Origin of the sequence: Campylobacter sp. IFREMER_LSEM_CL908 (genome assembly GCF_025771545.1) — a bacterium.
Lineage (GTDB): Bacteria > Campylobacterota > Campylobacteria > Campylobacterales > Campylobacteraceae > Campylobacter_D > Campylobacter_D lari_D.
Map to the genome: position 1 here is coordinate 57672 of NZ_JAKMQK010000005.1, position 57126 is coordinate 114797.

Sequence of the window (57126 nt, forward strand, 5' to 3'; positions counted from 1 at the left end):
GTTTTGAAAAAGATGAAAGCGGTGTGGAAGAAAGTATAAGATTTTGGGGGAATTCTTTTGTTTTTGGGGCTCAAGGTGAAGAGCTTTTTAGGGCTGATGATAAACAAGAGCTTTGTAAAATCGTTGAAATTGATATGCAAAGATGTGAAAATGTGCGTAGATGGTGGCCATTTCTACGCGATAGACGCATAGAATATTTTCATGAATTAAATAAAAGATTTATTGACTAAAAGGAGGAAAAATGAAAAAAGTTTTAGTGCCTTTGGCAAAAGGTTTTGAAGAGGCTGAATTTATAGGTATAGCTGATGTTTTAAAAAGAGCAGGGGAGGCTAGTGGAAATTTAGAGGTAATTATTGCTTCGCTAGATGATGAGCTTTTAGTGCAAGGAGCTAATGGAATTAGCATAAGGGCTGATGTGAGTTTGACTAGTGTTGATCAAGAAAATTTAGATGCAATCGCTTTGGCAGGTGGATTTGAAGGTATGATGAATTTAAAAAACAATTCACTTATCATAAAAATCATACAAGATTTACATGCTAAGAAAAAAATCGTAGCTGCTATTTGTGCTTCACCTATGGTATTGGCAAAAGCAGGGGTGATTAATGGCGAGTTTTCTTGCTATCCTGGTTGTGAAGTGGGTATTGAAGGTATAAGAGTAAATAAAGCAGTTGTAGTAAATGAAAATGTCATCACAGCAGCTGGGCCTGCTACGGCTATTTTATTTGGTTTAGAGCTTGCTAAACATTTATGCTCAGAAGAAATTTATCGAAAACTTTATGAAGGTATGCTTGTTCCTTTAACAAAATAAACCCTCGCTAATGAGGGTTTAGCTTACATTTGTTTCATAAGCTTGGTGATTTCACCCTCATGAGGAAATCTATCTACTTCACAATTAAACAAGTCTTTTTTAGAGTAAATGATTTTACCATCTACTTCTACTATAAAATGACCGCCACCTTTTTCTATGGTAGAAATTTGCGCATCTTTGAATTCATTTTGTATTTCTTCTGCAACCCTTGCAGCTTGTGGTTTGTAATTTCAAAGATTACAATAATAAATTTTTACTTCCATTTTTTACTCCTTTTTTGAAAGTAAGCTATTATACATTTTTTATGCTTGTAAGTTTTAAATTTAAGGTTTTTTTTTATAATAATAAAAAAATACAAGGAAAAATATGAGCCAATTTACACATTTGCATTTACATACAGAATATTCTTTACTTGATGGAGCAAATAAACTCAAAGAGCTAGCTAAAACGCTAAAAGCACAAGGTGCAACAAGTGTTGCTATGACTGATCATGGAAATATGTTTGGGGCTATTGATTTTTATAAAACAATGAGAGCTGAAGGAATTAAGCCTATTATAGGGCTTGAAGCATATTTACATAATCACGATGATTTAAGTGATAAAAGTTCAAGACAGCGTTTTCATCTTTGTTTATTTGCTAAAAATGAAATTGGTTATAAAAATTTGATGTATTTGAGCTCGCAAAGTTATATACATGGCTTGTATTATTACCCAAGGATTAATAAAAAGCTTTTAGAGGCTCATAGTGAGGGTTTGATTTGCTCTTCTGCGTGTTTGCAAGGTGAGGTTAATTGGCATTTAAATACCAAGAATGAAAGAAATATAAAATTTGGCGCAAAGGGTTATGAGGGTGCAAAAGAAGCAGCTTTATGGTATAAAAAGGTTTTTGGAGATGATTTTTACCTTGAAATTATGCGTCATGGTATTGATGATCAAAAATTTATTGATGATTCTATCATCAAACTTGCTAAAGAGCTTGATATAAAAATTATTGCAACTAATGATACGCATTACACTTTTAAAGAAAGAGCGGCTGCTCATGAAGTATTTATGTGTATTGCTATGGGGGTTAAGCTTGATGATCCAGGGCGTTTAAGACATGAGGTGCATGAGTTTTATGTAAAAACGCCAGAGCAAATGAGCGAGCTTTTTGCTGATATTCCTGAAGCCATTGAAAATACTCAAGAAATAGCTAATAAATGCAATTTAGAATTAAAACTAGGCGATCCTACCCCACCAAATTTTAAATTTACCCGTGAATATGCAAAAAAATATAGTTTAAATCTAGCACAAGAAGATCAAGAATTTAGCTTTGATAATGATGATATAGTTTTTGAGTATCTTTGTAAAAAAGGCTTAGAAGAAAGACTTCAATTTATCGATGAGAGTAAGCACCAAGAGTATAAAGATAGGCTTGATTTAGAAATTAGTATTATTAAAAATATGAAATTTTCAGGTTATATGTTAATCGTTCATGATTTTATCGCCGCAGCTAAGGAAAAAGATATACCAGTTGGCCCAGGGCGTGGGAGTGCAGCGGGGAGTTTAGTTTCGTATTGTTTGAAAATTACAGATTTAGATCCTATACCTTATAATCTTCTTTTTGAGAGATTTTTAAATCCTGAGCGTGTATCAATGCCCGATATTGATGTGGATTTTTGTCAAGATAGAAGAGGGGAAGTGATTGATTATGTGATCGATAAATATGGAGCTGAAAGGGTTGCACAAGTCATTACCTTTGGTAAGCTTTTAGCAAAGGGGGTAATCCGTGATGTAGCTAGGGTTTGTGATATGAGCATACCTGATGCGGATGCTTTGGCAAAATTAGTTCCCGAAGAGCTAAAAATTACTTTAGAAAAAGCCTATGAGCAAGAACCAAAAATAGCTGAATTTGTAAATTCTCATCCAAAGGGGCGCCAAGTTTGGGATTTTGCTAAGGCACTAGAGGGTTTAAATAGAAATGCAGGTATGCACGCGGCCGGAGTTGTGATATCTAATGAAGCTTTGTGGAATAAAGCTCCGCTTTTTAGACAAAGCAAAAATGATGAGCGTCATTTGGTAACGCAGTATTCTAAAGAATATCTTGAAGATGTGGATTTAATTAAATTTGACTTTTTGGGTTTAAAAACCCTTACAGTAATTGATAATGCCATAAAACTAGTTAAAAAGCGTTATGGTAAAGATGTGATTTGGGAAAAGATTGATATGAATGATCCTAAGGTTTATAAAACTATACAAAGTGGTAATACCTTGGGTATTTTCCAAATAGAATCAGGCGGTATGCAAAGTTTGAATGCTAGGTTAAAGCCTGAAAGATTTGAAGATTTAATCGCGGTTTTAGCTTTATATAGACCAGGACCACTTGATAGTGGGATGGTGGATGATTTTATCGATATTAAACATGGTAGAAAGGCTGCTACTTATGCATTTGATGATTTAAAGCCTATACTTGAAAATACTTATGGGGTTATAGTTTATCAAGAGCAGGTTATGCAAATAGTGCAAAAAATTGGTGGTTTTTCTTTGGGTGGAGCTGATAATGTGCGTCGTGCTATGGGTAAGAAAAAAAGAGAAATTTTGGACAATCTTAAAGCAGAGTATTTAGAAGGAGCTAAAAAACAAGGCTATGATGAGAAAAAGGCTGATGATTTGTTTGAGCTTATTTTGAAATTTGCTGAATATGGTTTTAATAAATCTCACTCGGCTGCCTATGCACTTATAACCTTTCAAACAGCGTATTTAAAAACTTATTATCCAAGTGAGTTTATGGCTGCACTTTTAACAAGTGAAGAAAGCAATGTAGATAAGGTCGCAAAATACATTGAAGAGATGAAAAGAATGAATATCAAGCTTTTGCCGCCAAATATCAATAAAGCTCAAAGAGAATTTAGTGCAACTAAGCTTGAAGATGGTTCTGAAGCTATTATTTATGGGCTTGGAGCGATTAAGAGTGTGGGAATTCCTGCGATAGAAAATATCATGACTATTCGCAAGGAAGAGGGTTTTAGTGATTTTGATGATTTTATAAGCTCTATTGATCCTACTAAGATTAATAAAAAAACTATAGAAAATTTAGCTAAATCAGGTGCTTTTGATGAGTTTGGCTATACTAGAAAATGTTTGGTGGATAATCTTGAGCTTATTTCAGAAACAAGTAGAAAAATAGCTGAAGTTAAAAGAAATTCTACTGCTTCTCTTTTTGGAGAAGAAGAAATAGCCGCAGATATCAAAGTAGGGCTTCATGATAGCAAAGTAGAATTTGAGTTAATGGAAAAACTAGGCTATGAAAAAGAAATCTTAGGAATTTATGTATCAGGTCATCCTTTAGATAAATTTGCAAGTCAAATAGAAGGTATAGATTATTTTAAAAGTATGGATTTTGAAACACTCAAAGGCGAGGGTGAGCTTTTGGTTGTAGGAAAGATTGAAGATTTTAAATCAATGATGAGTAAAAGTGGTAAAAGATATGCTAAGGCTGTGGTTTTAGACTTTTATTCTTCTTTTGATATGATTATTTTTGAAACTCAAGTAGAAAAAGTTGAAACACTTTTTAAAGAAAGCAAAGATGAAGCCTTTGCCTTTTTACTAAGATATAAAAACAATGACAATGACTTAAGCTTTAGTTTAAATGAAATTTATACACTAGAAGAAGCAAAAGAAAATGAGCTAAAATCTTTTAGTAAGAAAAAAAGCTTTGTAAAAAAAGAAAACAAAGAAGAATTTACACAAGATCCTATGAAATTTGAAGAAAATATCATAGAACTTGACATTAATAAGCTTAGTAAAGATATGGTGTATGAAATTTATGATCTAGCTAATACAAGACATAATCCAAAAGATGCTAATAACAAAAAGCTTGTGCTAAAAGTGCTTGATATGGGTAGTTGCTTGCTTTATCATACAAATTTTGTTCTCTCGCAAGAAGCTATGGATGTGATAGCTCAAAAATGTAAAGGTTAAAATATAGACATTAAAAGTCCATTTTATATAGTATAATTATATCAATACAATATAAAAAGGATAAAAAATGGCTTTAGCACTTGAGACTATTCAAGATTATACCATCCAAAAAGGTAAAAAATCTTTTTGGATGTGTTTTAACACTCCAAATAATGATTTTCATGTCAATAAAACAAAATATAGCGATTTGTTTGATCAAGACAAGACAGATTATAAAGCTAGAGATGAATTTTTAGCTTTTATGAAAGAAAATTTTCCAAAAACAAAACTAACTATGGTATTTGATACGGCTCCGGTGGGGTATTTGTTGTATCCTTATTTAGGTAGTCTTGCTGTTGATTGTGAGGAAAATGATGAGGTTTATAAGGCTATAAGCAAAAAATACGAAGATGAAAATTGCATGCCAAAATCCATGAATGCAGTTTTTTGGGAAATGAGCCTTGAAGTAACTAAAGAGCTACATGAGGCTAGGAAATTTGATTATGAAAATTTTTAAAGGTAAAAAATGCAAATACAAACTTATATAAAAGAAGCTTTAGACAAAGCAGAGGTAATCATCATCACAGCTGGAGCTGGCATGGGAGTAGATAGTGGTTTGCCTGATTTTAGAGGAAAAGAAGGTTTTTGGAGAGCTTATCCGCATTTGCAAAAACTAGGCATAGACTTTGAACGCATGGCTAATCCTACAAATTTTTATACAAATGCACAGCTTGCTTGGGCTTTTTATGGACATAGATTTAAATTATACAAAGATACTAAGCCACATAAAGGTTATGAGATACTTTTAAAACTTGCAAAAAGCAAACAAGATTATTATGTCGTTACGACTAATGTAGATGGACATTTTAAAAAGGCTGGTTTTGATGAGAATAAAATTTATGAATTTCATGGAAATATAAATTACTTGCAATGTTTTAATTATGCATGCGGTGATTTGATCTGGCAAATGCATGAGGAATTAGATATAGATATGGAAAATTTCAAAGTCTTATCTTTGCCAAAATGCCCTAGATGTCAAGGTTTAGCAAGGCCAAATATCTTGATGTTTAATGATGGTAGTTTTAATGATAGCCGTTATTTTTTACAAAAGCAAAGTTATAAAAACTGGCTTAAACCCTTAGAGGATAAAAATATCTTGCTTATAGAGCTTGGAGCTGGTAAAGCTGTACCTAGTATGCGTATGTTTAGCGAGGATTTTTGTAAAAAAGGTAAAACTAGAACACTTTTAAGGATCAATCCAAATGAGTGTGATTTTCCAAAGTTTTTTAGAAATGGCATAGGACTTAAGATGAAAGCTTTGGAAGCTTTGGAAATGATAGATAGCTTGATATAATAAGTTTAAAATTTAGAAAGGCTATAAATGAGTGGTGAAAATACAGAAGTAAAATCTTGTGTTGTGAGTTTGAAAGAGTTGGTGCGTGGAAATAAAATTAATGATAGCAGTATTTTTGATAATGATTTTTCTTTAAACATACCTGATTATCAACGCCCTTATGCTTGGGGTATAGAGCAAGTTAAAATTCTTTTAAAAGATATAAGCGAACAAATAGATAAAAACCAAAAATATCTTTTAGGAAGTTTGATATTACATACAGAAAACAAAGAAAACAAGTTTAACATAGTAGATGGCCAACAACGTCTTACCACCTTGGCTTTGATTTTAAGAGTTTTATGTAAATGTAATTTTTTAAATAATGTTAAATACTCTCATAATGAGTCAAAATACCATATCAAAGAAAATTACGAGTATATAAAAGCTTATTTCGAAAGTTATAGTGATGAAAAACGTAAGTTTTTAAAATTTCTTTTAAAAAATATAGAATTTATCTGCGTTTTAGCTCCAAGCGTAGATGATGCGTTTTTGTTTTTTGATAGTGCAAATTCAAAAGGAAAAGGCTTAAAATCATACGATCTTATAAAGGCTTTTCATTTGCATTCTTTAGAGAAAAATCAAGGTAGTATGCTAGGTTATTATGCAAGGAAATTTGAAAATCTTGCAAAAGATGAAAGGAAAATCACTATTTTATTTGATGAGCTTTTAGCACCTGCTAGAGCATGGTTAAAACATAAAAGCATTAATGCTAATGATATTAAAGCATATGAAGAGTTTTGTAAAGAATTTTTTAGCGATAAATTCCTTTATAGCAAGGAAGATTTAGGGGTTTTAAGTAGTTTTGCTAATGGGGTGGATTTTTTTGAGTATTTGTTTAAATACAATGAGTTTTTTGATAAGTTATCAAATAATGCTTTATACCAAGAGCTAGATGAAATATATTACACAGGATTTATTTATAACAAATACATTTATGCCATTGCTGTGATGATTTATTTTTCTAAATTTCCAAATGGTAATAGTGATTATTTCTTAGCCTTGCTTGCAAGAGCTGCTTTTAGCTTAAGAGTTTATAGACCAAGTATTTATAGAGCTACTCAAAGAGATTATGCTTTGGAATTTTTAGAAAAAGTGTATTTTGTATCTTTTGAAGAGGAATTAGAGCAAAATTTACTTGATTTTATAGCTATAAAAAATGAAGAAGAAAGAAAATCAGATCAAGGATATAATGGTGGGAAAAAATGGTATTTGGATATAGTTCAAAAAAAATTTTATGAAAATCAACACATACAAAAGCATATAGTTATGGAGAATGAAAATGGCAAATAATTCAACAAATAATCAAAATCAAGCAAGTGTTATAAGTATTGAGAGTATAGTAAATATTAATAAAGAACAAAGTATCTTTTTTGAAATTCCACCTTATCAAAGACTATATGAGTGGAATAAAGAGCAAATACAAACCTTACTTAATGATATAAAAACTAAATTTGATGAAAATAAGAAAGATGAAAGTAAGAATAAATACTTTATCGGTAATGTAGTAGTAAGTAAAAAAGATGATAAATACCTACTCATAGATGGCCAACAACGCTTAACAACTTTGTTTTTGATAGGATTTTTTCTTTCTTATAAAAAATACAATGATTGGCAAAATTTTATTATGCAAGATAATAAGCTTAGAATTTCTATGCCTATAAGAGAAAAAGAAGAAAAAGTTTTAAAGGAATTTGCTAAATTTTGCAGTGATAAAAAAAATGATAATAATTTATTCTTACAAGAAATTAAAAAATTTCCACAGGATATATGTCAAAACATACCACAAGCTTTAGAAACCATAGTAAATTGGTTTGAAGAAAATATTGAAAATAATGATATTGAAGGGTTTTCTAATTTTATTTATAGCAATGTAAAATTTGTTTTTGTAGAATTAGCCGAAAATACTGACTTAAACCGCTTTTTTATCCGTATGAATAAGCGCGGCAAACAACTAGAAAAACATGAAATTTTAAAAGCAAGATTGCTTTCTAAATTTAATGATGAAGATGAAAGCAAAAGAACTCTTTATGCTCATATATGGGATATTTGCTCTCAAATGGATAATTATATCTTTCAAAAAGCTAGCGATAGAAAGATTTCTAGTATAAAAGAAAGTGATGAGAATGATAATTCTATAGATAAGATAATACAATTTGAAGAATCTTTTAAAAAACCAAATCAAGATGAAGAAGAGCAGGAAAAATTTAAATCTATAGTGGATTTTCCTACTTTTTTATTGCATGTTTATAAGCTTACTTTTTTAGAAGAAAAGCAAAATGAAAATAATGATAAAAATTTTACCATAGACAAAAATAAGCTTTTAGAGATTATAAAAATAGAAGAAAAAGAAAGCACCAAAACATTCATGGAAAATCTTTTAATATATAGAATTTTATTTGATTATTTTGTTATTAAAGGTCAAGATGATGAGGAAAATTCTTATAAGATTAGAAGATTAACTAAAAATACAAAAAATAACACATATTCAATCAGCGAAGATTCTAATGTTATACCTGAACTTGCTATGGTGCAAAATTATCTACGCGTAGCAAGAAGTGGTATGTCTAATAATCATCATCACTGGCTTACTCCGTTTTTGAAATTTTTGGATGATAAAATTGAATTAAAAATTTCATGTAATGAAGTAAAAGATAGTAATAAACAAGAAGAATTTCAAATAAAAATAGATGATTGTAATATTACTACAAATTTTAAAGACTTTTTAAATAAATTAAATCCAAACGAAAATATTAAAAAAGAATTGATTAAATTCCTTGAAAATTTAGATACAGCTTTAGCTAAAGAGCAAGCAAAAGAAGTAGAAATAAATGGAAAGAAAAAAGATTTATTGGAAATTTCAAATGAAGTTCTTTCTAATTTAAGCAATAGTGATGAATGTATTTTTACTAATACTAACGAAGTAAAAATTCCAAACTTAGATCAAGGAACAGCGACTCCGCATTATTGGTTTTATCGTTTGGAGTATTATTTATGGAAGTATTCAAAAATAGAATATTCTTTAGAAAATAATGTAAAATTAAAAGAAATAAAATTAGATAATAAAACATTTGACTATGTTGCTAGCAGTTTCTATTTTAGAAATTTAAATTCCATAGAACATGTGCAAGCACAAAGTAAAGCACAAGAATGGAAAAATGACAAAGATAAAATAGATAATTTTGGAAATTTAGCTCTTATTAGCTCTAGTTTTAATTCATCTTTAACTAACCAAGATACACAAGATAAATATTTAGATTTGCAAAAATATATAAATAAAGATAGTGTTATATCTTTAAAACTTTGGTTAATTTATGCTTTAAGCAAAAAAGATCAGTCAAAATGGACTTTTGAGAAAGCAAAAGAGCATAAAAATCAAATGCTAGAAGTATTAAAAAATTCTTTCAAAAGCGATCAAGATAAAGCCTAAGGCTTTATCTTTTCATAAATTTAGCAAGGACTTTGTTTTTGCTTCTTATCTTACGAAAATACTCTTTTGATAAGATATCTTTTAAAATTTTAGCATTGTTATAGCTTAGATTAGTTTTTCTTTGTATGTAAGAAATGGCTTTATTTGCTAAATTTTTCTCTCTTGATTTTTTATCAAAGCCTTATCTAAAGTAGCCATTTTAGGCATGTTTTTGATAAATTCTAGATACTCTTCTTTGCTTTCAAAGGGAGAATCTTCAAAACTAAATGGAACCTGATTTGGTATTTTTTTCTTTTTCATTTTTTCCTCCATATTTTTAAAATGATATTCTAGCATAAAATATAGACAATATTAGTCTATAAAATTCTAATATAATTTCATTTTACAAAGGAAAGTGATGAAAGAAGTTAGGATTATTATCGATGATGAATTTGATCATGTAAGAGATTTTCAAAATGGCTTCTCAGCAGTAAAAAAAGCTGGTAAGTATAGCTTTATAAATAGCAATGGAGAATTAATTTGTGATTTTTTATATGATGAGGTTTTAAATTTTAGTCAAAATTTAGCAGGTGTTATGATAAATGACAAATGGGGTTTTATAGATACTAAGGCTAAGGTGGTAGTGGATCTTATATATGATGATGTTTGTAGTTTTGTAAATGATTATGCACTTTTGCGATAAGGAAATGAAAATATCATCATAGATACTCAAGCAAATATCATTTTAAAGACTGAATATGATGGCATTATAAGACTTAGTGATAAGCTTTTTAAGATCAAAAAAGGCGATGTGTTTGCATTGATTGATCAGAATGGAAATTTTTTAAGTGATTTTGAGTTTTTAAGTATAAAAAGACTAAATGAAAGATTATTTTTATGCAAGCAAAAGATCAATGGCAAGGTTAAATGCGGAGTTTTGAATGAATTTGCAAAGCTTGTTTTAGAGGCTAAATTTGATGATATTAGCTTGATAAATGATGAGTATTTGTTAGTGTTTGATGGGTTTTTGTATGGTTTGTTTGATGTAAATTTAAATTGCATTTTTGATCCTATGTATAAGGATGTGAAATTTATAGCCAAAGATATGATCAAAGTCAGGGTAGGGACTAAATATACTTTGGTAGATAAAAACAAAAATGAGCTTAGTAAGAATAGTTTTGATTTTATGAAGATTATTGATGATGAGCTTGTTTTGTTTTTAGAAAATTCTAAATTTGGTTTCATGGATCAAAATGGGATGTTAATTTGTGAAGCTAAATTTGATGAAGTTGGAGAATTTGTTGGTGGATTAGCTTGCGTAAAGATAGCTAACAAATACGGCTTTATAGATAAAAATGCCAAAATCATCATCGATGTGATGTATGATGAACTTAGGTTTTTTAGTGAGAATTTAGCAGCCTTTTGTGCAAGAGGAAAATGGGGTTTTATCAATACAAAGGGAAAAACCATCATAGAAGCAAAATACGATGAGGCAAATAGCTTTAGCGAAGGTATAGCAAGTGTAAAAAAAGACAATAGATATTTTTTGATCAATCAAAATGATGAGATGCTTTGTGAGCATGAGTATGAGTATATGTCCTGTTTTAGCTGTGGTTTGGCATTAGTTTTAACAAGTGATGGTTTTATTTATGTGGATAAAAATGCAAATATTGCTATAAAAGAGCATTTTGATGAGGCGTTTGATTTTAAAGAAGGTTTAGCACAAGTTTGTATAGATAATCAATGGGGTTTTATTAACACAAATGGAGAATTTGTGCTTGATTTGCAGTTTGAAAATGTAAATGATTTGGGTAATGGAATTTACGAGCTTAGTAAAAATGGACATAAATTTTACTTAGAATACAACGGAAAAATAACCCTTAATCCTTTTTCTCAAAGACAAATTGCATGTATAAGCAAGGATATAGGCTGGAGAATTTTAAGGTTGCTAGAGTTGAAAGAGTAAAGGAAAAATATGCGAGGAAATAATCTTAATGAAATGATAAGAATTTATGATAAATACATGTCTATTTATGGAGATGGAGATGTGTTTAGACTGGATGATGATGATTTATTGTATGCAAGTGAAATTTTAAATAAAGGAGGATTTTTTTGTTATGATGAGAAAATAGTTGATAGAGAGTATGATTTGATGTGTTATTTTGCTGTGATGTTTTTACCTAAAAATGAACTAACAAAACACGCTGTTAAAATTTTAGAAACTTTGGAGAAAAATAGAGTTGGAGAACGCATGAAATTTTGGTTTTGCGATGATGAAAATTACGCTAAAATAAAAATTATTAGTTTATATATGGAAAGAAAATAAATATGGAAAAATTTTTAGAACAATTTAAGGAATTTAAGGAAAAAAACAAATCAAACTACAATCCTTTATTAAAGGTTTTGCCCGCTCATGATGAGGTGAATTTGCATAGTGGAATTTTAAAATCTTTACTTGATCCTAGTGAAAATCATAAACAAGGAAGATTATTTTTAGATTTATTTTTAAAAGAGATAAAATTAGAAGGTTGGGATAATGTAAAAGTCTTAAAAGAATATAAAAATATAGATATTTATATACATAATGGCACTAAACACATTATACTAGAAAATAAAATTTGGGCGAAAGATCAAAATGAGCAAATTGCTAGGTATATAGATACATTAATTGAAGAAGAAAATGTTTCTTATAAAGATATCAAAAATATTGAAAATATCGCGGTGATTTATCTTACTCCATATGGCGATAGAGATCCTAGTGAGAATAGTTTAAATGGTTGGAATATAGAAAATGTTGAAAATGAATTATTCTTAAAAAGAGGCAACGATAAAGTGCTATATAGACAAATTTCTTATGAGAAAGAAATTTTAACTTGGTTAAAAAAATCTCAAGAAAAGGTTAAAAATTTTTGCAATTTAAACCAAACTATAGAATTTTACAAAGATGCTATAAATAATGTCATAGGCAATGGTAGTGATATAATAAGCTTTTTGCAAAAGGAAAGTAAAGTTGGTTTTGAACAATTGTTTAAAGATTTAGTTAATAATAAGTCAAAATTATTGCCAAAAATATCAATGTATGAAAGAGATTATATTATCAATAAGTTTTTAGAAGAAACTTGCAAAGTTTTTGATAATGATTTTAGCATTGATAATGGCTCAAGCTATATTCAATTTATACTCAAACCAAAGAATTTAAGTAATAATGATGTATATTTTGCTTTTGCTTGGTTTGATACTACAAATTCTAAAAATTGGAAAAATTTTGGAATCAGACTTATAGGTGATATATCAAAAGAAGATAGAGAAAGAATTCAAGAGAAAATACCTGAATTTAACGGATACACTTTATCTGATTATATAGTTTTTGATAAAAATCCTACAGCAGGAGCAATACTAAAATTTATTGAAGAAAATAAAGAAAAAATCAAAGAATTAAATGAAAAATTAAACGGAGTAAAAAACAATGAAAACTCTTGATATTTTGCTAGAAAAATGGAATGATTTTCATAAAAACTTATGTAGAGAATTTATCCATCATGAGGTTTTTAATAATCATAATACAATAGAAGCTTTAAAAGAAAGTGAAAATTATCATTGTGAGGTAAAAGCCAAGAGATAGTGCTAAATCCACAAGCTAAAATTCATATTTTAAGTTTTAAGCTCAGTGATGATAGAAAACTAAAAACAATCAATCAGTTTTTAAAAAACAATAAATATACAGGATGTTATTATGATGTCTTTTATACAAATGAGGTAAATGTGTATGAGGTTTTAAAAATCGAATTTTAATCCATAGCTTTAATTTTATCATGGTTAAATTTACAGCATTTTAGTAAGGCTTGACGGAGAGCTTTTTTCATTTTCACTCATATTTTGTACAGCTTCAAAACTTTACATAGCTTCGCTTTTATTATGGATTAAATTTAAATTTTTATAAGCTTGCTTTATATCAGGATTAAAGCTAGTAAAACTTTTTTATAAGACTTTTTTGCATTTTATAATAATCTTTATTTTTAAAAGGCTCCATAAGAACTTTGATATTTTTTTCTATATTTAACAAATGCTCGCAAACATTTTAAATCATATTTAGGTTTTTTAGTTTTAATTCTTCGCCTTTTTTAAGTAAAAATAAATTCGTATCAAGTTTTAGTATCTCATCATACTCAATCTCAATAACAATTTCTTCATTTTTATTTATCAAACCCCATTTTTTACCAAGCTTAACTTCAGCTAAGCCATCTTTTAAACCCCAAAGCATTATCATATTTTGCTTCTATAGCTAAATTTCCTTGTTTATCTATAAAACCACATTTTCTACCAAGTCTAACATCAGCTAAACCTTCATTAAAAGAGTAAACTTCAACATACTTTGCTTCTATAACTAAATTTTCCTTTTTGTCCATAAAACCATATTTTCCATTAAGCATAACCCCAGCTAAACCATCACTAAATTCTCCAACATAATCATACTTTGCTTTTATAACTAAATTTCCTTTTTTATCTACAAAACCCCATTTTCCATTAAGTTTGACTTTTACTAATTCTTCTTTATGATAACTAATTTCATCATATTCGGTATTTATGATTATCTCCCCTTTTTCATCTATAAAACCATAGCCACATTTTCCAATAATCTTAACTATAGCTAAACCATCACTAAATTCTCCAACATAATCATACTTTGTTTCTATAACTAAATTTCCCTGTTTATCTATAAATCCCCATTTTCCATCAAGCTCAACTATGGCTAAACCATCACTAAATTTTCCAACATAATCATATTTTGCTTCTATAGCTAAATTTCCTTTTTTATCTATAAAGCCATATTTTTCGCCAAGTTCAACTCCAGCTAAACCTTCATTAAAATTAAAAATATCATCATATTTTGTTTCTATAACTAAATTTCCTTGTTTATCTATAAAACCCCATTTTCCGTTAAGTTCAACGCCGGCCAAGCCATCATGAAAGCTGTTGATACCATCATATTTTACTTTTGTGATTAAATTTCCTTTTTTATCTATAAAGCCATATTTTGTTTTTGTACAACAAAATCCATATAAATCATCATTTAAGTGATAAATCTTGCCAGCAATTTTTTTTAGTATGTTTCCATAGATATCAAATAAAATTGAATCTTCTTTAAAAGTTGTTGCATAATACATTTTATCTTTTTTTATAACACCACAATCTGCTATTTTTTTACTAGTAAAATTCTTATCTAGTTTTAAAAGACTTGTTTTCATGTGTTTTCCTTTTTAAATTTGTATATTTGTTATTTTACAAGCTCTTCTAAATGTTTTAAAATTTTTACCATGGCTAAGGTATCAAGTTTGCAGTATTCTAGCAAGGCTTGGTGGTAAGATTTTCTTTCGTTTTCACTCATATTTTGCATAGCTTCAAAACTTTGCATAGCTTCGCTTCCATTATGGATTAAATTTAAATTTTTATAAGCTTGCTCCATATCAGGGATTAGAGCTGGTAAAACTTTTTTTATAGAATAACTTCCTTGCATTTTATAGTGATAATAATCTTTATTTTGAAAAGGAATCATAAGATCTTTGATATTTTTTTCTATATTTAACAAGTGCTCGCAAAATTTAGGAAAAGCAAGTGCTAAATTTCTTATAACACCTTTTTCAAAGCTTGCATTATAAGAAAGCACGCAAACATCTTTTGGTATATCATTGATCAAATTTCTTACAAGTTCATATCTTGGATCGATCCCGCATTCGCTTAAAAATTCTTTATGTTCTAACTTGTCTTTATAGGCTATATGTAAAGAGTATTGAAAAGGAATTTGCATATACCTTTATATTCAGGTATAGCTCGCATAAAAGTTTCAAAGTCTAGATGATATATGGGATAGGTTAGAGTATCTAAGAATTTTTTGATATTTTCTTTGTTTATGTAGATTTCTTTATTAAGTGAGGCTTTGATTTGAATTTGTTGATTTTCATTAAAGATAGATAGATCTTTTATATCTTTGAAATTGATTATATTTTTTTGATAGAGTTCAAATTTTTTATTTGCATTAAGCCTTGAAATGTTAAAAACATTCTCGTTTTCACATAAATTTCTTTGTTTAACCCAACAATACTCGTATCCATCACACTCATAAGGATCAAAACAATGTGTTCCTATGTCTATATTTGGTTCTTCTTTTTTGCTTAAAATTTCTTCAAAGTATTTTAAATTTTCTTTAACTTGGTTTTGATTTGATAAAACTTCTTTTGTGATATCATTGATTACAAAAAGTTGATTTATATCAAGAAAATCACCTCTATAGTATTTATTGTTTAAATGTATCAGGTTAACTTGTTTGATTTTATAACCCAAATTTGACAAAACATAATATTGCAAAGCACAATCATCTATATATGTTTTTTTAATTACTTTGGAAGTAGGTGTTTTTGTTAAAGATGTAGAGCTTTTTACTTCGTTAATGATCATACCATCTTTAGTATTTTGTAAAATATCTATCATGATCAAAATGCCATCGTAGCAAAAAGTAGCTTCGTAAATCACTTCTTGGTTATTTTCTAATAGTTTTCTAGTTTGTTCGCATTTTTCATCAAAAGAACTACCTTCAAACTCTATCTTTACTCCATTTGGAAAAAGCTCACAAGCTAGCTCGCCTACCTTGTTACCGGTACTAAATTTAGCTAAAGCATTTTCATCTGGCACACTCAATATTTCATTTTTGTAAGTTTTCAGCCATAAAGACTTAGCACATTGTGTGCCTCTTGTGTATCTTGATTTTGAAAAAAACATTATTTACCTTTCTTTGTTGTTTTGTTTGAATTTTAGCCTATTTTTATTAAAATAGGCTAGAGTATTATTTTTTCAAAGGTTTATCTCGCATTAGAGCATAAATTAGTCCGCTTGAAAAAGCAAAGCGTGCTAACGCATTTTGTTTTTCTTCTCTTCTTTGCGCTACGGTTTTAAGATTGCTTTTTCTAAAAACTGCAAAAATACTAAGTCCATACCATAATCCTAATGTTACTTTTAAAGGTAGTATTAAAATCATTAGTAATGGATTATTACGATTATCTCTTAGTGTTGTGTATGCTATATATAATACAACGCATGCCCATATAAAAGCAATGACACCCATAATAATTAGCGCAGTATCTCTTTCTATTCGCATTAGAAATAATGTCATAAAGATTATAAAGGCTAAAGGCAATACAGCAAATAATCCAACACACAAGCTAAGATCTATTGTATTTCTATATATGACTACCTTGCCTTTTAATCCATAATACACAAGCACTGCAGCTATGATGATATATATTAAGATAGCTATGGTGATGATTATTGTATTGGTATAATCTTCTTGAGCTATTTTTGTGCTTGTATTGTTATCTATGGTTTTTTCTATTGTTATATCTTGTTGTGCTGTTGTATAATTTACTTCAGCATTAGTAAAAGTAAAGCATATACACATTAATATGCTTAAAATTAAAAATAGTTTTTTCATTTTATTCCTTTGTTTTTGATTTGTTATTTTAAATTTGATTTTTATTTTTTAACACCTCCATGACTTGATATTTTTATTTTACAATTGTAATTTATTTTAGTGGACTGTGTTTGTCTATTTTAAATTTTTTATTTTGGTGTAATTAACAATGCAAAAATTAAGTTATAATTATAAAAATCAAAACTAAGGAAAACTATGAGTGATTTAAAAACTAGTTTAAATGCAATTAAAGATAAAAATTTTGGTTATTTTTTTGATAAAGATAAATGCTATATTTATCATACTAAATTTGGCAAGGAAAGAGGTATTGAAATTGAAGAAAATAACGAAGGTTTTAAATTTGTTAATTTAAATAATGCAAATTATGAAAATATTCAAGAAGATCTTAAGATTCTTGAGAACTATAAAAAATTTATAAAAGATTTTAAAGATAAAAACTTTAAATTTTTAAAAGATATTTTTGATGAGTATAAGAATTTTATATATATTTGTAATAATATAAATTTTGTTATTTTAAAAGGTGCTTTTGAAGAATATTTAAGATATTATAGAGATAAAGATACTATTCATATTAAATTTGATAAAAACACTATCGATTCTAAGATTGGGATTAAGGATAAATTTAATGAAATTAAAGAATTTGATGAAAACAACTCGCAAGAATGGGTAAAAAATTTTAAAAAATTTTGGAAAAAAGAAAATATACATAGCGCTCAACAACGAGCTAATGCTTCAAATTTGCTGAATAAAAAAAATCCTAAAGAATTACATGCTGACCTTGTTAAGATATCTAAAGTAAACTCACTAGAAGATTTGTTAAATCTTGATATCACAGGTATGAAAGCCTCTGCTAGAGAGTTAGCATACTTATTAAATTTTGAAAATAATAATTTTCCATTAGTAAACGATGCTATGGCAAAGACTGCTGAATATATCTTTGAAATGCTAAATAAAAATTCAAATAATAAACTTAAAAGCATAAAAGAAAATAGCAATATACAAAATAACGAACAAGCATATTTTGATTTTGTTTTGAAAGAACTTGATGTAAAAAGAACAGATAATCTTCCAAAATACTATATTTTAGATCAATTTTTAAATTTGATTGATAAGATAAAAAAATCTGATTTGGCTTTAATTACAAAAGATAAACTACAAGGTGGTGATGAAAAATATATAAACAACATAACTGAAAGTGTGTATTATAAACTTTACAAAGCAGCTTATGATTTTGCAAATTTATGTGGCAAAGCAGATATAAAAAGCAATGATTTAGAAGGCTTTAAAGAGCTTTTAAAAACGCATAAAAACATCATTTTTCATGGAATTCCTGGAACTGGAAAAACCTATACCATAGTAAATAATGTAAAAAATATCATTAAAAATGAAAATCAAATGCTCATTACTCAATTTCACCCAAGTTTTTCTTATGAGGATTTTATAGAAGGTATTAAACCTGCAGGGATTGAAAATGGACAATTAAAACTTGAGCTTAAAAATGGAATTTTTAGAGAATTTTGTGATAAAGCAAAAGAAGAAGAAAAAGGATTTTTGGAAAAACTCGAAAAAGGAAATTTTAATGAAGCTCTAAGTGATCATGGGTATTTTTTCATAGCTGATGAGATTAACCGTGCGGAATTATCTAGGGTTTTTGGAGAATTACTTTATGCGCTTGAGTATAGAGGAGAAAAAGGTAAGATAAAAACACAATATGCCTCTATGAGAGATGATGAGGATTTTTATGTGCCTGAAAATATGTTTTTACTAGGAACTATGAATGATTTAGATAAAAGTATAGATAGTTTTGACTTAGCGCTTAGAAGACGCTTTATATGGCAAGAAATGACATGCGATTATGGTGTAATAAGAGATGAAATTTATGCAAATAATATTGAAGAATACGCACAAGCTTGTAAAAAATTAAATGATGAAATTAGTAAAGATATAGGTGAAAAATATCAACTTGGGCATTCTTATTTTCTAAAAATTGAATTTAAAAATGATGAGATTAAAGATAGTGATATGAAAAAACTTTTTAGCAACCGCTTTGAAGCACTTTTAAAAGAGTATTTAAGAAGCGAATATAGTGAAAAAGACATACAAAATCACTTGGATGAATTAAAAAAACTTTTTGTTATAGAAAAACCAAATGAACCAAAAAAATGAAAAATCCAATAAAAATAAATGATAATAGCTTTAGAGAAATAGAGCAAAAATCTTCAAAAATACAAAATTTTGATTTGTATTTTGAAGATTTTATAAAAGATGGAAATTTCTTTTCTTTTTTAAATGATGATGAAAAAATTTTAAGTAAAAATGCTAAAAATCCTATCATTTCAGTAAGAACGATTGAAGAAAATAAAAGGCAAATTGCTAGTGGAAATTATATAGGAAAAATTTCTTATAATGGTTTGGAAGTTGAGATAAATTCCAGGTTTGGCGAAAAGTTTTTAGAAAGAATGCTAAATTATGCTAATGATGTATTTGTTGATGATGTGAGTATTTATCAAGATGTAAAAAAGGAAAGCAATATAAGTGAGTTTATACTTTTTTATATCTTTGTGCAAAAACTTGAAAAAAGTTTTTTGATAGGTTTGCCTAAAAATTATCAAAGTAAAAAATACAACGACTTGCGCTTTAAGGGAAATATCGATATGGTTGAATTTATAAAACACAATATCCCTTTAAAAGCAAAGGTTGCTACAAAAACAAGAGAGCAAATAGAAGATGTGCATATTATTAATGTATTATATAAAGCATTAGAAGTCATAGAAAAGAAAAATTCAAGCTTTTTAAAAAATGTAAAGCATATAAAAACCTATTTAGTGCAAAATAAAAGCGAGCATTGTTTTATAAAAGAAAGTTTAAATAAAGCCTTTTCTAGCAAAGCCTTGAGAAATCAAAACTATCAAAACTACAAAGAGCTTTTAAAATATGCAAAAATGATCATAGAAAGTCAAAATTTTACTAGTAAAAATAAAAATGATCAAAAAAGTTATGGTTTTATCGTTAATATAGCAGAGCTTTTTGAAATTTATATAAGCAAGCTTTTAAGAAATAATTTTGAAGAATATATGGTTGATTCTCCAAAGCTTGAAATTTATAAAAATAGCTTTTATAAACGCTATATAATACCTGATATTGTTTTGTCTAAAGATGATACATACATGGTTTTTGATACTAAATATAAAAGAATGAAAATGGAAGGTAGAAGCCAAAATGGCATGGGAGATTTAGACAGAAATGATTTGTTTCAAATTCATACTTATATGGGGTATTATCAAAAGATAGGCAAGGTGCTTTTAGGTGGACTTTTATATCCTATGCAAGAATTTGAAAAAGCAAAATGTCATAGTGAAAATTCTATCCTTTCAGATGAGTATAAATTTATAGTTGATGGAATTTTTCTTGAAGATAGTCAAGATAAAGAAATCACTCTTGAGTATATTACCCAAAAAGAAACGCAATTTATAGAAAGGATCAAAGAGCTACTAAAACAATCATTTTAGTAGCTTAATAAAAGAAATCTTTCTTTCTATATCCTCGTGAGTGATAGAGTTTATTTCTAGTTTATAGGGTTTAAAATTTTTCGTGCCAATATTAGCAAATAAAATATCCAAACTCACATCTAAAAGTTTTTTTAAACCTTTTGAAAAATCATAATCTTTTAAATAAAAATTATTTCTTATCAAATTTTCATTTTGTTTTATAATTTCTAGCAATTCTTGCTCTTCAATATAAAATAACCCTTCTATAAGCATGTTTTGATAAGGTGAGATATCGTTGATGTTTAGCACTTTTTTATCTATCCAGCCATTTTTAGGAAAGGCATATGCACTTGCAAGATGATAGAGTTTGCTTTTTGTATTTGTTTCTTTTAATTTGTAGTGTATTTTTGCATTATGTTTTATAAAATCAACAACACAAAAATGCTTAAAATCCGCATAATTTTGACTTAAAAAATTTTCAAAAGACAAAAGTTTGCTTTGAGTATTTACATCTAAAAAATATCCATTTTACAAATGATAACTTTGGCTTAGTAGTTGTATATTTTCTGTGTTTTGAATTTGTGTTTGGAAATTAAACTCATCATTATTTGTTTCATATAATGCTTTAATGTATTCTTTTGCTTTTATATCATTAAATCCAAACACAAAGCTTTTGTGTATTGTTCCTTGAAGTGTTATGTTCATAGTTTTATCCTTTTCATAAAAATCCCATGTTGATTTTTTCATCATCTGATTTGAGTTTTGATTCTTTTTCTAATTTTTCTAAAAATTCATCGGCGTTTTTGATTTTAAAAATTTTATTTTGTCTAAGAATTAGCGCAAAATCGCCCAAACAAATATTTTGAAGCCTTAAGAGTCTTTTTACAATTTGCTTTTTATCAAAGCTTAAATTTAATTCTTTAGCAAAAAATTCAAAAGCCTTTAAAAGTTTTTCTTGCTTTAATGCTTGAAATTCTATCTTTAGATCAAATCTTCTTATGCTAGCTTTATCAAGGTTTTGTAGGTAGTTTGTAGAAGCTATGAAAATACCTTCAAAATTTTCCATTTGCATAAGCATTTCATTGACTAAGCTTTTTTCCCAGCTTTTATTTGCTTCATCTCTACTATAAATTAACGCATCGATTTCATCAAGCTGTAAGATAGCATTATCATTAGAAGCTTTTTTGAAAATGTTTGCGATATTTTTTTCGTTATTGCCCACAAAAGGATCTAAAATATCACTAAGTTTATAAGAATGTAAAGTTTTATTTAAAACATTGGCTAGTTCTTTGCCAAACTCGCTTTTTCCACTGCCTGCTATGCCATAGCTTAAAATTCTCAAACTTGAATTTTTATCGATATTGTTTATTAGTTCTTGTAAATTTAAATCGCATTCTATCAAGCTTAAATCGTATTTTTTGTCTTTTTTTGGCATTGAAATGCCCTGAAGTGATCTTGCTTTTAAATTTTCATTGATCAATCTTACAAATACTTCTTGGCTTTTGCTTTTAAAGATCTTAGCATTATTTGCACATTTTAAAATAACCCCTTGAGAAAGTTCAGGATGAGAAGCTATATTTTCTATAATGGCTTCATCTATTTTTATATTTTTCTTGTTGAATAACTTTTTTATATTTTGAATTTTCTTTTCTTTGGGCATACTTTTAAGCTTTAAAATCACATCAAAACGCCTCAAATACGCCTCATCCATGTCTTTGGAATTTGATAAAAATACACAAACGCCATTTTCTTCATCTAAGATTTTATTGATTTTTAATTTTTCTTTTAAAGAATCATAGCAAAGGCTATCTTCACACTCATCAAAGACTACCATTTGTTTTTTTGGATTGAGTATCTTTTTAAGTGCGTAAAAATTTGAAATTCTACTTGATTTTTTATCATTTTCGCAATCTTTAACGCACAATGCTTCTTTTCCAAGCTCTTTAGCTATGAGTGCGCTAAGCTCGTTTTTGCCTACGCCTGCTTTTCCATATATAAAAATATTTCCTTTTTGGCGTTTTTTTAAAAAAGTAATGATAGTATTTAATTCTTCTTGTATATAGTCAAAATCACTCAAATTTAGTCTAGTTTTAGGTAAAAAATAAGAAAACTCACCCATAAGTGTAGTTTTGCTAATATCTTGAGTGAAAATGCTTTCAAAATTATTTACATCTATACCAAAGGCATCACTATCATAATAGCACAAGGCATCTAGCTTAAAAAGCATAGAATCATCACTTAAAGCTTTATTGACATCTTTTGAAGTGTGGTTGAAAATTTTTTCTATGATCTTTTTGCCCAAAGCAGTGCTATAACCTTGGTGTAAAGCAAATCTACCTTTGTTTGCATAGTAAAAAAACGCAAACACATCACATTCTGCTTGAGTAAAATTTAAGTATTTTTTAAGATAACTTAGATTTTTCTTTAAAAAGCTAGGATAGATAAATTTGGAGTATTGTTTGTAGATAAAACTAGTGATTTTACCATCTTTTTCTAGTGTATCTTCAAATTCGCTGTAAAAATCTTTTTTGATTTGTTTGCTGTTTGAGAGCATTTGTGCGTGTAGTGAGATGACTTTTACATTATGTGAGTAATAATCAAAATCCGCAATGTGAGTAAGAGTAGAAGTATTTGTTTGCATTATAAACCTTTAAACTAAGATATATAATGTAATTATAAACAAAATAACTAGACTTTAGTTGTCTAGTTATGAGAATTATTTGGGTTTTATGTTTTTTAACAAGTTTTCATAGAAATTTTTAACACTATTACTAAAATATTTTTCAAAATCACTAGCGCTTATCATATCGCTTTTTGCATTATTGCAAATACAGCAGGCTAAAACACAATTTTCTTCATTGTAGCCTTTATCTGGATTTAGCCTTTCAATTTGCAATGAGCTATTAAAAGATGGTTTTTTGGAAGTTATAAGTTTGTTTTCAAATAGATTTGCTAGATCACTTTGCGCTATTTTGCAGTAATAACATTTTTTCTCTTGTTTTTTATACCATGATATAAATTTTCTTGCACTTCCAAATGGTTCTTTATTATCATTTCTTCTTTTTGTAGAGCTATATCTATTTTTTAAGTATTTTAAAGAATTTTGCGTTTTTTTATAAATTTTATCATATTCTTCTTTGTTTGAAATCTTTAATTTGTAAATTATATAACATTTAAGCGATTTATGTTTTTTCTTTAATTCACTCTTTACTTCTTTTTTATCAAGTTCATTTATCGCTTTATCCCATTCTGATAAAGCACTTTTTAGATAAAGCTCTTCAAATTTTTCTTCTAATGTTTGATTTTCCATTTTTAATCCTTTAAACAAATTTAATTATTGTAAAATATTGGCACTAATGTAATGTAAAGCACCACCTTTTTTGATAATAGGCTTTAGATATATACCTATGATTTGCTTGTCTTTATAGATATTTTGTAAAAAGTTTAAAACCCTCTCATCCTCATCTATATCATAAGTTGGCACAAAAACCACCTTATCAAACTCTAAAAAATTTAAATACGCACCCCATTTGTATTTTTGCATAAATTCTTTAGAATAGCTCATTTTTGTAACCTTAAAATCTTTTAAAGCGGTGTGTAATTTCTCAAAAAATTGCGCATTTTCTAAAGAAAAATCATTGATTAGCACATGATCTTTACTTATAAATCTTACCATACTATCACTATGCGCATATCTATCATAAGCTAGTCTTGGTAAAAAGACTATGTGTTTTAAATTTAGGCTTTGTTTTAAAGTATGGATAATGCTTTCCTTACTAAGTGTTAGATTTTGGCTAAAAATTTTCTCACACATAAAGGCAACATCATGTTTTCTTATGAAATTACCTCCATCAAGGATTAAATTTAAGTGATTTTTTAGAGGTTTTATAGTGGTTTTTAAATGCGGATAATTTCTAAGATAATCAGGATCATAAATATAGCTTGTCGCCGTATTTTCATACACTAAAGGCATGAAATCTCTTAACCATATATCATTACTTGGTATTTCTTTAAAAGCGATGTTAAATTTAGCAAAATTTTGCACAAGATTTTGATAAATTCTTTTATGTTTTGATGATAAAAGTGTAGAAATGGCTATCATTCATCACTCTTTTGCATGCTTAAAACTAACAACTCATCATCATAAATAATGTCATATTGTAAGATATCTCCCCAAAGTTTTAATTTGCCTTGTGAACTTTCATAATGCTTTATAGCTAGTTCTTTGAGCTTTTGCATGATTTGTGTTTTATCAAGATAGAGCATATCATTACTAATAGGAAATTTAAGCACGCGTAAGTGAGATAAAAACATCAAAGTATGCAAAGGCTCGCTTTTGCGTTTAAAATTTGTTTTTATGATGGCTTTTGCTTCTTGTAATTTTGTGTATTTATCTTTTAATAAAATACTTTGTTCTAAAATTGAATTCAAAATTTCTTTATCTAAAATAAAATCAAATTTTTGCATAAATTCTAAAGAGGAATTTACCATATCATAATGTCCTTTTAAAAGCCATTCTTGTATGCTTTCGCATTCTAAAAACAAAGTTTTTGTTTTAGTAAATTTTTCTACATTGTTATAGCCAAATTTCTTTGCAAGTAAAGTCTCATCGGTGTGAGTTAGGATGTGTTTCATGGTTTGAAGCATTTTTAATCCTTTTTTTGAATGATTTGAAAAATCATAGCTAAAAAAAGCAGACAATGGTAGTCTATATTTTTGTAGTATAATTGTGAAAATTATTTTAAAGGCATTGTGAATGAAAAATTTTATTGAAGAATTATTAAAGGTTAATGATAAATTTGAAGAAAACACCAAAAAAGGTATGAGTGATATAAATATTTTTGAAGCTTTAGGCGTACAAGAAATGGAAATTTATCATTCTAAATTTATAGCTTATTTGATCGATCCGCATGGTGATCATTATCAAGAGCTTTTTGCAAATGAGTTTTTAAAAAAGCTTGGAAGATACACAAAGGCTAAGAAATTTAAAAATCTTACAGTCCATGACATAGAAAGCGTAGAAACAGAAGCTTGTGCTAAAGATAATAGAAGAATCGATATTCTCATAAGCTTAAAAGATAAAAGATATATCATCATAGAAAATAAACTTTATGCAAAAGATCAACCAGATCAACTCAAAGACTACATAAAACACATAAAAGAAAAAGTTAAAAACATAGATGATTTTCATGAAAATATACTTACTATTTATTTGCATAAAAATGAAGATACCGAGCCTAGTAAATATAGCTTAGGCGCAAAAAATGGATTTAAAATAAATGATGATCTTATATATGATAGCTATGATAAAAAAATGAGTTTTTATCTAAAAATGGATTATAAATGGATAAAAGAGTGGATTAATGCTTGTATAGGCGCGTGTGAGAATAAAGTTAAAAACAATGAAATTGATAAAAAATTTAAAAATGATATGCAAAATGTGATTTTTACTTTAAATCAGTATAAAACTCTTTTAACTTGGTATGTAGCTATAGATGATTATGTGGCTAAAGATTATGTCATGGAATTTTTGAAATCGAGCAAAGAAAATTTAAACAATGCTACAAATTTATATAGATATACTAAAAATAAAAGTGATTTTAAAGATGTAGATAATGATAAATATAAAAAAGCAAAAGAAATAGTAAGAGAGAAATGGGATGAAATTTGCAAAGAATTAATGAGTAAATTCATGGATAAACTCGAAAAGAAATTTAAAAACAAAAAAATAGGAAAAAATATTTTGCTTGTGGAAAAAGATCGTGAAAAAACAAATTCAACCAAATATTTCTTTACTATTTACCACAAAAAAGATATAAATAACTATATAATGCCAACATTTAATTTATACTTTTATGGCAAAAAATATAAAAATTTGCGTATCGATTTTCGTGTTATTTATTATTATGAAAATGATGAAGAATGCAAAGAATATGATAAAAAAATCAAAAATTTTAAATCAGCAATACAAAAGATAATACAAGAGATAAAAAATCAAAAATTAAATATCTTGGATGCTAGCATATTTAAAAAAATAATTTTAGATGAAGAAAATCAAGATAAAGATTATAAATTTATTTATGATATGATTGATTATGATAAAACTACTAAGGCTGATAAATTTAAAACTATAGAAGATTATATTTATAATGAGATAAAAAATTTTATGGAAAATAATGCGATTAAAAAAGCTTTAAATGAAGCTAAGAAAGCATTAAAATCTGACAAATAAGCAATTATTTGCTTATTTGATCAAGGTATTCTCCAACTACTTTTTTGACTTTATTTGCTATGAAATCAGGTTCTAAAACCTTTACATAAGGTATGTAATAATACACTAAAGGTAAAATTTCCATTTCATGAGTTATCTCAAGCTCTATTTCTATGGAGCCATCTTTATCTTTACCGGTGATGATTTGTGAATTTAGAGGTTTTCTTTCAAAGTATTTTCGCACAGGTTCTTCTACTAAAAGTCTTACCGTAAAAGGTTTATCAAGGTTAAACCATATTGAATTTACTCTTTGAAGTTTTACTTCTAAGCTTTCATCGGTTTGAAAATGTTCTTGGGTTAGAGTGATGTTTTGGATATTTTTTAAATAAAATTTTTTGAAAATATCACGTTTTTTCATATCAAAAGCAAGCAAATACCAAAACCCACTAAAAAAGGCTAGTTTTAGAGGTTTTACTTGGAAAAGTTTATTTTCATATTTAAAGACAATTTGTGTTTTGGTGTTGATGGCTTGTTCAAGAATTTGAAAATTGCTTAAATCTTTTTCTTCTAGCTTTTCTGCATCTAGGCTAGTATGGATGGGGTTAGAGATATTTTGAGAAAGTTTAGAAAGTAGGGGGTGAGCCTTAGCATAAAAGCTATTTCCAGCACTTTTTGCCATGGTATCAAGCACTTCAAGGATTATTTTTTCATCATTTTGCTCTTGAGTGTCTTTGTTTGTATCAATACGCCATTTTCTTCCATTTTTAATAAGCCCCATAGGCTCAAAAACCCCTTGCATATCTCTTTTTATGGTTTTAGCGCTTACATTGAGTTCTTGGGCTAGTTCTTTTATGGTTATGCCATTTTCAGACTTTACTAATTTTTCATATAAAACTTCAAGGCGTGTTAGTTTGGAATTTGCAATGTATTTTTTAAGATCTTTCATGATTTTTCTCTAAATTTTTTCAAAATATTAACAACAATTGCTTTATAAACAAATAAAGTCTAGTTTATAAACGCTGCAAAACTTATAGTTTGGAAATGAAAGTTTATTTAGAAAACAATGTTTGAGAGTAAAAGATGATAAATATGTAATTATTAGAATACAAAAGGTTGTATTTTACTAGGTTTAACTAAGAGTGATGAAAGTATAGGTCAAAGCAGACAAGCTTGTAAAAAATTATATGATTTGCTATATCAGCAAGATTTATCAAATATAAAATTAGAAATCACAAACAAATTTTAGAAAGGAGCAAGCTTAAAGTAGGTTACCACATAACCCCCTTAAAAAAAGGGGACAAGGTTAATAAGCCTTGACTATAATCATACTTAGTAGTATAATTATAAAGATTATGTGGATTATATAGCTCAAATTTAATCACCTACTTTCTAGGGTTAGATTAAGCCATAGGGGGTCAGACCTACGGCTAACCCTTGAAAGTATTATACAAAACCTACTTTAAACTACAAATAATATGTCATTTTTATTTAACAATACAAAGCTTTATATTGCTTTAGCATTAATGCTTATGCTTAATGTATTCTTATATCTTAAGCTAGATAGCACAAACGCAAAATTAGAAAAAAGTCAAAGTGATTTAAATTTAGCTTTGGGTGTAAATAATGAACTCACAAGGATTACTCAAGAGCTTAAAATAAGACACGAGCAAGAGTTAAAAGCACTCTTTCATGTAAATACTCAAAAAAATCAAATCAAAACAAGGGTTGATGATGTTAAAAACTATATATCCAAAAGCAATGAAACTAATACCACTAAGCTTTTTAATGCTATGCTTGATAGGCTGTGGGAGCAAAACACAAGTATTAACCAAAATACAAATTCAAAAAGTGCAAATACCAAATGAGCTTTTAGAATTTGATAGAGCGCATAAACCTATAGTGCAAGATGAAAAAGATATATTAAAAGCTTATAGTGAGCTTTTTTATCACTATAAGCAATGTGAAATCAATATGGATAAAATTAAGGAGTTGAATGATGGATAGTATATCTTTACTTATAGATATGAGCGAAGAAATTGTCTGTTAATTTTGCAAATAAAATAGTTTTGATAAGATATTGGAGTTATCGTTTATTATAAATCTTTTTTTGATAAGCATCTGTTTTTTAATTTTATTTTCATTAATATAATCTATAAAAGCCAAAAACAAATTATTTTCTTTAAAAATTTTTTCATATCCTTTGCAATCAGCATCAGTATATCTATAAGAAGAATTATTACTATATATTTTAATATGATTATTTTTTGGTTCAAGTCTAAAAAAATCTATAAAGTTATTGAAAAAAAATTGATCATTATAAAAGACATTTTTAATAGAATTTATTTCATATTGATTAAACTTGTTTATATTCTCAAAATGGAATATGTGAGGGTATTCTTTTGCATTATATTTAAAGATTTCTAATTTATTTTTACTGTTGTATTCTTTTATATTTTTACTATAATTTTTATATCGCTTGCTAAAAGCAATTAATAGTCTTATCCTTTTATCATAAACAGAATATTGATTTTCTTTAATTAAATTTTTGATAATCTCGTCTATTTTTTTAAAATATTCTCTATTACTTTCTTCACTTGCTTTTTGATTTGATTTTGTTATTTTTTTAAACCAATATAATGCTTCCAAAAATTTTTCAGAACTTAAATATTTTGTAATTTTTTCTAACTTATCATTAGAATTTTGCAATATTTCTTCTAATTCGATTTTAAAATTAGCATCGCTACTATTTTTATAAAAATATGCAGTATAAGTTTTTTCAAATTTTAAAAATAATTCAGATGATAGTTGCTGAGAAAATATATTATTTAATGTTTTTTTATCATTATCATCTATAATAAAAAAATTATTCAAATACCTTGTAACTATACGGTATATATCATCTACATTTTCCTTTTTGTTTTTTTGTATATAAAAGTCTTTTACAGCATGAAAAATTGCTAAATAATATTCATTTGCAATTATTTCAAATTCTTTTTTGTTTGTTTTGTCATAATACAGCATAAAACATTCTTTATTAAAATATTTTATATGTTCTAATATTTTTAATAATAATCTTAGATTATTATTGCAAGTATCTGTATAATGTTTTAAACTAATATTAACTAAACTACCTTTTATCTCTTTATTTTGTGTAAATGCTTTTTCAATCAAGCCTTTGGCAATTTCGTTATTGTCTTTTATGATATATTCGCAATCAACAACTTTTTCTTTGTATTCTTGATACCAGTCTTTAGTATCTTGTTTACCCTCTTTATTATTATCTGAATTGTCATTTTGTTTTTTTAACTTATCTTTATTGAGAATCATAACAACATTACATTCTTTTTCTTCTTTGAGTAAATTTACAAGTCCTAAAATTTCTTTCAAAGGAAGATTATCTGATTTTCTTTCTATGTTATCAAGACATACAATGATTTTTTCAAAATCTTCTTTTTTTAAAAAGGAAAAAATAACATCACTATCTATATTTATTAAACCACCACTTGCACCTTTAATTAAACCTTCTAAACCTTTAAAAGTTTTTTTTGTAATATTATTATAATTTCCATGTAAACTTACTACTATTTCTTCTATTACTTGTTTATAGCTTTCTTTGCCAAAAAGATCTATATAGATAACTTTTTTACTATTAAGGTTTAAAGTAATTTCTTTTTCTATTTGTTTCTAAAAATATGTTTTTCCACAGCCCCAAGACCCCAAAATAACCAAACATTGTTTTTCTTTTGATATTAAATAATTGATAATTTTATTGTTAGTAAAAAAATACAGTTCTTTTTTATATACACTTTGAATCATGTATATTATTAAGCATATAATAAATATCCAATAAAAAATAGCACCTATGATCGCAAATATATACATTGTATTTTATCTTAATGATAGAAATTACTTTCTATCATTATATGACTTGATGATCTTATCTTGCAATTTATACAAATCTTCTAGTTTTTCTATTTGTTCGTATGTGTCATCTGGGAAACTTACCCATTTTTTTGTTTTTGTAAAATTTAACCTACATATCCATTTTGTTACTCTATTTTGATACAAGATTGCAAAATAGCTTAAAGTATCTTTGTAGGATATATCTTGTAAGTTAGCACCCGCACCAGCAAGAATAGATTTTACTATGTAAAAGCCTTGAAGTTCTTCTTCTGTTGTTATAATTTCTTTTTCATCATCGTAGCTTTCTTCATCTTCATCGTTGTTAATTTCTTGAAGATTGTTTTTTATACTAGTGATTTTATCATATGCTATATCATTTATAAGTTCTTTAAAAGATTTTTTTATATAAGTTCTAAATTCCTCAATAGTTGAGGCGGTCATTCTTTTGTCTGTGAGTTGTTTTGCAAAAAGAACAACAAAATCATCACTTGGGTTTTCTATCTCTCTTTTGAAGATATCTTGTATACTTTGATAATATTTTTTTTCTTTTGCTGTGTTTAGTATCTCATCTAGATTTAAATCTGAACATATAAATTTTTTTAAATCTTTAATATCTCTAGCTTTTAGTTTTTCAAGATTAATTGTTAAAAAAGGAATTTGATCCATTATATTTATTTGATCAAGATCTGTAAAAAATCTATATTCTATTCCATTTGTTAAAATAGCAAATTTAACACTAGGTGATGTGTTAAAATATCTAGTTAGTTGGTTATTGTGATTGCTTAAATTTTCAGTGTGATTTTTAGCTTCTATGTATATAAAAGGTTTTCCATCTTTGAAAATAGCATAATCTACTTTTTCACCTTTTTTTGTTCCAATATCGGCTATGTATTCAGGGACTACTACGCTTGGATCAAACACATCATACCCCAATGCTTTTAAAAACGGCATGATGAAAGTCATTTTGGTTGATTCTTCAGTATTTACTAAATTTTTTCTTTCTGCTATTGTTTCCGCTATAGAATTTATAGAATTTTCAAAATCCATATTTTACCCCTTAATATAATTACCAAATAAAATTTTGGTAATTATATTATAACTATTTTTAAAAAGATATTATTTATATATTTTAAAATCATTATTTTTTTTAATTACATTCTTGGGTTGTGAAATTAGGCTTGTTTGTAATTAAGTTAAATGCAAATTTAGTGTTAAAAGGGGATATAGATACTTTATTATCTCCTAGTATATGTATATATGAATCAGGTGATATTTTTGAGCATATTTTATTATTTTGATAATATGAACTTATATGAATAATATTAGGAGTAAAACTAAGTGCATTAAAATACACATTTGTTAAAAAAATTAAAAAATACAGCATGGATAAAGTACCAAAAAATGCAAAATAAATAACATGGAGTTCGTTTTTAAAATGAGTTCGCTTAAGTATAAAACTAAAAATTATTTGATTTATAAAATTAAATTTTATACCTATAGCGCTAAGTATAGTTTGCAATATATATATTAGTGTAGATATTAATAAAATAACTATCAAAGGGAGTGATATAAAAAAAATCAATATTGAAATAATATGTATAATATTTAAAATATTAATAGCATAGCTATAGCTATCTGGTACATTATCTACAACTATATAAACTACATTTCTTGAAAAAAATTCAGCTATATAATACAACCCAAAAAATACCAAGATATTATATAGTTTGGTAAGATTAATTTTTTTAATAATATGATGTAAATCTATAATTGTTACAATAGTAATTAATATAAAACCCAAAATAAGTAAGAAAGAATGTAGTTTAAAACACAAAATAAAAACAATTCCTATCAAATAAAGAACATGATAACCTAGATTGTCATCTATAAATTTTGATAGTTTAGAAGGAATATAATATTTTATTTTAAACCCTTTCTATTTGATTTAAGAATATTTTAGTGTTACACGAGCAAATTACAACACCTAAAAATACATAGTCTTTTAATGCAGATTTTTTAATTTTTTTGTCTTCAAAACCTATATTATCACTACTTATGATAATTTCATCATCAAGGACATTTTTTCTTATGCGTTTGCAAAATAATTCACCATCGTATCTAAAAATAGCCACATCAGCATTTTTGATCTTATCGAGAGAATTTTTACTAGTATCAACTATAACAAAACTTCCATTTTGTATAAAAGGTTCCATGCTATCGCCAAATATTTTTATCATATCATATTGTGTTTTGTAAGGAATACCTAATATTTCTACTAAAAAATTTTTATCAAGACATATAGTTTGAAAGTTTTCATCGCTGTTATCGTTTCCAAAACCTGCACTAGCGTAAACATTAGGAAAATATCTGATTTTAACTATATTTTCTATGTCGTTTGTGTTATTTATATTCATTTGAGTATATTTAAGTATATTTTTTTCAGGTATATAACCTCTTTGTTTCCAAACATCTATGGTATTTGCGGCAACACCTAGGTAATCTGCTAGTTCTTTATAGGTTTTCAAATTTTGTTCTAGCATCCATTTTTTCAATATTTCTTTTACTTCCATAAAAAGATACCTTTCAAATGTAAAATATAACTTGACAAATGAGTATATTTTTTTTATAATTTCACAAAATAATTAATTTTAAAACATAAAAATAATTATTTTTTAGCAAAAAGAATACCAACTTTTTGCTTAAGTATAAAAAAGGATACATAATGCAAGATTGGATTATAGCTGGTGTGATTATAGCTATCTTATTGGTTATGTTTGTAATTATAAAGATAAAGGAAACAAAATGATAAGAGCATATGCAAACACCATATCAAATATACTCAGCAATGAAAAATCTATAAAAAAAGACACGCTTTTTAAAAGAATGAACATAAAAGAAAGCGAATTTAATGAAGCTTTGAATTTTTTACTTGATCATAATTTTGTAAAACTAGAAGCTATTAGTGATGGTTTATTTGAAACCATTATAGTTCATTATGAGGGTAATTGAATGTGTATTAAAGAGAAAATTCAAGAAAAGTTAGGGTTAAAAACTTTTGATGAAATGGAAAGAAAACTCAATTTGAAAAATCAAACTTTAAAGGTTTGGCTTAGCAATAAAAGCAAAACAAATTCTAAAGTGGAAAAAGCACTTTTAAGACTTGGTTTTTTGAATGAGGATTTGAGATTATCTAAGAGATTAAAAGATTTAAAACTAAAGCATAAAAAATTTACAGCTTTAGTGGAAGAAAAAACAAAAACTATACAGGAGATTTCTGAACTTTTAAAAGAAATTGATGAGGTAGCTTGAAAACCTCATTAAGCACATTTTCTAAGTGTGCTTAAAAGGTTTTTAAAAGCTTGAAACTAGGTTTTAAGTGAGTTTCCTTATAGCTAGCTTGGTGATCAAGCTAGCGTGTTCTTTATTTATCACACTCCACGGCGACGGGTGGGAAAGTGGGCTTTTTAAAAAGCTTTGTTAAATTGTCAAAATACCAAAAGTTTAAATAACTTTGAATGCAGGCTCTATGTTTTGACATAAGTAGTGTTTAAATGGGAGTTAAACTCCCTTATAAGCCATATTAGCTTTCTTTATTTTGAGTAACCACCTTTATGGTGGTTTTTAACTTCCATTTATGCACTATAAAAAGGAAGAAAATGTCTTTTAAAGAAAAAATTAATACAGCCATAGAACACGCAAGAGCTTTGGCTTTAATTAACAAAGAATGCTTAGATTTAATTGGCTACATGGAAGAGTGCGATGAGGATGAATTAAGATCTAACTTAGATGACTTAAAAAAACTCTTGATAAAAGCAAAAGAATTATTGAAAGGATAGTAATGAATTTTAAGCCCATACAAAAAGAAAATGATGCATTTAAAAAAGCAAGAGAAATAGAAAGTTTAATAAGTGAGCTTAGCTCAAAAGGATTTAAACTTACAAAGGTAAATTCAAAATCTTTAGTTATGAAAAAAGGTTTTGATAAGGTAGCAAAATAGCAAAAAAAGAAAGGAATAAAATGCAAAACATAGGCTATGATAGTATCAAATTTGTAATCCCAAAATTTGCATTTTATAAATTTCTTAAAAAACATGATTTATATACAAAACTTAGAAAAACAAACTGCAATAAAGCTATAGAAAAATACACAAAAGAGAAGTTTAAAAATATCAAAACAAAAGATAAGTTTTATGAGTTTAAGGTTAGGTATATAAACATCAAACCTAGAAATAAAAGTTTATCAAATACCATAATAGTGATAGAAAATTCAAAAGACACCCATGAAGTTGCTAGAAAAAATAAAAAGAAAAAAGACTTTTATGTAGAAGTACAGTTTAATGGTCTTTTTCAGCCTAGCAAAAGTGTGGTAGCTGATGTGTATAAGGTGTTAAGTAAAATGGTTAAGAGGTTTAAGGCTTATAGTTTTGATATAGCTTGTGATTTTTGTGATGAAAGTGCTTCTATGAGAAAATATGAAGAACATTTGCATGAGTTGTCTTTAAATAAAAAAATCAAAGGCGAAATGGTTTTTTATAAAAAATCTCTTTATGTAAATGGGGTGCATAGTAAGTTTTTTGATCTTGATAGAATTTTGATTTATGATAAGTATGAAAAGCAGACTAGTTATCACAAAGAAAAAATTAAAGAAAAATTTAAAGACTGGGAAAGATTAGAATTAACTTTCAAACTAAACTATAAATTTTTAAAATACATACAGCATAAACACATTCATGATGCTTTAGATTTTATATATGATTTTATAGCTTTACTAGGTAAAACATATAGCTTTACAAAAGAACTATTACTTATTAAACAAACAAAATATTTAATCAATCCAAGATGGACAAAAGATATAAAACCATATGCATTAAAGGATGTTGCATGAGTATCATAACACATACAATTGAGGCTAATGAAATAGCTCGTGCATGTTTAAAAAATGACTTAAAATATAGTTTGAAAGAAGCAAGGATTATCAATAGTGCAAATGAAAGAATGCTGTGTTTTTATTTTGATAATCCTTTTGCTATAGATTTGTTTGAAAGAAGCAAAGAAAGTATCAAAAATGACTTAAGATGTGAATACAAGAAAAAAATCAAACTTTATAAACGCATTGATTTTGTATTTTACGATATTTGCTCAAAAAACACTAATGAGCTTAAATCAAGAACAACAGAAGAAAAACAAATACTTCAAAGGGGTATAGATATGCTTGAAAATATTATAAAAAGGAGTAAAAATGGAAAACATAGATAATCAAAATAATCTAAAAGAGCTATCTATGAAAATTGTATCTTTACATAAAGCCATAGAGCATGCAGAGTATGAAAGAAGTGCTTTAAATTCAACCATTAAAGAATATAAAGAAGATTTAAAAACAGCTATAAGAGAGCTTGAGCAAATGAAAGAACCTAATCTTTTTAATCAAGAAAATATAGAGGAATGAAATGCAAATTTTTTAATTTTGATGAAAAAAGTTATAAGTTGTTAAGCAAATTGAATATTTTCTCAAAAATAGAGAAAATTTGTATATAAAATATTACATTATTAACTAATTATTAATAAATTTATTTTTAAATATCATTTCATATTTTAATGAAAGGATTTCAAAAATGTCAGAAATTAGCGGTAAAGCTTTGGTAAAGTGCATTGATGAAGGTTGTGGTTATGAGGAATATACCGATGTTATCAAATGTGTATTCGAAGATCATGAAGATTTTGAATATCAAGATATATGTCCTAAGTGCAATGGTGATGCAATTTGTATTAAAAGTACTTTTAATCCACTCAACTAAAAATCTTGTATTTTTACTTCTTAAAATTTCCAATAGTAAAGATTATCTGATTTTAAAATCAGATAATCTCATACAAAACATAGATAAATAAAATATTATTAAAGAAACTTTCGAAAGACTTAGTATTGCATAACATTAATTAGGTGAAGTTGAAAAATGTAGCTTGTTGGAAAATACATATTTACTGCAATTTATAGAGTTGTATTTAAAATATTAAACCGGTTTTAAAAGATAAATTCAATAAAAGATTAAACATAAAGGAGACAAAATGCTACAAATGATGAAAGATTTTTTAGATCAAAGAAATTTGATAGAAAAACACTTAGAAGAAATAAAACAACAATTATCAAAAATGCTTAAAGAATTTCTTTCTATAAGAAATGATCTTTCGTTTTCTAATGGATGTAACTCTTTAGAAGAAGAAATTAGACATTATTGGAAGATAGAGGCTTGGCTTGATGTAGAGCTTAAAAGAATATGTATAAAGCTTATAGATACAAGAGTTTCTTATAATAGTTTTGATTTTGAGAATGTCAAAGTATTATTAGCGCATACTTTAAGTTATGAAGAGCAAAAAGCCATTATAAAATCACTCAATTTAGAAACAAACATTAAAAAGGATTAATATGAAATTATTAAGTACAAAAGAAGTTGCACAGTATTTGGGTTTTAGCGTTGATAGGATAAGAAAAATGAGAATGAGAAAAAATCAAGCCATTTATAACTTTCCAAAGGGTGTTAGAGTAGGAAAAGTTTTAATGTATGAAAAGAAAGAAATCGATGATTGGATAAAATATTGCAAGGTTAGCTAAGCTTTCCTGCAAGTTTTTCTATATAATCTCCCCACCACTGCATTAATCTTCTTTTTAATTCTATATTTTTACTTCTATTGTAAGCTTTCAATATTGCATTTTTTTGCTCATGAGCTAAGCATTGCTCTGCTATATCCATACTTACTCCATGTTCCAATTGCTTTTCGTTTGCAATGCTTCTAAACATAGCACGAAATCCATGCGCGCTTTGAATTCCTTTATATCCTAAGCGTTTATTGGTATTGCATGTGATATTTTCACTATTACATCCTTTTTTAGAAGAACCAGCAAAAACATAATCATTGACTTTAATCGCATATTGATTTTTTAATATACTTATGGCTTGTTTGCTTAATGCTATATTATGCTCTTTACGCATTTTCATTTTTTGAGCTGATATAGTCCAAATTTCATTTTTAAAGTCTATCTCATCCCAAGTAGCTTTTATAACATTGCCAGGTCTTTGGGCTGTTAAAAGCACAAAAAGCATTAAATTTTTATGACTTTGTTTGATATCTGAATGTATTAGAGTATTTATATATTCTTTAATATCAGATTCATCTAATAGGGTAGGTTGGTGTATAACCTGATTTGGTTTTTTAAATACAATATTGTTTTTGATAGAAGCTACGGGATTGTTTTCTATGATCTCAAGTTGTAAAGCATATTCAAATACTTTATTTATCCATATCTTTGCTTTTTGAAGCGTAGCGCTTTTATGCTCTATGGTCTTTAAAATATTAACAATATCTACTCTTTTTATATCATTAATATTTTTATATTCTAAAGATTTAAAAATACCTTCTTTGTAGCTTAGTCCTCTTTGGATTGTTTTCGCTGCTAAATTACTCTTTCTTGCATTTTCTAATACTTCATCATATAATACGCCAAATTTCAATCTTTTTGCATTGCTTATGTTTTGACCCTTGGCTTTTAGTTTGTGTGAATTTATAGCTATTTCTCTAAGTTCTGCTAGGGAAAGCAAGGGATATTCCCCAAGTGTTATATAAGTATCATTAGCTTGTCTTGTTTTAAATAGTTTTCTACCACTAGGATAAACAAAAACATATAATCCTTTTATACTAGGATCGCTAAATTTTATAAATTTTTTACCATTATCGCATTTTACGCTTTTTAAGAAACTATCTGTAAGTTTATTAATTTTTGCCATTTTTATTCTTTGTATTATTGTAAAAAGTAACCCATTTAGTAACCCACTTTTTTTGCAATATTTTAACACAAAAAATAACAAAATAGAATAAAAAAGAATGTTTATATAATCCCTTAAATATAGGATTTTAAAGATAATTTGTTGAAAAATAGCATTTGGGAGTAAAAAATAAATGGTGGATTTAGCAGGCATGTAATTTACCAACCAAACCCCTAAATATCCATACTTTAATGAAATATTTTTTCATTTGCACATACTTTTGCACATACTTTGTATTTTATTGTAAAAATGTGTAAAAAAGTGATATTGTTTTGCTAAATAGGTGATGTATTAAAATTTTTAGAGTGTGAATTTCAAGGAAAGAATATTGTGAATTTAAATTCTAATAAAGAAAAATACTGCCTGACTAATGAAGAGTAAGTGTTAATATATTCAAGAAACAATTTCAAAAATAGAATATTTGCTATTATATGAATTGCTAAAGTAGATTAAATCTTATTTTAAAGATTTAACCCCTAGTATAATTTTAGCTATTTTTTCAAAGCTATAAACATTTTTAAAATCATTACCATTTAAATTTTTTCTTCTACATTATACTATACTAAATATTTTATTTTATGTCCTGTTTATACTGTAAAATAAAATATAAATGCTATGCTTTAGATAGTTTTAGAAGTTAGTAAAGATATTGTATGTTTAAAACGATAACTATTTTAAATGTAATAGTTGTGTTTTAAAAAAGCACTAGCCATATCGAAGATGAAGATACTCAAGTTGGTATTAATGATGAAAATAATAATGGTTGGGAAGATGATGGTTCTTATAGAGGACAAATTTTTATCTTTAATAAAAAAGATAATAGATGTCGCTCTAAAGACAAATTTTTTGGCTTAACTGGTGGTGGTTGCTGTGATAAAGATAAAGTATTTATAGGGCTTATACCTTGTAAAGAAGATGAAAAAAAGCTAGCAAAACTCAATAAGCAAAATAGATGTGTAGAAGTTGGTGAATATTGCTCTAAAAAAATTAAATTCATAGCTTGTATTCAGCATAAAAAAACACATTGTTGTTTTAATTCAAAATTAGCAAGAATATTTAATGAACAAGGACGCCCACAAATTGGAAGAGGTTGGGGTTCTCCAAAGAGTCCTGATTGTAGAGGATTTACTCCAGAAGAATTTCAAAAGTTAGATTTTAGTGAAATAGATTTAAGTGATTTTATTGCTGATATTGTTGGAAGTATTGATGTAGATAAAATACAAGCTGATTCTATAAAAATACAAGAAAAGGTTGAAAGCAATCTTGAGAATTTAACAAGAAAACCTACTAATTAAAAAGAAAAATAAAATTATAGAAAGGAGATAGAGTTTAGTTAAAAGTTTGTTTGGTAAGCCAAAGGGATTATCCTAAACCCTGCAAAAGCAGGGGGTACTCAATGAGCCTTGACATAGCAAAGTGTTAAGAGTATAATTATAAGGATAATTTTTGTTAGCATTATGCTCACCTCCCTTCTGGGCGGTAAATTAACGCTAAAGGGTTGCGCCCCTTTGGCGTTGCACCCTTAATATAATTATATCAAACAAACTCTTTAACTTCTTTAATACAATTGATGAAAAGATTTTACATTTTATTCCTTAGTGCTTTAATTTTTGCACCTTCTTTATTATTTGGTGCTACAAATATAGATGATAATCATATTATCTTTACTTGGGGCTATGGTGAAGTAGCAAATGATATTTTACAAGTTATAAAAGATGTTATATTTTTGCTTCAATTAACTAATAAAAGTAAAGAATCTTTTCATATCAATATCTTAATCAATAGTGATACACTTTATAAAAATCCTTTATTGCAATATAATATAAATAGAAAAATTTCTAAAGATGATAATATCATTTATGCTTTAAAAAATACTTCTAGTATAAATCAAGCTTTTAAAAACTTAAAACAATTACAAGAAGTATTATTAAAAGAAAATATATTTTTAAATTTTATAGACTTAAATAGTAAAGAAAGTCTTTTAAGTTTTTACAATCAAATATTAAGTGATCATCATCTTAAAGATTATTTTTATATAAAAAATAATCAATTTTTTATTAAAGAAGATATAAAAAATAAAATTGTATTTCACAATATCAATTCTTCTTCTATTATAAGTAATTATCTTAGCTTGTTAAATGATTTTAATACTTTAAGCAAGATAGAACTTATAAATATATTAGAAAGTTTAAGTTTATACAATCTTTCAACTTTAATGCAAGATATACAAAAAAGATACTTAAAACTAGAATATAACTTAAAAAGCTTTGATAAAGATAGTATCTTTTTATCTAATATGATTATGAATGTGAGGTTGAAATAGAGTTTTGGATTAATATAAGCTTGTTGTTAATTTATGGTTATTTTCATAATATTGGGTATTAATAAAATTTAATAATATCAATAGTTTAATAATAAAAATTCAGATCTTATGTATTTGATTTTAATATAGATGAATAAATGATATATTTTGATAAATATAAAAATTATTCATGAAGTTTAATATGTATTATTTCGTAATTTTTTATTTTTTTTCCTAAAATTTTACCCCATCCTAATTTGGAGTGAGAGTAGTCTCCTAGCTTAAACAGCATTCTTTTATTAAAAATAATTTTAAGATATAAATCAACACAAAATTCATTGTTAGTTAGAAATAATATACTTTCTTTAAGCTCTTTGTATTTTTCTGCGTTTGGAAAGTATTTTAAAGCTTCATCATAGTGTATATCTTTTATATAAATAGCTATTTTATTTTGGTAAGATAGAAATTTTTTTCCTAAGATTAGGTTTTTTCCTAAAATATGATTTTTACTTCCTAATTTATTTAATTGTATGTGTCTTATGCAAATTTGATGGGGTATATTTTCTATAATATTTAATTGATTTTGTAAATTAAAAGTGATTTGTAAAATTCTTTCAATATAACTTTTAGGTCTTCTTAAACTTAGTAATAACGGTGCAAAAGGTAGATATCTCTTTGCAATTTTTGTATCATTGATACCTAACATAGAAAATAGTATTTTAGAAATTCTATCGCTGAAATTAATATCAAAACTTTTTGGATAATTGTTAAGAGTAGTAATTTCAAAAAAAATCCAAAGAAGATAGTGATTGAAGAAATCAAAAAATAAACTCCATCCATCCCCGCCATCCTCATTCCTAGAGAGCTTGTCTAGTATATAAGAAGGGAGTTGTGATGTATTACCTTGTAGACCCATAAAATTAATCATAATTTCAATAGGAAAATCACTAATATTTTTATTGAATTTTACATATTCGATTTCTTTGTTAGGATGCATTAGGGCATTATTTACCCTTAGAAAAATATCTTCTTTGGGATGATCTTTTAATAATTTTTTAAGAAGTTTATAAAAGGTATAAGAGTTTGCATTGTTCATAATATAGGTTTAATTCCTTTTTTAAAAGGATAATGTATAGTTGCTTTTGAGTTTATGCATTTAATTTTTAATTCACAAAATGAATTAATACTCACAAAGGATGATAAAAATTCTGAAATTATTAATCCTAGCTTATAAACTTCACCCAAAGAATAAAATTTAGAATCATCTATACTTATAATACTCATAGTGCCTTTTTTTGTAATATGCTCATCAATTAAGTAGCTTGGTTTTGACTGTATGTCAATTATTGAAGAGGTAAGTAATTGACATACTACTTCAGAAGTTTTATCATCGGGAAAGCTATAGCTTTCTAAAACTTGAAAAAAGGATGTTTTTGTTAAAAGAGTTTGGTAACTAAATGACAAAATAGAAACTAATTTCCATAAAAGATCACCATTGGTTTTAACTTGCTTAATCGGCGTTGGAATGGTAATGTTTTTCGTAATAGCATCTTTATAAAAAGGTATAAGATTGATATCGCCTATTTTTAAACGGGTCGGTAAATTTTTATTACAGCATAATACATCTATTGTGATTGTTTCATTTGTATTGTTTGAGGAAAAAAACGATATTTCTTTGAAGTTATCTTGCTTGGAATTTGATTTATTTGTAATGTAGTAAAAATCTTGTATTTTATTTTGCATAAATTCAAAACGTTCAAAATTTTTATAATTTTTTAAAATTCTACTCCCGCTGTCGCTATTATGTGCTTTGACTTGTTTTATTTGAACTATATCATATGCATTTAAATTTGTTCTATCGATGAAAATTCTATATCCATTTTTCGAGTGATTATTGATGATAGGTTCTGCTGTTTTTTCGAAAATATTAATGATTGGTGTTGTCGATAATGAGAATAATTCATTTTTTATAATACAATTTTTAGGAAGTGTCTTATTAAATTTAAAAAAAATGCTAATTAACTTACCTTTACACTCATGTAAAACATCCAAGCCTTGTATTGAGATAAAATTAAATTTTTCAGGCAAAAAAAAGTATTCTCTTAGCAAGGAAAAAGATTCAAATCCTAAGTCATTATAAAATAGGCAACTTTCGTTTGGCTTTAAACCCATAGTTTTAATATTATGGGTATTTATTTTAAATTCTTCTTTTGTGTCATGAGATATGACTTTTATTTCTTCTAAATATTGATGCATATAAAAAAGTAATGTAGATGATGTGTAAACATCATCCCCTAAGTATATACTTAGTTTATCTAAACCTAGATGTTCTATGTTTAAATCTTCTCTACTAACTCTAAGTTGTATATCTAATGTATGATATTGTCTTTCACTTCCTAAAAAAACATTCTCTATATTTAATGGATATAGATATACATCATATACTGTTTTAAATTCACATTCACATTTTTCTATAGATACAGATTTAACTGTACTATTTTTAGGAATAATTAATCTGTTGAGTTTGCTGTTTTCGCTAAATTTGAATTCTTGCATACACATAGAAGGTAGAATGTTGGTGTAATTTGGAGAAAGAATATTAATTAGAGATTCTGCAATATAGGGTATATTTTGATCTAATTCTTGATGAATTTTAGAGGTTAATATTGCTAAATTTTCAATAATTCTTTCTATATCTGGATCTTTACTATCGTAAGATAAAAAAGGGGTTAACTTGGGAAATTTATCTATAAAAATTTTCCGAGCATGATTAAGATAAGCAATCTCCTTTTGATAATAATGTATATCATCTTGTGTCATTTTAGATAACCTCGCAATATCGATTATTTTTAAATATAATTTCAATTGCAAATTCTTTAAAATTATCATTACAAAAAACACATTTTAGTAAAAATGAAAGTTGCCAAGGTTTTAAAGAATCATTATATGTGATAGAATTAATTATAATTCTTTTTTCGTATTTACTTATGAGTTTATGAATTTCTTTTGCCATGTTCAAGCAAAGTTCTGTCGAGCTTAAATTTAGATTTTCCATACTAGATAATCCAAAATCTTCAACACTTAAGCAGTCATCAAGTTTTGCATTAAGCAAAACTTGTATATTATTTTTTATTTCTTGAAATTCATTTTGATAAAAAGGGATATTTTGATATTGCTCATCCAATGAATGAATAATTTTATCCAACAAAGACATTTATTATTCTTTATCCAATTTACCTACTAAAGATAGTTCAAAATTTCCACCCATATATTTAAAGTGAGGACGAACACTCAACCCAATCTTATACCATCCAGGCTCCCCTGGTATATTATCCACTTTTACTTGAGCCCCTCTAAAAGGTCTTCTACTTCTAACCTCTGCTGGTGGATTTTCTTGATCTGAAATATATTGTCTAACCCATTCGTTTAAACCATTTTCAATATCACTTCTTTCCTTCCAGCTTCCAATTTCTTCTCTTTGTAGTACTTTTAGATAATGTGCTAATCTTGAAATTAAAAATACATAAGGCAATTGAGTGCCTAAGCGGTAATTTGTTTCAGCCTCTTTTCCTTCTGGTGTGTTTGGAAATATTTTAGGTTTTAAAGCAGAATTTGCTGAAAAAAATGCTGCATTATTGGTGTCTCTTCTTAGAGTTAAAGTTATAAACCCATTTTCTGCAAGTTCATATTCTCTTCTATCTGTAATCAAAACTTCAGTAGGAATTTTAGCTTTTAAGTTTCCAAAATTTTCATAAAAATAAGTAGGAAGATCTTTTACGCTTCCACCGCTTTTTGGTCCTATGATACTACCACACCACCTGTATTTAGCAAAACTTTCTGTTAATCTTGTTGCGAAAGCATATGCTGAATTTCCCCATAATAGATGATTGTGAGATGCGTGAACATTTTCTTTGTAATTAAAGCTTTTGATGGGATTTTCTTCACTATCATAAGGCGATCTCGTCAAAAACCTCGTAACCATTAATCCTGTGTATTTAGAATCTTCATTTTCTCTAAAAGTTCTCCATCTTGTGTATTGTGGACCCTCGAGAAGACTTTGTAAATCCTGAATATTAGCTAATTCTGAATAATTTTCTAAACCAAAAAATTTAGGTCCTAAAGAAGTTAAAAATGGAGAATGACTCATTGCTGCTATGCTTGACATTTTATTTAAAAAAGTCATATCTGGACTTGTAGTGCTTAGTTGGTAATCACCAATTATAGCACCAACTGGTTCTCCACCAAATTGTCCATATTCTGAAGAATAAATATTTTTATAAACAACACTTTGGGTGATGTCTGGATTATTTTCGAAATCTTCTAAAACTTCTTCTTTTGTAATATCAAAAAGATTAATTTTAATATTTTCATTAAAATCAGTTCTTTCTACTAAGAAGAAAAGTCCTCTCCAAGTCGATTCTAATTTTTGAAATTCTTCATTATGTAAAATCTCATCCATTTGTTTTGATAATAAATCATCGATATGGGCAATCATTTCATCAAGTGCAAATTTGTTGATTTTATCTTCTATGTTATCGCTTTCAACTATTGCGGAAATAAATTCGGCTACTCCTCTTTTTGCTATACTATAGCTTTCATCATTTCTAGCATATTTGCTTTTTTCCATAATACTTTCAATAATTGGAGTATCAATTACTTTATCTTTTGACATATTATGTTTCCTTTATTCTTCGTTATTTTCTTTTTTGATTTCTAAAAGCAACTGCTCTTTGGTTTTTTCATTTTTTAGAGCATCTAAAACAGCTTTTCTAAAATTTGGAATATTACCCATAGGTCCTTTTAGAGCCATTAATGCTTCTCTAAGGCGCATTAGTTTATTTAACTCTGGCACTTGTTGCACTATATTATCAGGCGAAAAATCTTTCATACTAGATATTTTTAGGTTGATATCTAATTCTTCAGCGCCTCCACCCAAAGTATTTTTAACATTAAATTGGGTTTTGATGTCTAGTTTTTGCATAACTTGATTAAAATTTATTTTGTTGATAGACACAACTTCCCTATCTTCTAAATTTTGTCCATTTTTACCTGTTAAATTAGCCATTATCATAAGTTTTAAAGGTAATTCTATCTCTGCATTTTGCCCGTTTGTTTTTGCCTTGTAGGTTATATTTATGCGTTCTTTTGGTGCACTTGATCCATCAGACATTTTACTTCCTTATTTTTTGAATTAAAATTTATTTTTTAAATTATACATAAAACTAAATAAAGAATAACTAAGTTTATATTTTTTTATTAGTTTTGTTTTTTGCATAATTATACTCATCACTTAAGTAATCCTTTAATAAGGTTTTTTCCATAAGTTCAACTAGTTGTAAGTATATAATTTTTGCATTATTTTTCATATTGTTTGTTTCAAAAACTTGTGCCATGGCTATTAAAGAATTTATATTACAAAATAAAGAATTATTATAATTTTCATTGTTTATTTCAATGAGTATTTGTTCTACTTTTTTATTTTTATCGGATGTAGTGAGTGTTTTTTTATTAGTTTCTTGATTTTGTTTTACAAAATAATTAAATGTATCTTCTTTACACATTAATTCGCCGTTGTCAAATCTTAACTTGGTAATATCTTTGAATTTGAGAATAAAATTGCAAGTTAGTAAATTTAAAATTTTCAAGGAGTGTTCTTTTTGATGATGATGTAAAAAATCACAAAATAGTTTAAATCCTTCTATCCAGAAAGGGTTAAGTGAAAGGTTGTTGATAAAACATTTTATTTGATCTAACTCATTCGTATTTTTATCTAATAGTAATTTTATTAAATTTCTATCAGGATATCTTACTTTAGTGACAAAATCTGAATGCGGTGGAAGGGTTTTTAATCTTCCCCAAGCTGCTTCTGCAAACAATGAATAAGCATTGGTATTTTCAATGTTATTTTCTAGTAATTCTATTGCTAGATTATTTAATAATGTTCTGTATTCTCTATCACTAAGATTAGATAATTTTGTGTTTTTTATATCGATATTTACTTGTGTCACTGGAGATTTAAGAGGTGATTGTTTAGTTTGAGTTATTTCTTCTTTAATGTTTAATTTTGCAAAATTACAATTTAAAATTTCGCGTAATTTTTCAAAATACTCATTTAAACTTTTAGCTGCGACTTGTGAGCATTTTGGTGAATTTTTATTAAATTCATTAATAAAATTTTCAACAATTTGTTTGTATTTCTTTTTTTGATTTAATAGTATAGAAGATGTTTTACTTATATTTTCAGGTTTTTCTCGAAATAATTTTTCTGTAAAAATTATTATTTCTAAAAATATTTTAAAACACTCTTCGTTATTTAATGCTAAACATGATAAAGAAAAGTAAGCGAAAATTTTCATATCCATCGAGTTGTTTTGTAAAATATCTAATGAGTATTCATATACCTTATCCCATTGTATTTTTTCATGATTTAATGTTTTGTATTTTGTCATCTCTTCTTCAAGTAAATGAAATATCTCTAAGTTTTCTAAATTTTCTTCATAATGATCACAGAAAATCATTTTTTATCTCCTAAGCACTATTGAAAGTTTTTTTAATTATAATAAAAAATAAAATTATAGTGTTATTTATTTAAGTATTTTTTTAAGGATGGGAATGAGAAAAATTTTTGTTATGTTGCTCATGGGGTTGTTTTTAAGTTCTTGCTCTAGTGTTGTAAGTGTAAAGATTGATAATATAAAAAATTCTAATTTAAATAGTAGAAATGATGATGTTCCTTTGACTGTTATTGTGTATCAACTAAAAGATGTAAATAAATTTATAAAGGCTAGTGATTTAGAGCTGATTAATAGAGAGGATGCTATACTCGGTAGAGATAAAATTGACTCGATTAGACTACAAATTGCCCCTAAAGATAATATTATTGCTTTTAAAGTTATAGATGAAGAAGTGCCGTATATTGGTATTTTGGTTTTATTTGCAAATAATACTAAAAAAGTAACAAAAATTTGGGCAAAAACAGATGATGCTAATGGTTTTGGAACTAAAAAAACATTAAAATTTGAAATAACAAAAGATGGTATTAGACATATTTAATCTAAGGAAAATATAATGGCAGATAAGCTAAAAGTAGCTTGGTTTAATGGGCTAAATATTGATAAAATTCATTTTGAGCAACAAGAACGATATTTTGAAAGAAATATTAATCTTAAAACAATTTCAACTTTCAATAATTTATATGGAATAATTGATTTAGAATTTTCCAATGAAATGCTAATGCAAGGAAAAATAGCACTTAAAAGAATTTCTGGAATTGCTAAAGATGGTAGCATTTTTAATGCACCAGAACAAGATGAGCTTCCAGAGCCTTTGGAAGTTAATTATGATTCTTTGGTAAATTCTATTATTGTTATTAAAATTCCTATGGGTTTATCCTCTATAGCAGATATATCTTTACACAATAATATACCTAATTCAAAATACATTAGTTTAAGAAGTGTTGTAGCTTCAAGAATATATGATGATAATACTAATGATGTTTTTAAACATACTGATTTAGAAGATGAATATGAGAATGATAATATTACTTTCTCTCAAGAAAAAATAAGCATTACTTTAGCTAGTTTGAGATTGAAATTGGGCTTTTTAGGTAGCAAAACTCCAGATGAACTTGAAATTCCTATAGCAAAAATCAAAAATATTGATTTAAATAAAAAAATAGAGTTAGATGAAAGTTTTATACCCACTTGTTTAGATTTAAATAAATCTTCGTATATTAAATCATTTTTAGAAGAAATTTCGCATTCAATTAAACAGCATAAAGAAATACTCACTGAAGTATTTAAGGGTATAGATCAAACTAAAAACACCTTGGATTTTAGTACATATTTATCGCTTAATCTTTTAAAAAAATGGTATTTTATTTTTTCATATATAATCAATAAAGATAAAATACATCCTGAAAATTTATATGAAAAATTAGTTGATTTTCAAGGAGATCTTAGTGCTTTTGGTACTGAAAGCTCCTTTTCTGATTTTATAGTATATAGTCATGATGACTTGACTAACACTTTTTTACCACTTACTAATCAACTGAGAGTTTTATTTGCAAAAATAACTTCTCCAAAATATACTATGGCTCAAGTAATTGACAATAACAATGGATTTTATGATTTGTTATTTGACAATCCTACGGTTATTGAAGAGGGTGAATTATTTTTAGCTATTAGTGCTGATGTTAATCATGAGTATTTATTATATAATTTTAAAACTCAAAGTAAAATTCATACTCAAAGTAGGATAAAAAGTATAGTAACAACACAATTACGAGGGATAAACATAGAGCAAATTTCAAATATTCCATCTTCTATACCTTATTTAAATGGTTATATTTATTACAAGTTAGACAAAAAAGATGAGCTGTTTAAATACTTTAAGGGCGAAAATGTTATAAGTTTATATCTAACAACAAATATAAAAAACCCTGATATAAAAATGTGGGCTGTATTTTAAGGAGTAATATGCAAAAAGAATCACATTTTAAAGAAGGATCTTTGCTTTTAGAAAGTGATTTAAAAGGTTTAGAAATCAATAAAGTTGTTGATAATTGTTTGGAAATTCTTTTACTTGTTTATAGATTATCTAAGGTTCATTCTTTGGATACTGCTTATATAGAGAATTTAAAAGAAAAACTTGTGAATGAAATTTTGGTTTGGAGTTCAAGATTAAGTACTTTTAAAGAGTATGATGAGAAAGATATTATAAAATTAAGATATTGCTTATGCGTATTTATAGATGAAAGTCTAATGAAAAATGATTTATTTATTAATAGCTCTTGGGCAAATCATACTTTAACCGTGAGGTTATTTGATGAGACTCTAGGTGGTGATAATTTTTACGATATAGCGCTTTCTTGGTTGTCTAATCCATCCAAAAACAAGGATTTTTTGGAATTCATATATGTTTGCTTGATTTTAGGATATAGAGGAAAATATTCTCATGAAAAAGATGTTGAGGAAAAAATTATTTATCTTTGTAATAATATAGCATCGGCTTTAACTCCTCTTATAAATTTAACAGATGAGACAGCTTTTGATAAGGCTTATAATGGAGCTAATAGGGAAAAATTTTGGCAGTATTTTCAACGCAGATTTATGAAATTTACGTTAGTTGTTATACCTATTGGATGTATTTTAGGTTTTTTTATTTTTGCAATTTTTGATTTACAAACTCATAATATTAAAATCGATTCTAATATTAGCAGTTTGATTAAGAATATAGAAAAATTATAACTCTTCGTTTGGAATGTTTAATTTTAACTTTTGAAACATAATTTCGTTCCAATGTTTTGGAAGATTACAAATTTTTGGGTAATATTTTTGAAAAAAATAAATAAAAATTTGAGGATTTTCAGCTAGAGAAAAATAAAATTTTCCTTTATTTGAAGATAAAATTTTACCATCATGGTTAATATTAGGGCTATAAAATTTATATCCTTTTATTGGAGGCATTTTTTTAAGGAACTTTGAATTTGGATAGTGTTTGAAAAATTTTAAATAACCTTCGATATAACCCACCCCATATTTTAATGGATTTATATTGGTATAGAAAAAATCAATAAAAGGGATATTAGAATTTTCTCCATAGTAAGGATTTGGTATAAGATTGATTTGTTTTTGATATAATTCTTTATATGTAGTGTAAGCACCGGCATTAAAAAGTAATTCATTTTCATCTTGAAATTTACCAGAAAAATATGGAATTAAAAAGTCATTTAGACTCCAAACTAAATATTCGTAAAAAAGCTCATCGCTAAATGTAATTTTATAATCTTGTTTAGATAGTGTATCAAGTTGATTTAATATATCGTTTTTATGGTTGTTTTTGTCATAGATTAAAGCGGTAATGCCACTATTTTCATAAATTTTATTAAAATAATTTTTAATTAAGTTAATGTTTTTGGAATGTAAATCATCAAAATATGAGTAAATTTGTTCTTTGGATAAGATTATATTGTTATTTTGCCTGAAATATTGCACTTTGTTGTTTGTTATTTCATTAAGCCAAAAATTATTTAATTTTTCAAAATTAATATCAAAATTACTTGCTATAAATTTTGGAAACAAGTTGTTTTTTTCTTCTTGAAATATTACCTTTCCTATATATAAAATAGCGGTTAAATCATTAATTTTTTTATTATATTTACTACTATAGAAATTTGAAATATCGTTTATTCTATCTTCAACACATAAAATATTTGTTTCTATGCCAAGATATATGGTTTTATCTAATCTATTGTTAAAAGCATATTTTTTTAAATCAGGAAGTTTAATTTTCATTCTTTAGCCTAGAAAATCTATTATTTTTTCGACAAATCTTGCATCTCTTTCATTTGGTTGTATTTCGTAAGCATTTTCTTGCCTTTCTTTGTCATCAAATTTATAAAAGCCATCAAATAAAATTTTATAATCATCGCTTATAGAGAATCCATGTGCATAAAACAAATATCCTCTTAAAATACCTTGTCCCGGATAATAATAAGTTTCAACATAAAAATGTCTAATCTCGTGAATCATAGTTTTTATTATTTCTTTTAAATCATGTAGATTATTTTCATTAACACGTATGCGTCTTTTGTAATATTCTCCCCATTCTTCTTCATCTCCTTGGAAAAAATCTATTTCACCATTTTTTGTTATTAAATTTAAGTCTAATTTTTCACATATAGCGGTTGCAATCTTACTAATTAAATTTTTATAAATTGCTATATCCAATTTTTTACCTTGCATCAATTCATCATATTTTTCTTTCAATGTTTTAGGATTGTTTTTTTCTATAGGGCAATTTAGCAAAACATCTTTACAAGTTTGAAAATAAAAATCTCTATCTCTTTGATAGTCTTTGAAATCATTTTCCACGCTATCTATGAAAGATTGACTACCTAGGTCAAATCTATAGTAAATATAAGCAATTTTTCCTGCTATTTGAGGATTATTTTTACAGAATGAAAAGAAATTTTCTCTCATAATAGTAAAGGTATCACCTATTTTTTTAGATAGACATTCGAAAAATTTAACAGCATCCCAAACACTTTGTATGTGTGATATTTGGTTCCATTCTTGAATATTTTTGGGATAATTTGCAAGATTAACACCATTAGCAACATTATCATCTTCTCCAATACCCACTCTAAAACTCATATCAATGATCACATAAGGATCTTGTAAAGTCGGCATTTCGCCTTCATAAGCAAACACCACAATATAATATTTTTCAAATTTAGTTTCTTTTGTTCTATAAAGAGGAAGAGAAAAGCCAATTTTATTTGTATTTTCTTGTTCAATTAAAGTTGCATTGTAATCATCATTGCACTCTAATTCTCCATCTTCATCAATATCAACTAAAGTACTAAAACTATCAAAACTTTGCAAATAATCATCCGATACAAATAATAATTGCATTTTAGCTTGACTATCACATTCAAAAAAACCCCATTTTCTTTGTATATCGTCGTTATTCTCTAAGAAAAGTTCTATATATGTTCCTGGTGCAAACGGAGCTTTAAGATCGTATATTTCCTTAGAGTTTATGCTATTCATTTATCTATCCTTTATTTCTTTTGCAAATACAATTTTATTGTTTCGTTTTTGGGGGTATTTAACTTCTAATTCGCAAAGCAATTCTTCTTCATTTGTAATATAGCTTAAATGCTTTAATAAATCTTCAAACAATACTCCATTAACTATTCCTATACTACCATTGCTACCAAATTCTCCCTTTTCATTAATGTTATAAAGATACAAATCCCCCTTACTCATACTTTCTTTATTCTTGCTTTTTTCTTTTTCATTATTTGGATTTGAAATTTCTATTTCTTTAAAACTTTTAGAGCATTCTTTATCTGTGTATAATCTAACACAATACTTTCCCCAAGTCTTACCTATGCTAAAAGGATAATCTTTTAAAAAATCAGGTTGTTTGTTGTAATTAATCTCATTGATTTTAAAATAATACTTTCCTTCAGGTAAGCTTCCAAATTTATCTTTAATACTTTCATCATCATAGTAAAAATATGCTTTTTTCTTGGTAGTTTTATCTTTTATATCTTGATAAAAACTAAAAGCAATTTGTTTATTTGATGGTTTTAAATTATCAGCTTTAGCTACTCCACTTCTTGCCATATAAGAAGATATTAAATCTTTTCCTTTAAAATGATATAAATAAAAACCATCATATTTAAAATAATCTTTATTTTTAAACCTAAGTATAAGTCCTATTTTATGATTGATATAATTATTAAATATTCTTTTGCTATCTTGTAAGGGTTTGGCTAAATAAGCTTTATTATCTTCTAATCTAACTTTAAAACTATGACAATTACTAAAGTCTTTTTCTCTATCAAATCTTATTTTACCTTCTTTATTAGTTTTTAATTTTAATACGCTTTGCTTGATTAGTTTTTCATGATCATACCCTTTTATACTAATACTAGCATTATCAATAGCCTTGCCATGTTCATCTTGTATGATAAGGCTGATGTAATTTGAAGTAGCAGTGTTGTTTATAATGTTAGTGTTATTGTGGGTTAAATTTAGATCTTGATGGTTTAAATCATCATAAGCATAGCGCTTGCTTATCTTTTTAGGTTCTAATTTTATATTTAAACTATTTTTAGCTAAAACATAGTTTTTAATCTTACAATGATAATAATCATAAGTAATGTTTAAATCTTTTAAAGCATATAAATTATTCTCATCATATTTAAGATAATAATTTATTTTTTCATCATTGAAAGAAAAAATTTCATCTTCCTTTGCGCCTAAAAGAAGTTTTTCATAAAAAAATACTCTTGTTTTTAGTTTATTAAAATCTAGATTATAGTTTTGTTCTAATAAAGCTATATCGATTAATGACTCATCTTTAACAAATATATCACAATTGTTCTCATAAAGATGTAAAAGATTTGACATAGATGAAGCATTGTCAAAAAATATAAGCTTTTTATTTTTTTCTTTGTTTTCTAAGATGAAGTGGCTTAGGTTTTTAAGGTGATAAGATACAATCTTAAAATCTTCTTTTATATCATCTATAATGATATTGCTTTGTTTCGTTTTTAAAGAAGTTTCATTGTTAAAATTTGTGTTTTTTATTATAGTATCTATACTTTCTTTTGTATTGTTTTCTTGATTTGAATTTAAAGAAAGTTCTTTGAAATTTATACTTTCTTTTATATTACTTTTTTGATTTAAGTTTTTATTTATTTCTTTATTTTCATTTTTATTGATTGTTTTATCTTTGTTATTTAATTCTTCATTGATAATAAAAGAACTCATATAAGTTTGATAAGCATGTTCTAAATCTTTAAAACCAAGTCTTTTAAATTCATCAATACTTTTATAAAGTTCTTTTCTTGCATTTAAATAAGTATCGTTTAGTTTGTTTTTATGAGAGATAAAGATAGTATAAAAACTAGAGTTAAATTCTAATTCTTTTATTGTGTTTTCATCAAATAAAGCTTGCTTATCTTTATCATATAAAACATAATCTTCACAAAAATATAAAGCTTTTAATAAATAGGGTTTTGAATCGATGTTGATGTTGTTGATATCTTCTAAAGATAGTTTTTGTATATAGGCTATTTTTAAATTATTGATTACTTGTATAGACATAAGTTTATAATTATTATATTCTTGATTAAAGTGATTAAGATTTTCTAAAAATATTTTATACTCATTGATATATTCTTTTTCATCTTGTATATTATCTAAATATTTAAGACTTTGATTGAAAATATTATTATTGTAAAAATTACAAGAAAAACTATCAAAATTAAATTCTTTTAACAAATTACTATTTTTATTATCTATAGAACATAAAGGAGCAAAGGAATTTTGTATGTTTTTGTAGTAGGGGTAGAGAGAGTGGGTGGTGGATGTTGCTTTTCCTCCTAAAGAAGTTATGTTTATTATGAATAGTTTTTTTGTTTTGGTTATTTTTTTAATTGTTGTTAAAATTCCTGATGGTGCTAAATAATACAAAGGTCTTTCATTGATATCTTTTATTAAATATTCTAGTATAACATTTCTAGAAGTTTCATTTTTAACAATATCTTTTAAAAAGTCTAATTCTTCTAGTGTCTGCCTTTTATGAAAATCATCTAAAATAACACTTTTTTCTTGCCAATCTCTAAAACCTGAAATTCTAGCTAAAAAATCTCCAAAATCATAAGGTCCTATATAACAATCTACAATACCATCTTTAATATCCTTAAGATGTTCCATTAATCCTTTATCTCTCATTTTCTAGCCTTTTTAATTTACAAAGAAGAAGTAAAACAATATTTATTAGTTTTCTACTAAAAAGAATGATTATTGATAAATAACATATCATTTCAAATAATCCATATTTTGAAAAATATCTACCTAAATATATGAAATTTAAAAATACAATTGGTGGAAAGAGTAATAAGTTTTCACAAAAAATACTATACACCCAATCTATAATTTTATTAGAAACTCCATATTTACTTTTGCAATTTTTGCATTTTATTTCTAATTTGCCTGAGAATATATTCCAAATATTTTGTAATTTATTGATTTTTGTTTTACAAACTTCACATTCTTTATAAATAGACATTTATTTTTCCTATATAATTTAAAAATTATCTTTAAAATTTAAATTATCTTCCGCATGCATTTAATTTTCCTTTAGCAAAATTTATGAAATAATTGTATCTTTTTGCTTCATATATTGTTGGGCGTATCATTTCTTGAATTTCGGTTTTTAGTTTTGTTTTATATAATAAATTCATTTTTTTATAAGAATTAATCATATTTTCTAATAACTGTTCTTTTTGAGGTATAGAACACATAAAGTTTTTATCTAGGCTTGAAGCAAATGGGATTAAATTAAAAAGAAAATAATCAGCATTAAAGGCTATTTTCATAAGTGTATAAGTGTCAGGCAATGCATCTATTTTGTTAATAAAAATGATATATCTATCCATAATGCTTATAAAATTATTCATTTCGTTTAAATTGGTAGTGCTATTAGAAGCAAGATAAAAATAATTAAGATTAGTTTCACTTTTTCTTCCAAATATACTTACTTTATTTCTAAGAGCTACCAAATAAGCATTGTCTAAACCTAAAATTTGCATAAATTTAAAATCTTTTTTAAAATGATGCATATAATTTAATAATTCTTTTTGATTAAGTTTTAATTCTTGATTTAAGTTTTGTTCTACAAAAACTTTTTTAAATTCTTCTTCGTTGCTCCAGAATAATTTAGATATCTCTTTTCTAATTTGATTTTCTTTTTCATAATAATACTTATCCCAAAAGATAAGCTCTAAAGGGCGATAAGCTAAGCTTATAAAGATAATAAAAGCTATAAGTAAACCACAAGGTATATAAAATCTTTTAAGTTTATAAAAAGGTTTTTTCATTTATATTCCTTGGTATTTTAAAAATAGTTTATAAAATTTTCTATAAAAATCATAATGATATTTTTTTATACTATTTATTGTATTACTAATATTTGGCATTCTAAAATTTTTAAAATATAGTATTTATTTTCAAAAAAAATACTATATATTTACTCTGCTTTAATTTCTCCACCTTTAACAACAAGACCCTTAGAATCTATCACTACTTCTACTCCACCTGCTTTAATGATAACACAATCTGGTTTAGCATTAATCAATGTTTCTCCTACTTGTATAGTTGCCTCACTATCAGCCTTTAGATAATGAGTTGTTTTTGCATAGGTAGTGATATTATTAGCCACCATACTTGTATTTTTATCGCTTTCAAATCCCATGGATTCATTGCTTGTAAAAAGAATATTGTCTTTACTTTTATAATCTATCTCTTTTTCGCTCAAGACTTGTATTTTATTGCTTGTATTTATATTGTAATAACCTTCTATAATTTCTTTTTTGTTTCCTTTAACATTTCTAGTTTCATCTTTATGTATAATGGTATTTTTGTTTGCGCATATTTCAGTGTCTTTATTTTCTCCTATATATTCACTTGAATTTTTAGCTACTCTTAACTTGTTGTCTACTCCTACATTTAAAGTGTTAGATAATCCAACTATGGTGTCTTTAGATAAACCTACATTTATTAGATACTCAGCACCAACATTGACATTTTTAGCTAAATCTATGGTTTGCGTATGAACTTTTTTAATTCTTTCATTATAAATCCCATCCACCATAGAATCTTTATCATTTAAAATTCTTTGAGTAAAGTTGTGCTGAACCAACTCATCATAGTCTCTTTCTGCTTTTAGATAGATTTGTTCTTTATCTTTTAAGTTGGATAAAGTTAGTTCATTGTATCCTTGTTCATATACTCCTATAGTTTTAGAGCTAATGGAAGTTTTGTGATCATGGTGTGGCAACGATACAAGAGGATC

The 57126-nt window shown here is 26.4% G+C and carries 60 protein-coding genes and 1 pseudogene (1 of these 61 cut by a window edge); 33 read left to right on the plus strand and 28 right to left on the minus strand.

Annotated elements, in window-relative coordinates:
* Both L8U04_RS02920 and L8U04_RS02925 read left to right on the plus strand, forming a co-directional pair.
* Window positions 1-230, plus strand: the 3' portion of a protein-coding gene (locus L8U04_RS02920) for an N-carbamoylputrescine amidohydrolase (protein WP_263709360.1). The gene continues 643 nt to the left of window position 1, outside the view; only the last 230 of its 873 coding nucleotides appear in the window; its start codon lies off the left edge, out of view; the stop codon is at window positions 228-230.
* A gap of 11 nt (window positions 231-241) precedes the next feature.
* A complete protein-coding gene (locus tag L8U04_RS02925) occupies window positions 242-808 on the plus strand; it encodes a DJ-1 family glyoxalase III (protein WP_263709361.1) in 567 nt (188 codons plus the stop codon).
* Window positions 809-831: 23 nt separating this feature from the next.
* Here L8U04_RS02925 and L8U04_RS02930 read toward each other — a convergent pair whose 3' ends face one another.
* Entirely contained in the window at window positions 832-1071 is a 240-nt protein-coding gene (locus tag L8U04_RS02930) for a SelT/SelW/SelH family (seleno)protein (RefSeq protein ID WP_257396702.1), read from the minus strand.
* A gap of 103 nt (window positions 1072-1174) precedes the next feature.
* Between L8U04_RS02930 and dnaE the strand changes: the two genes are divergently transcribed.
* The 5 genes from dnaE (at window position 1175) to L8U04_RS02955 (ending at window position 9567) form a co-directional block, all read left to right on the plus strand.
* The gene (dnaE, locus tag L8U04_RS02935) at window positions 1175-4768 is read left to right on the plus strand and encodes a DNA polymerase III subunit alpha (protein WP_263709362.1); all 3594 of its coding nucleotides are present in this window, start codon (window positions 1175-1177) and stop codon (window positions 4766-4768) included.
* Between the two features lie 67 nt (window positions 4769-4835).
* Window positions 4836-5264: a hypothetical protein gene (locus tag L8U04_RS02940; protein ID WP_263709363.1), complete on the plus strand. Its 429-nt coding sequence runs from the start codon at window positions 4836-4838 to the stop codon at window positions 5262-5264.
* Window positions 5265-5273: 9 nt separating this feature from the next.
* Window positions 5274-6101: an SIR2 family NAD-dependent protein deacylase gene (locus L8U04_RS02945; RefSeq protein ID WP_263709364.1), complete on the plus strand. Its 828-nt coding sequence runs from the start codon at window positions 5274-5276 to the stop codon at window positions 6099-6101.
* Between the two features lie 27 nt (window positions 6102-6128).
* Window positions 6129-7430 carry a DUF262 domain-containing protein gene (locus L8U04_RS02950; RefSeq protein ID WP_263709365.1) on the plus strand — a complete coding sequence of 434 codons (1302 nt, stop codon included), beginning with the start codon at window positions 6129-6131 and terminating at the stop codon, window positions 7428-7430.
* Window positions 7420-9567 (plus strand): DUF262 domain-containing HNH endonuclease family protein, encoded by a 2148-nt coding sequence (locus L8U04_RS02955; protein WP_263709366.1) that lies wholly within the window; start codon window positions 7420-7422, stop codon window positions 9565-9567. Before L8U04_RS02950 ends, L8U04_RS02955 begins: the two co-directional genes overlap by 11 nt.
* Before the next feature lie 147 nt (window positions 9568-9714).
* On the opposite strand, the gene L8U04_RS02960 is transcribed toward L8U04_RS02955, so the two are convergent.
* Window positions 9715-9867, minus strand: coding sequence for a hypothetical protein (locus L8U04_RS02960; RefSeq protein WP_263709367.1), 153 nt, complete (start codon window positions 9865-9867; stop codon window positions 9715-9717).
* Window positions 9868-9964: 97 nt separating this feature from the next.
* Here L8U04_RS02960 and L8U04_RS02965 point away from each other — a divergent pair, with 97 nt between their 5' ends.
* The 6 genes from L8U04_RS02965 (at window position 9965) to L8U04_RS02990 (ending at window position 13338) form a co-directional block, all read left to right on the plus strand.
* Window positions 9965-10249: a WG repeat-containing protein gene (locus L8U04_RS02965; protein WP_263672623.1), complete on the plus strand. Its 285-nt coding sequence runs from the start codon at window positions 9965-9967 to the stop codon at window positions 10247-10249.
* Window positions 10250-10357: 108 nt separating this feature from the next.
* Window positions 10358-11512, plus strand: coding sequence for a WG repeat-containing protein (locus L8U04_RS02970; RefSeq protein WP_263709368.1), 1155 nt, complete (start codon window positions 10358-10360; stop codon window positions 11510-11512).
* 9 nt (window positions 11513-11521) lie between these two features.
* A complete protein-coding gene (locus L8U04_RS02975) occupies window positions 11522-11872 on the plus strand; it encodes a hypothetical protein (RefSeq protein WP_263709370.1) in 351 nt (116 codons plus the stop codon).
* 2 nt (window positions 11873-11874) lie between these two features.
* Window positions 11875-13026, plus strand: a complete 1152-nt coding sequence (locus tag L8U04_RS02980; RefSeq protein WP_263709371.1) for a PD-(D/E)XK nuclease family protein — start codon at window positions 11875-11877, stop codon at window positions 13024-13026.
* Entirely contained in the window at window positions 13013-13168 is a 156-nt protein-coding gene (locus tag L8U04_RS02985) for a hypothetical protein (protein WP_263709372.1), read from the plus strand. The genes L8U04_RS02980 and L8U04_RS02985 overlap by 14 nt, the downstream gene beginning before the upstream one ends.
* Window positions 13168-13338 (plus strand): hypothetical protein, encoded by a 171-nt coding sequence (locus tag L8U04_RS02990; RefSeq protein ID WP_263672618.1) that lies wholly within the window; start codon window positions 13168-13170, stop codon window positions 13336-13338. The genes L8U04_RS02985 and L8U04_RS02990 overlap by 1 nt, the downstream gene beginning before the upstream one ends.
* Before the next feature lie 286 nt (window positions 13339-13624).
* Here the strand turns inward: L8U04_RS02990 and L8U04_RS02995 are convergent, their stop codons facing one another.
* The 4 genes and pseudogenes from L8U04_RS02995 to L8U04_RS03010 form a co-directional block, all read right to left on the minus strand.
* Window positions 13625-13807, minus strand: coding sequence for a WG repeat-containing protein (locus L8U04_RS02995; protein ID WP_263709373.1), 183 nt, complete (start codon window positions 13805-13807; stop codon window positions 13625-13627).
* Window positions 13776-14792 carry a WG repeat-containing protein gene (locus tag L8U04_RS03000; RefSeq protein WP_263709374.1) on the minus strand — a complete coding sequence of 339 codons (1017 nt, stop codon included), beginning with the start codon at window positions 14790-14792 and terminating at the stop codon, window positions 13776-13778. Before L8U04_RS03000 ends, L8U04_RS02995 begins: the two co-directional genes overlap by 32 nt.
* A 29-nt stretch (window positions 14793-14821) precedes the next feature.
* A pseudogene (locus L8U04_RS03005) lies at window positions 14822-16320 on the minus strand (DUF2779 domain-containing protein).
* A 64-nt stretch (window positions 16321-16384) separates the two neighbouring features.
* Window positions 16385-17029, minus strand: coding sequence for a hypothetical protein (locus tag L8U04_RS03010; RefSeq protein WP_263709375.1), 645 nt, complete (start codon window positions 17027-17029; stop codon window positions 16385-16387).
* 195 nt (window positions 17030-17224) lie between these two features.
* Between L8U04_RS03010 and L8U04_RS03015 the strand changes: the two genes are divergently transcribed.
* Together L8U04_RS03015 and L8U04_RS03020 are read left to right on the plus strand one after the other, a co-directional pair.
* Window positions 17225-19195, plus strand: a complete 1971-nt coding sequence (locus L8U04_RS03015) for an McrB family protein (protein ID WP_263709376.1) — start codon at window positions 17225-17227, stop codon at window positions 19193-19195.
* On the plus strand, window positions 19192-20538 hold the full coding sequence (locus L8U04_RS03020) for an McrC family protein (RefSeq protein WP_263709377.1): 1347 nt from the start codon (window positions 19192-19194) through the stop codon (window positions 20536-20538). The genes L8U04_RS03015 and L8U04_RS03020 overlap by 4 nt, the downstream gene beginning before the upstream one ends.
* On the opposite strand, the gene L8U04_RS03025 is transcribed toward L8U04_RS03020, so the two are convergent.
* The 6 genes from L8U04_RS03025 to L8U04_RS03050 form a co-directional block, all read right to left on the minus strand.
* Window positions 20530-21006 carry a hypothetical protein gene (locus tag L8U04_RS03025; protein WP_263709378.1) on the minus strand — a complete coding sequence of 159 codons (477 nt, stop codon included), beginning with the start codon at window positions 21004-21006 and terminating at the stop codon, window positions 20530-20532. The genes L8U04_RS03020 and L8U04_RS03025 overlap by 9 nt on opposite strands.
* A 39-nt stretch (window positions 21007-21045) precedes the next feature.
* Entirely contained in the window at window positions 21046-21222 is a 177-nt protein-coding gene (locus L8U04_RS03030; protein WP_263709379.1) for a hypothetical protein, read from the minus strand.
* Between the two features lie 13 nt (window positions 21223-21235).
* Window positions 21236-23158, minus strand: a complete 1923-nt coding sequence (locus L8U04_RS03035) for an AAA family ATPase (RefSeq protein WP_263709380.1) — start codon at window positions 23156-23158, stop codon at window positions 21236-21238.
* Between the two features lie 75 nt (window positions 23159-23233).
* Window positions 23234-23827, minus strand: a complete 594-nt coding sequence (locus L8U04_RS03040) for a hypothetical protein (protein WP_263709381.1) — start codon at window positions 23825-23827, stop codon at window positions 23234-23236.
* Between the two features lie 24 nt (window positions 23828-23851).
* Complete coding sequence (locus tag L8U04_RS03045; RefSeq protein WP_263709382.1) at window positions 23852-24619, minus strand: agmatine deiminase family protein; 768 nt, start codon at window positions 24617-24619, stop codon at window positions 23852-23854.
* Complete coding sequence (locus L8U04_RS03050; RefSeq protein ID WP_263709383.1) at window positions 24616-25164, minus strand: hypothetical protein; 549 nt, start codon at window positions 25162-25164, stop codon at window positions 24616-24618. The genes L8U04_RS03045 and L8U04_RS03050 overlap by 4 nt, the downstream gene beginning before the upstream one ends.
* A gap of 109 nt (window positions 25165-25273) precedes the next feature.
* On the opposite strand from L8U04_RS03050, the gene L8U04_RS03055 reads away from it, so the two are divergent.
* On the plus strand, window positions 25274-26749 hold the full coding sequence (locus L8U04_RS03055; RefSeq protein WP_263709384.1) for a PD-(D/E)XK nuclease family protein: 1476 nt from the start codon (window positions 25274-25276) through the stop codon (window positions 26747-26749).
* Between the two features lie 4 nt (window positions 26750-26753).
* Here L8U04_RS03055 and L8U04_RS03060 read toward each other — a convergent pair whose 3' ends face one another.
* Complete coding sequence (locus L8U04_RS03060; protein WP_263709385.1) at window positions 26754-27674, minus strand: helix-turn-helix transcriptional regulator; 921 nt, start codon at window positions 27672-27674, stop codon at window positions 26754-26756.
* Between the two features lie 529 nt (window positions 27675-28203).
* Here L8U04_RS03060 and L8U04_RS03065 point away from each other — a divergent pair.
* Both L8U04_RS03065 and L8U04_RS03070 read left to right on the plus strand, forming a co-directional pair.
* Window positions 28204-28593 carry a hypothetical protein gene (locus L8U04_RS03065; protein ID WP_263676010.1) on the plus strand — a complete coding sequence of 130 codons (390 nt, stop codon included), beginning with the start codon at window positions 28204-28206 and terminating at the stop codon, window positions 28591-28593.
* Window positions 28577-28732 (plus strand): hypothetical protein, encoded by a 156-nt coding sequence (locus L8U04_RS03070; RefSeq protein ID WP_263676009.1) that lies wholly within the window; start codon window positions 28577-28579, stop codon window positions 28730-28732. The genes L8U04_RS03065 and L8U04_RS03070 overlap by 17 nt, the downstream gene beginning before the upstream one ends.
* A gap of 39 nt (window positions 28733-28771) precedes the next feature.
* On the opposite strand, the gene L8U04_RS03075 is transcribed toward L8U04_RS03070, so the two are convergent.
* The 3 genes from L8U04_RS03075 to L8U04_RS03085 form a co-directional block, all read right to left on the minus strand.
* Window positions 28772-30115 carry an NTPase KAP gene (locus L8U04_RS03075; protein WP_263709386.1) on the minus strand — a complete coding sequence of 448 codons (1344 nt, stop codon included), beginning with the start codon at window positions 30113-30115 and terminating at the stop codon, window positions 28772-28774.
* A 519-nt stretch (window positions 30116-30634) separates the two neighbouring features.
* On the minus strand, window positions 30635-31678 hold the full coding sequence (locus L8U04_RS03080; RefSeq protein ID WP_263676007.1) for a type I restriction endonuclease: 1044 nt from the start codon (window positions 31676-31678) through the stop codon (window positions 30635-30637).
* Window positions 31679-32556: 878 nt separating this feature from the next.
* Window positions 32557-33201: a S24 family peptidase gene (locus L8U04_RS03085; RefSeq protein WP_263673593.1), complete on the minus strand. Its 645-nt coding sequence runs from the start codon at window positions 33199-33201 to the stop codon at window positions 32557-32559.
* Between the two features lie 232 nt (window positions 33202-33433).
* Between L8U04_RS03085 and L8U04_RS03090 the strand changes: the two genes are divergently transcribed.
* The 10 genes from L8U04_RS03090 to L8U04_RS03135 all read left to right on the plus strand — a co-directional run bounded on the left by L8U04_RS03090 (window position 33434) and on the right by L8U04_RS03135 (window position 37237).
* Window positions 33434-33640, plus strand: coding sequence for a hypothetical protein (locus tag L8U04_RS03090; protein WP_041570280.1), 207 nt, complete (start codon window positions 33434-33436; stop codon window positions 33638-33640).
* Window positions 33641-33940 (plus strand): hypothetical protein, encoded by a 300-nt coding sequence (locus L8U04_RS03095; RefSeq protein WP_214098769.1) that lies wholly within the window; start codon window positions 33641-33643, stop codon window positions 33938-33940.
* A gap of 347 nt (window positions 33941-34287) precedes the next feature.
* The gene (locus tag L8U04_RS03100; RefSeq protein ID WP_263676004.1) at window positions 34288-34467 is read left to right on the plus strand and encodes a hypothetical protein; all 180 of its coding nucleotides are present in this window, start codon (window positions 34288-34290) and stop codon (window positions 34465-34467) included.
* 2 nt (window positions 34468-34469) lie between these two features.
* Window positions 34470-34628: a hypothetical protein gene (locus L8U04_RS03105; protein ID WP_263709388.1), complete on the plus strand. Its 159-nt coding sequence runs from the start codon at window positions 34470-34472 to the stop codon at window positions 34626-34628.
* A gap of 20 nt (window positions 34629-34648) precedes the next feature.
* Window positions 34649-35515, plus strand: coding sequence for a hypothetical protein (locus L8U04_RS03110; protein WP_263709389.1), 867 nt, complete (start codon window positions 34649-34651; stop codon window positions 35513-35515).
* Complete coding sequence (locus L8U04_RS03115) at window positions 35512-35886, plus strand: hypothetical protein (RefSeq protein ID WP_263675999.1); 375 nt, start codon at window positions 35512-35514, stop codon at window positions 35884-35886. Before L8U04_RS03110 ends, L8U04_RS03115 begins: the two co-directional genes overlap by 4 nt.
* Complete coding sequence (locus tag L8U04_RS03120; RefSeq protein WP_263675997.1) at window positions 35870-36076, plus strand: hypothetical protein; 207 nt, start codon at window positions 35870-35872, stop codon at window positions 36074-36076. The genes L8U04_RS03115 and L8U04_RS03120 overlap by 17 nt, the downstream gene beginning before the upstream one ends.
* 166 nt (window positions 36077-36242) lie before the next feature.
* Window positions 36243-36425, plus strand: a complete 183-nt coding sequence (locus tag L8U04_RS03125) for a hypothetical protein (protein ID WP_263675996.1) — start codon at window positions 36243-36245, stop codon at window positions 36423-36425.
* A 268-nt stretch (window positions 36426-36693) separates the two neighbouring features.
* A complete protein-coding gene (locus L8U04_RS03130) occupies window positions 36694-37050 on the plus strand; it encodes a hypothetical protein (RefSeq protein WP_012661535.1) in 357 nt (118 codons plus the stop codon).
* Window position 37051: 1 nt separating this feature from the next.
* Window positions 37052-37237: a helix-turn-helix transcriptional regulator gene (locus L8U04_RS03135; RefSeq protein ID WP_012661534.1), complete on the plus strand. Its 186-nt coding sequence runs from the start codon at window positions 37052-37054 to the stop codon at window positions 37235-37237.
* Here L8U04_RS03135 and L8U04_RS03140 read toward each other — a convergent pair.
* Window positions 37230-38408: a tyrosine-type recombinase/integrase gene (locus L8U04_RS03140; protein ID WP_047208317.1), complete on the minus strand. Its 1179-nt coding sequence runs from the start codon at window positions 38406-38408 to the stop codon at window positions 37230-37232. The two genes, L8U04_RS03135 and L8U04_RS03140, sit on opposite strands and share 8 nt — an antisense overlap.
* Before the next feature lie 839 nt (window positions 38409-39247).
* Here L8U04_RS03140 and traN point away from each other — a divergent pair.
* Together traN and L8U04_RS03150 are read left to right on the plus strand one after the other, a co-directional pair.
* Window positions 39248-39742: a conjugal transfer protein TraN gene (gene traN, locus L8U04_RS03145; RefSeq protein ID WP_263709413.1), complete on the plus strand. Its 495-nt coding sequence runs from the start codon at window positions 39248-39250 to the stop codon at window positions 39740-39742.
* A gap of 275 nt (window positions 39743-40017) precedes the next feature.
* Entirely contained in the window at window positions 40018-40770 is a 753-nt protein-coding gene (locus tag L8U04_RS03150) for a hypothetical protein (RefSeq protein ID WP_263709395.1), read from the plus strand.
* A 163-nt stretch (window positions 40771-40933) separates the two neighbouring features.
* Here L8U04_RS03150 and L8U04_RS03155 read toward each other — a convergent pair whose 3' ends face one another.
* The 6 genes from L8U04_RS03155 to L8U04_RS03180 form a co-directional block, all read right to left on the minus strand.
* A complete protein-coding gene (locus tag L8U04_RS03155) occupies window positions 40934-41845 on the minus strand; it encodes a type VI secretion system baseplate subunit TssG (protein ID WP_263666947.1) in 912 nt (303 codons plus the stop codon).
* Window positions 41842-43569 carry a type VI secretion system baseplate subunit TssF gene (gene tssF / locus L8U04_RS03160; protein ID WP_263659961.1) on the minus strand — a complete coding sequence of 576 codons (1728 nt, stop codon included), beginning with the start codon at window positions 43567-43569 and terminating at the stop codon, window positions 41842-41844. Before tssF ends, L8U04_RS03155 begins: the two co-directional genes overlap by 4 nt.
* 1 nt (window position 43570) lies before the next feature.
* Entirely contained in the window at window positions 43571-43963 is a 393-nt protein-coding gene (locus L8U04_RS03165) for a GPW/gp25 family protein (RefSeq protein WP_044598843.1), read from the minus strand.
* 3 nt (window positions 43964-43966) lie between these two features.
* Window positions 43967-45421, minus strand: coding sequence for a type VI secretion system contractile sheath large subunit (gene tssC, locus L8U04_RS03170; RefSeq protein ID WP_044598842.1), 1455 nt, complete (start codon window positions 45419-45421; stop codon window positions 43967-43969).
* 12 nt (window positions 45422-45433) lie between these two features.
* Complete coding sequence (gene tssB, locus L8U04_RS03175; RefSeq protein ID WP_263659962.1) at window positions 45434-45919, minus strand: type VI secretion system contractile sheath small subunit; 486 nt, start codon at window positions 45917-45919, stop codon at window positions 45434-45436.
* Between the two features lie 73 nt (window positions 45920-45992).
* On the minus strand, window positions 45993-47267 hold the full coding sequence (locus L8U04_RS03180) for a TssA family type VI secretion system protein (RefSeq protein ID WP_263659963.1): 1275 nt from the start codon (window positions 47265-47267) through the stop codon (window positions 45993-45995).
* Window positions 47268-47361: 94 nt separating this feature from the next.
* Here L8U04_RS03180 and tssJ point away from each other — a divergent pair, with 94 nt between their 5' ends.
* From tssJ to icmH, 3 genes are read left to right on the plus strand one after another with little or no spacing between them, the layout of a single operon-like run.
* Window positions 47362-47802 carry a type VI secretion system lipoprotein TssJ gene (tssJ, locus tag L8U04_RS03185; RefSeq protein ID WP_147575446.1) on the plus strand — a complete coding sequence of 147 codons (441 nt, stop codon included), beginning with the start codon at window positions 47362-47364 and terminating at the stop codon, window positions 47800-47802.
* 15 nt (window positions 47803-47817) lie between these two features.
* Window positions 47818-49218, plus strand: a complete 1401-nt coding sequence (gene tssK / locus L8U04_RS03190; RefSeq protein ID WP_263709405.1) for a type VI secretion system baseplate subunit TssK — start codon at window positions 47818-47820, stop codon at window positions 49216-49218.
* Window positions 49219-49226: 8 nt separating this feature from the next.
* Window positions 49227-49997, plus strand: coding sequence for a type IVB secretion system protein IcmH/DotU (gene icmH, locus L8U04_RS03195; protein WP_263659965.1), 771 nt, complete (start codon window positions 49227-49229; stop codon window positions 49995-49997).
* Here icmH and L8U04_RS03200 read toward each other — a convergent pair.
* The 5 genes from L8U04_RS03200 to L8U04_RS03220 all read right to left on the minus strand — a co-directional run.
* On the minus strand, window positions 49992-51044 hold the full coding sequence (locus L8U04_RS03200) for a hypothetical protein (RefSeq protein ID WP_263659966.1): 1053 nt from the start codon (window positions 51042-51044) through the stop codon (window positions 49992-49994). The genes icmH and L8U04_RS03200 overlap by 6 nt on opposite strands.
* A gap of 3 nt (window positions 51045-51047) precedes the next feature.
* Entirely contained in the window at window positions 51048-52304 is a 1257-nt protein-coding gene (locus tag L8U04_RS03205) for a hypothetical protein (protein ID WP_263659967.1), read from the minus strand.
* Entirely contained in the window at window positions 52305-55004 is a 2700-nt protein-coding gene (locus tag L8U04_RS03210) for a hypothetical protein (protein ID WP_263709408.1), read from the minus strand.
* Window positions 55005-55384: 380 nt separating this feature from the next.
* Window positions 55385-56152, minus strand: a complete 768-nt coding sequence (locus tag L8U04_RS03215; RefSeq protein ID WP_263709410.1) for a hypothetical protein — start codon at window positions 56150-56152, stop codon at window positions 55385-55387.
* A gap of 149 nt (window positions 56153-56301) precedes the next feature.
* On the minus strand, window positions 56302-57126 hold an 825-nt coding region (locus L8U04_RS03220; protein ID WP_306808638.1), incomplete at its 5' end, for a bacteriophage T4 gp5 trimerisation domain-containing protein.

What these genes read in the sequence shown, in the direction of transcription:
- L8U04_RS03055 (WP_263709384.1), top strand. Translation starts at nt 25,274, where the DNA reads ATGAAAAATTTTATTGAAGAATTATTAAAGGTTAATGATAAATTTGAA.
- L8U04_RS03210 (WP_263709408.1), bottom strand. Translation starts at nt 55,004, where the DNA reads ATGAGAGATAAAGGATTAATGGAACATCTTAAGGATATTAAAGATGGT.
- L8U04_RS03120 (WP_263675997.1), top strand. Translation starts at nt 35,870, where the DNA reads ATGGAAAACATAGATAATCAAAATAATCTAAAAGAGCTATCTATGAAA.
- icmH (WP_263659965.1), top strand. Translation starts at nt 49,227, where the DNA reads ATGCAAAAAGAATCACATTTTAAAGAAGGATCTTTGCTTTTAGAAAGT.
- L8U04_RS03010 (WP_263709375.1), bottom strand. Translation starts at nt 17,029, where the DNA reads ATGAAAAAACTATTTTTAATTTTAAGCATATTAATGTGTATATGCTTT.
- L8U04_RS03125 (WP_263675996.1), top strand. Translation starts at nt 36,243, where the DNA reads ATGTCAGAAATTAGCGGTAAAGCTTTGGTAAAGTGCATTGATGAAGGT.
- L8U04_RS02950 (WP_263709365.1), top strand. Translation starts at nt 6,129, where the DNA reads ATGAGTGGTGAAAATACAGAAGTAAAATCTTGTGTTGTGAGTTTGAAA.
- L8U04_RS03000 (WP_263709374.1), bottom strand. Translation starts at nt 14,792, where the DNA reads ATGAAAACAAGTCTTTTAAAACTAGATAAGAATTTTACTAGTAAAAAA.
- L8U04_RS02955 (WP_263709366.1), top strand. Translation starts at nt 7,420, where the DNA reads ATGGCAAATAATTCAACAAATAATCAAAATCAAGCAAGTGTTATAAGT.
- L8U04_RS03165 (WP_044598843.1), bottom strand. Translation starts at nt 43,963, where the DNA reads ATGTCTTTGTTGGATAAAATTATTCATTCATTGGATGAGCAATATCAA.
- L8U04_RS02985 (WP_263709372.1), top strand. Translation starts at nt 13,013, where the DNA reads ATGAAAACTCTTGATATTTTGCTAGAAAAATGGAATGATTTTCATAAA.
- L8U04_RS03130 (WP_012661535.1), top strand. Translation starts at nt 36,694, where the DNA reads ATGCTACAAATGATGAAAGATTTTTTAGATCAAAGAAATTTGATAGAA.
- L8U04_RS02975 (WP_263709370.1), top strand. Translation starts at nt 11,522, where the DNA reads ATGCGAGGAAATAATCTTAATGAAATGATAAGAATTTATGATAAATAC.
- L8U04_RS02965 (WP_263672623.1), top strand. Translation starts at nt 9,965, where the DNA reads ATGAAAGAAGTTAGGATTATTATCGATGATGAATTTGATCATGTAAGA.
- tssJ (WP_147575446.1), top strand. Translation starts at nt 47,362, where the DNA reads ATGAGAAAAATTTTTGTTATGTTGCTCATGGGGTTGTTTTTAAGTTCT.
- L8U04_RS03050 (WP_263709383.1), bottom strand. Translation starts at nt 25,164, where the DNA reads ATGCTTCAAACCATGAAACACATCCTAACTCACACCGATGAGACTTTA.
- tssB (WP_263659962.1), bottom strand. Translation starts at nt 45,919, where the DNA reads ATGTCTGATGGATCAAGTGCACCAAAAGAACGCATAAATATAACCTAC.
- L8U04_RS03135 (WP_012661534.1), top strand. Translation starts at nt 37,052, where the DNA reads ATGAAATTATTAAGTACAAAAGAAGTTGCACAGTATTTGGGTTTTAGC.
- tssK (WP_263709405.1), top strand. Translation starts at nt 47,818, where the DNA reads ATGGCAGATAAGCTAAAAGTAGCTTGGTTTAATGGGCTAAATATTGAT.
- L8U04_RS02960 (WP_263709367.1), bottom strand. Translation starts at nt 9,867, where the DNA reads ATGAAAAAGAAAAAAATACCAAATCAGGTTCCATTTAGTTTTGAAGAT.
- L8U04_RS03065 (WP_263676010.1), top strand. Translation starts at nt 28,204, where the DNA reads ATGTCATTTTTATTTAACAATACAAAGCTTTATATTGCTTTAGCATTA.
- L8U04_RS02995 (WP_263709373.1), bottom strand. Translation starts at nt 13,807, where the DNA reads ATGCTTTGGGGTTTAAAAGATGGCTTAGCTGAAGTTAAGCTTGGTAAA.
- L8U04_RS03180 (WP_263659963.1), bottom strand. Translation starts at nt 47,267, where the DNA reads ATGATTTTCTGTGATCATTATGAAGAAAATTTAGAAAACTTAGAGATA.
- L8U04_RS03040 (WP_263709381.1), bottom strand. Translation starts at nt 23,827, where the DNA reads ATGGAAAATCAAACATTAGAAGAAAAATTTGAAGAGCTTTATCTAAAA.
- L8U04_RS03085 (WP_263673593.1), bottom strand. Translation starts at nt 33,201, where the DNA reads ATGGAAGTAAAAGAAATATTGAAAAAATGGATGCTAGAACAAAATTTG.
- L8U04_RS03100 (WP_263676004.1), top strand. Translation starts at nt 34,288, where the DNA reads ATGTCTTTTAAAGAAAAAATTAATACAGCCATAGAACACGCAAGAGCT.
- L8U04_RS03080 (WP_263676007.1), bottom strand. Translation starts at nt 31,678, where the DNA reads ATGGATTTTGAAAATTCTATAAATTCTATAGCGGAAACAATAGCAGAA.
- L8U04_RS03155 (WP_263666947.1), bottom strand. Translation starts at nt 41,845, where the DNA reads ATGAACAATGCAAACTCTTATACCTTTTATAAACTTCTTAAAAAATTA.
- L8U04_RS03030 (WP_263709379.1), bottom strand. Translation starts at nt 21,222, where the DNA reads ATGAACATAACACTTCAAGGAACAATACACAAAAGCTTTGTGTTTGGA.
- L8U04_RS02940 (WP_263709363.1), top strand. Translation starts at nt 4,836, where the DNA reads ATGGCTTTAGCACTTGAGACTATTCAAGATTATACCATCCAAAAAGGT.
- L8U04_RS02925 (WP_263709361.1), top strand. Translation starts at nt 242, where the DNA reads ATGAAAAAAGTTTTAGTGCCTTTGGCAAAAGGTTTTGAAGAGGCTGAA.
- L8U04_RS03150 (WP_263709395.1), top strand. Translation starts at nt 40,018, where the DNA reads ATGAAAAGATTTTACATTTTATTCCTTAGTGCTTTAATTTTTGCACCT.
- L8U04_RS03060 (WP_263709385.1), bottom strand. Translation starts at nt 27,674, where the DNA reads ATGAAAGATCTTAAAAAATACATTGCAAATTCCAAACTAACACGCCTT.
- L8U04_RS03090 (WP_041570280.1), top strand. Translation starts at nt 33,434, where the DNA reads ATGATAAGAGCATATGCAAACACCATATCAAATATACTCAGCAATGAA.
- L8U04_RS03045 (WP_263709382.1), bottom strand. Translation starts at nt 24,619, where the DNA reads ATGATAGCCATTTCTACACTTTTATCATCAAAACATAAAAGAATTTAT.
- L8U04_RS03215 (WP_263709410.1), bottom strand. Translation starts at nt 56,152, where the DNA reads ATGAAAAAACCTTTTTATAAACTTAAAAGATTTTATATACCTTGTGGT.
- tssC (WP_044598842.1), bottom strand. Translation starts at nt 45,421, where the DNA reads ATGTCAAAAGATAAAGTAATTGATACTCCAATTATTGAAAGTATTATG.
- tssF (WP_263659961.1), bottom strand. Translation starts at nt 43,569, where the DNA reads ATGACACAAGATGATATACATTATTATCAAAAGGAGATTGCTTATCTT.
- L8U04_RS03095 (WP_214098769.1), top strand. Translation starts at nt 33,641, where the DNA reads ATGTGTATTAAAGAGAAAATTCAAGAAAAGTTAGGGTTAAAAACTTTT.
- L8U04_RS03140 (WP_047208317.1), bottom strand. Translation starts at nt 38,408, where the DNA reads ATGGCAAAAATTAATAAACTTACAGATAGTTTCTTAAAAAGCGTAAAA.
- L8U04_RS03020 (WP_263709377.1), top strand. Translation starts at nt 19,192, where the DNA reads ATGAAAAATCCAATAAAAATAAATGATAATAGCTTTAGAGAAATAGAG.
- L8U04_RS03035 (WP_263709380.1), bottom strand. Translation starts at nt 23,158, where the DNA reads ATGCAAACAAATACTTCTACTCTTACTCACATTGCGGATTTTGATTAT.
- L8U04_RS03110 (WP_263709389.1), top strand. Translation starts at nt 34,649, where the DNA reads ATGCAAAACATAGGCTATGATAGTATCAAATTTGTAATCCCAAAATTT.
- L8U04_RS03200 (WP_263659966.1), bottom strand. Translation starts at nt 51,044, where the DNA reads ATGAAAATTAAACTTCCTGATTTAAAAAAATATGCTTTTAACAATAGA.
- L8U04_RS03115 (WP_263675999.1), top strand. Translation starts at nt 35,512, where the DNA reads ATGAGTATCATAACACATACAATTGAGGCTAATGAAATAGCTCGTGCA.
- L8U04_RS03205 (WP_263659967.1), bottom strand. Translation starts at nt 52,304, where the DNA reads ATGAATAGCATAAACTCTAAGGAAATATACGATCTTAAAGCTCCGTTT.
- L8U04_RS03105 (WP_263709388.1), top strand. Translation starts at nt 34,470, where the DNA reads ATGAATTTTAAGCCCATACAAAAAGAAAATGATGCATTTAAAAAAGCA.
- dnaE (WP_263709362.1), top strand. Translation starts at nt 1,175, where the DNA reads ATGAGCCAATTTACACATTTGCATTTACATACAGAATATTCTTTACTT.
- L8U04_RS02945 (WP_263709364.1), top strand. Translation starts at nt 5,274, where the DNA reads ATGCAAATACAAACTTATATAAAAGAAGCTTTAGACAAAGCAGAGGTA.
- L8U04_RS03015 (WP_263709376.1), top strand. Translation starts at nt 17,225, where the DNA reads ATGAGTGATTTAAAAACTAGTTTAAATGCAATTAAAGATAAAAATTTT.
- L8U04_RS02980 (WP_263709371.1), top strand. Translation starts at nt 11,875, where the DNA reads ATGGAAAAATTTTTAGAACAATTTAAGGAATTTAAGGAAAAAAACAAA.